Here is a 50,530-nt window from a genome sequence, read left to right as displayed (position 1 = left end):
TATGGCCACAACCGGAAAAGTGTCCCTTTCTATAGGGCCATCCTTTTTGAAAGGGCTCATTCTGACAAGGGCACCCGATTTGGATGGTTTTCGATTCATCATCTCCCGCGCACGCACTCATTCTAATCCGTAAAGGCTCATTATCAAGCCTCATGGGCAGATCCAACCAGCCGAAGGTTACCGCATCGCTACTCTGCATCCGTTCGCGGTGGTCTCAGTTTGGTTCTAGCGTTAAGTGTCATCTACCTTCTTTTCGGAAGACGCCGGAGTCATCTTTGGCCCACCTCTACTGGATCCGTGTCATGTCCGTGTGCGCCGGAGGATTTGGAGAAGTTCGTCCCTCTGACCGAACGACTTACTGCCTTCGTTATCGGTCTAAGCTGCGGTGAGTCTTAGAACATCACGCATAAGTTTCAGTAGATAGATTTCCTCCCATTGAAGTGCTCCTCCCACGGACTCCTCGCCTTCGTGCCTCTTCACTGTTTTAGTGAATCCACCACTTAGGTAGGCGTCAATCACGGCCGGATGAATGTAGCACTTCCGGCATACAGAAGGCGTGTTTCCTAGCCTCGCTGCAACAGCTTTCACAATTTCCACCACGTTCTTCTTGGCCTCAGTTTCCGACTCAAACATGTCAAATTCATATAGCGTCGCGCAGGCCAGAACTGTAACCGCCCATGTGCGAAAATCTTTCGCAGTGAAGTATTGGCCCGTCACCTCGCGAAGATAGTCGTTGACATCCGCAGAGTCTATTGTGTGATGCTGCCCCTCGCCGTCGACATACTGAAATAATTCGTACCCTGGGAGGTCCTGGCAGCGCTGAATAATTCGCGCCAGCCTTCGATCGGTAATATCCACCGCGTGTCGCACCCCACTCTTTCCATGAAACTTGAACATTATGGTTGATCCGTCAACTTGGACGTGCTTCCCTCGCATCGTCGTCAGTCCGTAGGACTGGTTCTGTTTGGCATACTCCACGTTCGCAACACGAATCAGGGTGGTCTCCATCAGACGCACAATTGCCGCAAGGATCTTCTCTCTTGGAAGGGCCTGTCTAGCGAGATCCTGATCGACGCGTTCACGGATCGTGGGAAGGACAGCACCGAACGCCATCAAGCGTTCGTATTGGTTTCATCCCGTACTTCGCGCCAGCGGGGGTGATATCGACTCTGCTTCCGACCTTTGGTATCTCGTCCAGTGGCCTGCAGATATCCTTTGGAATTGGGACAGATCCATACATCATTCCAAGCAGGAGGAATGACCAATGACTTGATACGAGCGAGCGTCTCTGGGTCGCGTACTTGCGTTCCTTCGGGATCGAAATAGCGAAACCCTTTCCGCCATCGCTTGCGAGTGATCCTGGTTTCACATCAGAAACATAGCGCAGACCCGCGTTTTTAGCAGATTCAACCGGATCGCTGACGATCTCCAAGTGGGGTTTTGTCTTGGCCAATGGAACTCCCACATTTCGCAACTGAAAAAGTTGGATGCAGAGTTTCTATCCGCGGAGAACTCGTCATCGTCGTAAACAAGTCGGTCAGATGAAGTGGTTTGGCGAGAGCCCGATTCGTGGCCCTCCAGTCTTCGGCAAATCTGCAGTGGCGGCCTGAGTTGAGAAGAGCAGAATCTTGCACTTTTGGCAAAAGACGATGAGTGATGATCGCCGCGTCTCTATACCGATCATCCCGGAATGACTACATCAGTGATGATCAAGTCTTGTCGAAGCCTCCCCAGCGCATCAACGGCATCTTGGCCACTGAAAATGCGGGAGCATCGAAACCAGCATTGTTCAGAATGACCGCGAGCGTTGTCGCAATTATCTCTCGTCATCGACGACAAGGGCAATCCGTCGTTTCACAGGTGTAGCCTCCCTTGAGGTAGCGATCGGTCACCTCTGGCAAGTAGCTTAATAACCCATCCACACGTTCCTTGGCGAATGCAATCGCAGTCGGCCGCCCAATGCCGGAATCGACTCCGGTAACGATCGCCGCGCGGCCCTCGAGCTTTCCTATGCCGACACAACTCTCTTCGCCGTGATCTGCCAGCGATTGAGTTTTTTCACGGTTCCGGGATGAGTCTGCTCTTGTTTTGGGAAGGGCGGCTTTGGCCCTACCTCCCGCGGATCGATACTAGTTCGGGAAAAGCGGACACCTTCAGGCTCACGCTGCCTGCCTCCGAGGTGACTAATAGCGGGCTAAAGCGCTTGCGAAGAAATAATCAACGTCCATTAGCGACCCCTCAGTCGTCTTGGGTTGAGAAGGAAGACCTGCCTCGATTCCGAACGGAAGGCCCCCGGTTCACCCTACCAGCCGGTTATGGAACTGTGCTCGCATAAGGGGACGTCGGACGAAGAAAAGGCGGCTGATGAGAAAGCTCGGGCCGATCGCCGAAACCGTAATTCCGATGCAAAAAGTCGTGGCTTAAACATTGAGATGGACCTGCAGGCCGGTAGGTCACCTCAATTCAAGCTTGCGCTGTATCTGCTACTGTCAATCCCACTCAAAAAACGCCGATGTTCTATGTACTTCTTAGCTAAGAGATTTCTCCCTTGCAGGCTGGGTGACCGCATTTGCATGATATTTCAAGGGTGCCTTTGTTCTCCTCGCAATAGGAACTGCAATATTTATCGTTAGTTACACATGTGCAAGAGGGATGATCACATTTTTTAGGTGTAGACATTGGCTACCTCCTGGAGATAATTTCTCTGTTTATAGTGTGGGTTTGTGGCAAGACCATTTTGAATTCCACCGATCCTGAATTTTACCCAGAAGATTAATCTGGGACGGATGCGTACATGATTTTGCGTTATAGGTTCGACCGACTACGGCCAAATAACAAATAGATAATAACGATGCCTAGTATGATGCTCACGCCGCCACCGCCATAGTAGCCAATGCCGGGCCCCATGTAGTAGCCACCACCGCCGACCAGTAGAATAAGTAGAACCAGCACAAGAATCAGGGGCATTTGATGATCTCCAATGTTTCTAGATAGCCCGATAGATGTTTAGCGGGCTGCTCCAGATTGTTATCCTCTTGCCCAATAAGTCCGGGCAACGCTTATAGTTTTTTCTCAAGATCGTACGCCATATTCTTATGTGCAGCGACGACAGTTTCCTTTCAACACAGCCGCTTTGAACTTTGCATCTTTCGTATCCTTGACCTCGCTGGTGAATGCGTCGAGAGCTTTGCTGTGATCACTCACCATCTGCTCCATATCTTCCTTGTCAAAATCTGCACCGGATAGACCGTTGAGCTTCGAGTATTCCTGCTTGTGGTCATCATCTAGATCGGATGGTGGAGTAATTCCCCAGGAGTCTGCGAATGGTTTCATACTGGCGGAAAGCTTCTTATGTTCCGTCACCATCTTTTCGGCAAACGATTTTACGGCAGGATTGCTTGCCTTTTTTTCAGCGAGTTGGCTGAGCTTAATTTCATTTACGTCCGATTGGGCCGCTTTAGCGAGAAATTGCTTATCATCGTCTGATGCCTGCGCATGAACGTTGGCAGTCATCAGCGTAATCGCCCCTCCAACCAATGCACAGCAAATCATTTCCATCGTTGGTTTCATTGTGAATCCCTCCCGGATCTCATTAGGACCCCTTAATCGGGGTAACTCAGCCACAAAACAGCTGTGGCGCCCAAACCAAAAACGCGGTAAAAAACTACCGGCACTAACCGTCTAATTTACTTGCGATCGTACCTAACAAAATACGATGCAGATTTTTACTGCGGCGTTCATCCTATGTCGGCTCATACCCTTCGTCAGTACAGGTCGGCTACCTGACTCTGCAAAAGCTTTAGGGACTGTGAGAAATTAGGCAATCCTTTAAAGAGAAGCGTCCTCGCTACACTGATAGTGCGATGTGAGAAATAGCCTTAGGGGCAGTTACGAGCCTAATTAAACTGCATTCTTGACTTCGGAAACCATAGAGCCGACTGGATTGGTGATAGCTTGTTTTGCGATCGATGGAAGAGACTCCCCACGACGGTACATAAGGTACGCCGCAATTGCGCCAGAAATGACTATTACGACTACGACGATTTTTCTCATAGGACTCTCGGTTTCAATTTGCATGCGTGGCTCCATAAACCCTCCTGCCTGATTAACTCTTAGGATGCTGAGGTGGGCCCCAGGAGGTGTCGAACATTGGCCGAATGAACATAGACGTCCATTCCCTGCACGGATTAAGTTGAGCAACCAAGCCGGTCTCAAGCCACTCGTATGTATTTGTACCTCTCGCGCATTCTGTGCAGACAACGCACCTCTATGGAGTTTCCGAGATGAAGAACTTAAGAATATCGTTCTACTGGCCCTAGTCGCGGGATCGCTAATGACGGCCTCCGCGTCCGCACAATCTCCGGCAGACGATGACAAAAAGTTTCTTGCCTCAGCCGCCCAGTCCGACGTGAACGAAATCAAACTGAGTGAACTCGCAGAGCAGAAGGCAACGAACCCCGCGGTGAAGGCATTCGCAACGAAGATGGTCTCCGTACATAAAAAGATGAGCGCCAGCATGAAACCATTTGCCCAGTCCTGGGGCCTCAGCGCGCCTACCGACCTCGATTACGATCATAAGTCGGCCTACGCCAGGCTCAACGGTATGTCGGGTGCGGATTTTGATAAGGAGTGCATGGATCTCATGGTTTCCGATCATTCGAAGGCGCTCGATCTCTTCACCGAGGAAGCAAAGACACCAAAGATCCCAAATTCCGCCCTGCGGTAGTGAAGGGTGAACTATGGTCGCCGCTCACAAGAATATGGCGTATGACCTGAAGAAAACGCTATAGATTCTGATCAATCGCTGGTTTCTAACTACACCAAAGGGTTGTCTGCGCGTGAGTCCGGACACCGGTTTTGGTGACAAGACACCCAAGACCGAGACTAGCACCGACTTCGTCATGAACCTGCATCGTAGGAGCTATGAACCGTACCCTTCTCCCCGGACGCCCTTATCCTCTTGGCGCCACCGCCCTAAATAAAGGAACCAATTTTGCGATCTCCGCGCCTGGCCGGAGTAGTGTCTCCTTATCATTCGCTTGCTAAGGGAGAGTCGCGAGAGATGACATCGCTGCGACGGATCTTCGGTTGAACGTGCCGGCTACCCATCTGCCAGGAATGCTGAGGCGGCAATTCTATCCGAAAGGGTCGGGACAGAATAGCCCAATCGAAATAGATAACTAGAGACTTCCAACACCGCACTCTTTGATATGCACCGTTTTATGGAGCGATTTAGAAAGAGTCATATACGGTCGTTTTAATACGAAAGCCGACTAAAAGGAGAAGTGCCACACTCTTCAGCGTCGCCCTTCCCTGTTTGGCAAGCAAAAGAACGCAGCGAACCCTTTACTACTAAACCTCGCGAAAGCGATAGCCAATATAGCTATCCGTCAAGATGTAAGTCGGGTGCGTAGGATCATCTTCGATTTTCTTTCGAAGCTGATTGATAAGGACGCGCAGATATTCGCGTTCGTTACCATACTCCAATCCCCAAATGGCAACTAACAGACGATTGTGAGGTACCGGACGACCTGCATGCTCCATCAGATAACGCAGCATCTCAAACTCTTTAGGGGTGAGGTGAACTTCTTGCCCCATCTTTTCGACCCGACGACGATCAGGATCTAGCATCAAAGGGCCAACCACGATCGGAGAATCGGACGGAACTCCCGATGTTTTGGAACGACGGATTATTGACCGCAACCTCGCCGTTAGTTCTCGAATTTGAAACGGCTTCGTCACATAGTCGTCGGCACCTGCATCGAGCGCCTCCACTTTGTCATCCTCTTCGTCTCGCACCGTAAGCATAATGATCGGAATATGGGGGTAAGTGTGGTGAATTCTGCGACATGTTTCAATACCACCCATTCCAGGCATATTGATATCAAGCAGGATTGCGTCATAGTCGATCATCCGAAGACGTAATAGGGCTTCTTCTCCGTTCCCGGCCTCCCCGACTACGAACCTTAGTGCGGTCAAAGTCTCAAACAAGCTCTGCCGAATTCCTGCATCATCCTCTACGATGAGCACATTATTTCGTTGGTTCATGCTTCACTTTTCCTTTGCCGTTCGGGGTAACGTAATGAAGAAAGTAGTCCCCGTATGCTCGTCGCTATTCACCCATGCGCGTCCCTGATGTGCTTCCGTTATCCGCTTGACTACAGATAGACCGATACCTGTGCCTGATGCCCTGCGATCCGAACCTGGGCTGCGATAGAAGCGCTTGAAGATCTTTTCTCTTTCGTCAGGGGGAATGAAGGAACCTTCGTTCCTTACACTGATGAGTGTCTCTGCCTGCTCTTCCTGAACGTCGATTGTGATGGAGGAGCCAGGGCTGCCATATTTGGCGGCATTATCTAGCAGTTGAAAGAGCGCCATCTCCAAGAGTTGCCTATCAGCCAACACTGTGCCGCGTTTCATCTTGGGCTGAAGATGAATGGGATGTACGCCGAATTCCTGCGAAGATGCTTCAATACTGCTTTGTATGAACTGCGCGAGATCAATCTGTTCCCGTCTCAGCTTGAGGTCGGCATTGTCGATTCTGGCCGTGCGGAGCAGGCGTGTCGTGAGTTCGTTGAGTTGGTCTGCATGCTGATCGATCAGGGCAACGAGCTTCTTTTCAGTGCCGGACAAGGTATCCATTTCAAGCAAGCCGGAACTTGAGCTTCTGATCGTAGTCAGCGGAGTCTTAAAGGCGTGTGCGAGACCATCCAGTACGGCGGAACGAAGTTGTTCGCTCTGCCTGGCTGCCTCAGCGCTGCTTTCCGCAGAGAAAGAGCGTGCCCTTTCAATTGCAACAGCCGTGAGCGAAGCGGCTGCATTAATCGAATCATGATCGAGCGAATGGCCGCAGATGACCAATGAACCAATAGACCGCGTGCCTGAGCGTAGAACGCGCCACGAAGTTGCTGTTACGGAGTCATCCTCGTTGCGTTCTGTAAAGCAGGTGGAACGCACGTCATCGTCTGTGACCTCACAGATGCCGCTTTTACATAGATGCAGGTCGTAAGCGTTCCATAGTGCGACTCCCTTCACCTGGAGCGTGGTCTGAATCAAGCTTGCAAGCTGCTGATCGACCGGTCTCTGCCGGTCCAGAAGAAGCACATTCTGGCTCAGTTCATACAGCTTCTGCAGGTGTGACCGATGCATCTCGGATTCACGAGCATGGCGGTTAATCTGATTTGAAAGACGGCTCACGAGCAAGGCGACGCTTTCGAAGGTGACCAAAGCTATCCAGTCATGGGAGTCCGTCATATAAAACTGGAACAACGGTTGGGTGAAGAAGTAATCGAGGCAGGCCACGGAGAGCAAAGACACAATGCTCGCTTCAAGAAAGCCCCACCGCAACGCAATAGCAGTTACGAGTAAGAGATGAACAGACGTCGCAGAGGACAGATTGAAATGAAATTGGGAAGCGACCCAAGTGATGAGCATCGCGGCCGCAATTCCGAGGGCGATCCTAATAGCGACCTCGCGAATTGTTCTTTTGAGCATTATTTCGCGGCTGACGACAATTTGATTTTAGTCTTGAACCCGTTAAAAACTCATAAGAAACCAACTTATGCGTAGCTAATGGATTTCACGATTCACTGGATGTGGCCGGCCAATTTCCGGTCGCATGAGGTGATTAAAAATGAAATACATTAGAGGCCTTTTTCAATCTGATTCAATGGTCGTTGGTAAGCCAGGGATATGTTGTGAAGAGAGCAAGACAAGAATTTATTGCGATGAGCAGCACAGAAACGCTTCGACATCTTCGAAAAGCTTGACTGGCTGTGCTTATCTGCAAATGCTTCCGATCCTTGTCTTTTGTTTACTTCTCAGTGTCGTACCAGCAGTCGCTCAATCTACCTTTGGTAGTGTGCGCGGGATCGTGCAGGACGGCTCCGGGGCGGTTCTGACGGAAACGCAGATGACGCTTCACAGTCTCGACGAAAATACGGACCGGAAGGTGAAGTCCGATACCGACGGCAACTTTACGTTTGAGAACGTAAAGGCCGGCCGTTACAGTTTGCAGGCGGACATCGACGGCTTTGCTGCGAAGGTGATCAGCGGCGTGACGGTGGCGGCGCGGCAAGATGTCCGGCTGACGGTGGTAATGACGATCGCGGCTCAGACATCGACGATGGATGTAAGCGCCGGGGGCGACCAATTGATCAACAGCGAGGATGCCACTCTCGGCGACTCGAAGGACAATATCCAGATGACGCAGTTGCCCCTGAATAACCGGGCGACGACGACGAGTCCGCTGGGCGCTTTGGGGCTGTCGCCGAATGTGCAGCAGGATAGCCAGGGCAATATCGCCTTGGGCGGTGCGAGCTCCTCGATGGTGAACTTCTCGGTTGACGGCATCTCGACGGCGAACGTGCGGCAGAATGGCGCGCTGCAGGATGCCTATCCCTCGCAGGAGGGCATCTCGGCGGTGAAGGTGACGGCGTTCAACAACAGTGCGGAGTTCTCGCAGGTGGGCGACGTGACATTCACGACGAAGAACGGGACCAACAATATTCACGGCAGTGTCTTCGAGTACCTGCAGAACCAAGCGCTGGATGCGAACCCCTATGGGTTCTCCGGCAAGGCTCCAAAAAAGTTCAATACGTTCGGCGGGTCGTTGAGCGGGCCGGTGATTATCCCGCATCTCTACGATGGGCGGAATAAGACGTTCTTCTTCGCGGACTATGAGGGGAACCGGCGCACGACGGCTGCGTTGCAGCAGTTCCTGGTGCCGTCGCAGGCAGACCGCAATGGTGATTTGACGGATATTACGCCTCAGGGCCAGGCTCCGGTCATCGTCCCTCAGGCGCAGATCAGCGCGACGGCGAAGGCGTTGCTGAACTACTATCCGTTGCCGAATGTCTCGGGCCAGAGCGGGTTCAATTACGCAAACTTCCAGTCGACGCCGGCCAAGACGGATGGCGCCGATGCCCGGATCGACCAGACCTTCGGGGCCAAGAACTCGGCGTACGCGCGATTCAGCCGCAAGAATATTACATCGCAGTTCGCTAACCCATTTCTTCCGAATGACGTGGACACTATCCATAACCGGAGCTTGCTGGTCTCCGACACCTACACGATCACGCCGAGGCTGTTGAACGAGTTCCGCTTCGGTTTTACGAATGTGAGCACGAGTGTCGGCTTTCCGATCTTGGGCGCGAGCGCGCTGCAGCAGTTGAATCTGCAGGGCGTGGATATCAGCCAGCATCCGACGACAAATGCCTTTCCGACGTTCAACTTCAGTGCGGGCACTGGCCTGACGCCGATTGGGCGAGACAAGACAGGTGTGACGAAGTCAAATACGCTGCAGTTCAGCGACAACGTGACGTTCACGAAGGGCAAACACACACTCAAGGGCGGCATCGATATCCGCAGGGTTCGCTACCAGGATACGGAGCTGTTCCTGCCGTCGGATGACTTTGGGTCGTTCACGTTTCAGCCGAACTTTACCGGCAATGCCTTCGGGGACTTCCTGGAGGGCACGCCGACTACGCTGTTCTTCGCGGTTTCGAGCCCCGATGTCTCTGGTTCGGCGACGCAATACAGCCTGTTTGTACAGGATACGTACCAGCTAAGCAGCAGGTTGACGCTGAGCTACGGTCTGCGTTGGCAGATGCTGCCGGGCTTCAACCTGGATGGTGGCAACGCGGCGAACTTCGATCAGAGGAACAACTCGATTGTGGTTCCAGATCAGTTAGCGGCGTATCTTGCAGCGAACAATCTTCAGAGCTCGAATTTGGCGTTCCAGCAGTCGTTCAATGCCTGCAACCTGAATAACACCTCGATGCCCTGCACGAAGTATGTGACGGCCAGCCAGGACGGCCTGCCGAACAGCCTGCGGAATACATACAAAGGCAACTTCCAGCCGCGATTCTCCGTGGCGTACCGGCCGTTCAACGATACGAATACGGTGGTGCGTGCTGGCTTCGGCATCTATACGATGACGAACCTGGGGCCGCTCTCGTTCAACAACAGCGGCAATCCTACGTCGAATCTTCACACCTACTCCAACACCACGGTCACAGATGCAAACGGGACGCATCCGCTGATCCAGTTTCCCAACACGGCCCCACCCAGCGTTGGCGTACAGTACGGCGGCGGCGGTCTGGATCAGGGTGTCGATCCGAACTACCGCGATCCGCAATCGAACCAGTGGAGTGTTACGCTGGAGCGTCAGTTGAGCAACTCAACGTCGTTGCGTGCCAGCTATGTGGGGATGCATACCTACCGGCTGAGCGTGACGGAGGATCTGAATCAAGTTGCGGCAAGCACCACGCCTTATTCGGCGAGCGAGCTTCCATTTCAGAACTGGACAACGCTCTACAGTACCTTCAACGCAGGCAAGTCGAACTACAGCGCGCTGGAACTCGAGGCGACGCACAAGATGGCGCACGGTCTTTACTTCGACGCGAACTACACGTTGGCTAAGAACCAGGCGGATAACCAGGGCGACGCGCCGAGCGCCTTCGCCGGGGAGGTAAACTACGGAATTCCCATTGCAGATCGTTTCCACGTCACGCAGGACTACGGTAACGTTCAGGGCACGCGGCGTCACAGAATGCTGTTGACGGGTGTCTATCAGCTTCCCTTCGGCAAGGGACGCGCCTTCATGGCCGGTGGCGGATGGAAGGATGAGCTGCTGGGCGGCTGGGACCTGACCAACATCACGATGCTGGAAACGGGGCCGTGGCAGACGCCGAGTATCAGCGCTGCGGCGGATCAGTCGAATACAAACGTGGCGAACCGAGGAGCGATTATTCGGCCCGATGTAGTGTCGAATAACGTCTACGCAGGACAGTCGCGGGCGCAGTTCTTCAACCTAGCAGCCTTCGCGCCGACACCGGCGGGAGCGGGACGCTTCGGCAATGCCGGAGTCGGCATTTTGCAGGGCCCGGGGACTGCTGCGGTAAGTCTGGGTGTGGCCAAGTCATTTCCCATCAGCGAGAGGGTTCACGCCAGATTTGAGTCGACCTTTACCAATGTGCTGAACCGTACGAACTTCGCTCCGCCGGCAACGGTGGTGGATAGTCCGTCTACATTCGGTAGGTTGATTGGGCCGCAGATGGCGGAGAACGCGGGGAATCGGACGGGGCAGGTTGCGCTTCGGGTGGACTTTTAGAGTGCCGCTGGAGACAAGCCCGTATGGCGAGTTGGACCGGAGTCGCGTTATTCGATTCCGGTCCGGACGTCCAGCTCATCCCATATATGAGTACCAATCCAGGCTTCAGCATTCCGCCGGTAAGGAATGGTGTTCGCGAATGAGGAGCCAACGGCCGTCTCTTTTTTGAATCCCATGGTCAGCCGGAACTTGAGGTCGGTTTTTTTGCCATGTTCGACGTAGCCGCAGGTCCCGACGGCGGTTGCAAAGGCTACATCGTCTCCCACCGTCACCACAATCTGATCGAGGTAGAAAGTAATGCCCTTGGCCCGCGATTCGTAGAAGACTCTCCATGTTTCCATGTAGACGTCCAGCCCTCGAGCCAGGAACGGTGGCGGCACATCGAACATCAGAAAATCTTCTGCATGGTTCGATCGTATTCCAACAAAGTCTTCGTCGCGCGCCGCCTGTTCCCATTTGGAAATCAGTACTCCGATTTCGTTCTAAGCGCCTGAAGTCATAGTTTTTCTCTACTCAAGATCAGGATAACTGTGCCACAGAGCATGGGGGGAATCCTGAAGGGATTTCCAAGGAGTGTGGGAGATAGAAAGCCGGCTTCATGGCTTTCCATGTTCCATACTCTGTCATTTCCATGACCTGTTTTTGGGGGGGCAAATGAATAAACCGATATGCTGCCACCCAGTGCAATGTGCCGCACTCTCCACAAGATGCCCATCGGTACTCATCGCTTGTCATTGAGTGCATTAGCGATTTGTCAACAATAGAGAACACTGCTGAAGGTCCCGCTAAGTGGACACGGCGAAAGACTTCTATACTGGTGCTGTGATTTCCCGGACCAGCCAGGAAATATCGAAACACAGTTATCGGGCAGGTTTCCAAAGGCTATACGCAAGCTTCTACGCCTGGCTGCTGCGCCTCATGCCCACCGAGCGGCAGCGGCTTCTGGCGGTCACCATTCTGGCTGGCGGACTCTGCGGACTGGCTGCTGTGGCATTCCATCTGAGCATTCTGGAGCTTGAGACCCTGCTCATCGATCGCGCCAACAACGCTCCGGGGCATAGCTGGATCTGGTGGAGCATCCTCTCTCCCGTCATCGGCGGCCTGATTGCCGGAGTTGGCCTTACCTACTTTGCTCCTACCGCTGCCGGTAGCGGAATCCCTCGGGTCAAGGTGGCTTACAGTCTGCGGCACGGATTGGTCACCGTCCGCGAAACCATCGGCAAGTTTGTTCTGAGTGCTCTCCAAATCGGATCTGGCGCCTCGCTTGGTCTTGAAGGACCCACGGTGCAGGTCTGCGCAGGTGTCAGCAGCATGCTGGCCCGCCTGGCCCGCCTCGGCCCAAAAAACACCCGCCGAATGGCCTCAGTGGGCATGTCGGCGGGCATCGCCGCCGCCTTTAACGCACCCATCGCCGCTGTCACCTTCACCCTCGAGGAGCTGATCGGCGACCTCGACCAGACCATGCTCTCCGGCGTCATCGTCGCCGCCGCGCTGGCCGCAGTGGTCGAACACTCCATTCTGGGCTCCAACCCAGTCTTTCACGTACAAGCCAACTACACGCTCACCAACTCTTCGTCGCTGGTCTGGTATGCATTGCTGGGCCTGCTCGCGGCTATCGTCTCGATCGCCTTCACCGATGCATTGCTGGGCTTGCGTGCCTGGTTCCAACGGCTTACCGGCGTGCCTCGCTGGGTGCAGCCGGCCATCGGCGGGGCAGCCACAGGCGCTATGGCAGTAGTTGCGTTGGCGCTCTTCCACCTCAATGGCATCGCGGGCGATCCGTATAAGACCCTCACCCTTGCACTCACTGGCAAAATGACGGTCACTGCCATGATCGTCTTTTGTGTTCTCAAGCTTGCTGCCACCGTCAGCTCTTATTCCAGCGGTGGTTCGGGCGGCATCTTTGCACCGGCGCTCTTCATAGGTTCCATGCTGGGCGGCGCCGTGGGCTACTTGGACGTGATCGTCTTCCATCACTCTGCCGACTCCATCGGCGCATTCGCCGTGGTCGGCATGGGAGCTGTCTTTGCCGGCATCGTTCGCGCCCCCATGACCTCCGTCCTGATCATCTTTGAAATGACAGGCGGCTACGGCCTGGTTCTGCCTCTCATGATCGCCAACATGAGCGCGTTCGCACTTGCCCGGCATTGGCGGCACACTCCCGTCTACGAAGCATTGCTTGCCCAGGACGGCGTTTACCTGCCCCACGGAAGCGGCCCGGTCGACCCACCCGATAATGAACCCCTGCCGGTCATACCGGTCGATGGAGTCCACTGAAACCTGCTTGGATTTTCAGTTCTTGTAGCGAGCAGGGTCTCGAGGGGGCTCAGAGCCAACTCTGATTACGATTCTCTTCTGTTAGCTGGGTAGACTAGACACAGCGCCAATGACAGTCCTTGAGTTCTTCAGTTTGATTGTGACGACGGCCGCAGTGCTGGGCTGGGTTACCCGACGCTTTCTTCGACTGCCTCTGACGATTGGCACGATGTTGCTGACGGTGGTGCTGTCCCTGGCCCTCCTTGGCGCGAGTCACTTTTATCCGGGATTGAAGAGCTGGGCCGGGCTGCTGGTGGGGACAATCGACTTCGAGAATCTGGTGCTGCATGGGATTCTCTCGTTGCTGCTGTTTGCGGGGGCATTCCTGCTGGACATTGATGCACTAGTAGAGGAACGACTGCCGGTCGCGGCGCTCTCCGTGGGCGGCACGGTCCTGTCAACGCTCGCGACTGCTGCGATTCTTTACTGGGTTCTCCCGCTCGTGGGGCTACATGTGGACTGGATACACTGCCTCCTATTTGGCGCTCTAATCTCCCCCACGGACCCGATCGCGGTGCTAGAGATGCTGAAGCGTGTGGGCGTGCCACGAAATATCCAAGCGCAGTTGGCGGGCGAGTCGCTATTCAACGATGGCATAGGCGCTGTGATTTTTCTTGCGCTGCTGGCAGCCTCCCGTGGTGAGGCACCTACGCCGGGACGTTTTCTAGTGTTGCTACTGATCGAGGCAGGGGGAGGTCTGGCACTGGGCGTTGGGCTGGCCTGGCTTACATCGCTGCTGATGCGCTGGACGGATGCGTACCAGGTGGAAATTCTGCTGACGATCTCGCTGGCAACGGGAGGTTATGCGCTGGCCGACGCACTGCGTGTTTCGGCTCCGTTAGCGGCGGTAGCATCTGGGATTGCGCTGCGGCGGCTGAACTCGGGGCATCCTTCGGGAAAGATTGCGCATGAGAACATAGACCATTTTTGGGAGGTGATTGATGAAGTACAGAACGTGATCCTGTTCGTGCTGCTTGGTTTTGAGGTGCTGGCGATTCCGTTTACGGCGATTCCACTGAGTTCTGGCGTGGTGTCGGTAGTGACGGTGTCGGTGGTGCGCGCGGCGGTGGTGTCCCTGATGATCACGATGGTACGAGTGATGCGGCCGGGGTATCCGAGCTCTATTCTCATCCTGACGTGGGGTGGGCTGCGCGGCGGCCTTTCGTTGGCGCTGGCCCTGAGCGTTCCGCAAGGTCCGCAACGGACGTGGATCCTGGTGGCGACGTACTCGGTCGTGCTGTTCTCGATTGCGGTACAGGGCGGATCGATGGACCTGATTCTGAAGCGGCGGCTGAAAGCTCCGGAGTCGCATGTTGGATAGTGAAGCCTAACGAATGATCGAAGGAACAATAAGAACTCAATCTTCGGCTCGGCAAATAATCTTCCTTGTCTTTACCTACAAGGCAGCTGAGATCGGTCCGACATCGTCGGAATTACCTACGCTCAACCCAGAAGATCGGACAAAGTCTCCGCCCCGGCAGCAAATAACTAAGGGAAGCCTCGTGAAGAAGACTCCGGTTGATGATCCATTTCAGAGGATCGTGATCGCGCGCCAATTGAGCCACCTCTTTAGACCGTCCCCCCAACATCGATAACGGAATATATGTTCGGTGAACACAATGTCGCGTCTCCATGCCTTCAGGCCCATGCATTTCTGCACAGCTCACCACGTGCAGAGTTTCGATTTGGTGTGCCCATACTGACGGAAAGATCGAGGATACGGGCCCGCTGACGGTGAAGCGCATGGAGACCGTGGACGATGAGTTAGCGGATGCTGCCATTTTCTGGATGGAAAAGCAGGCCAGGTCGAACAAGCCCTTCTTCTGCTACTTCAACTCCACGCGAATGCGCGTCTTTACGCATCTCAAATCTGCATCCGTCGGCAAGACCGGGATCGGGCTCGAAGCCGACGGCATGGTCGAGCACGATGCCCTTGTAGGCCGGCTGCTCAAGAAGCTGGATGATCTCGGCGTCGCGGACAACACGATTGTGGCAGGTGTGCGGCATTCCCGATGTTCTCTATGTCGATAACGGCGCGGATTTTGTGTCCAAACACCTGGAGCAGGTCGCAGTCGATTTGAAGATGAGACTGATCTTCTCGACGCGAGGCAAGCCGTGGGGACGCGGCAAGATCGAGCGCTTCTTTCGCACTGTGAACTAGATGTTCCTCTGCGATCTGGAAGGCTATACGCGCAGGGGACGTCGCAAGCCGGAGCTCACTATCGACCAACTGGAGCAGCGATTTCGCGCATTCCTGGTTGAGGTCTACCAGAGAACATCAGTGGCGGAGGCAGAGCTTTCGCCTTCAGCCAAGTGGGAGGAGGGTGGATTCTTACCGCGCATACCGGCATCTCTCGAGCAGCTCGACCTATTGCTGATCGAAGAACTCCGACCCCGGAGGGTTCGTCGTGATGGCATTCACTTTCAAGGCTTTCGATACATATCTCTGACGCTTGCCGCCTATGTGGGAGAAGACGTGACGGTGCGGTTTGACCCACGCGACATGGCTGAGATTCGGGTCTTTTTCAAGGATCGCTTCCTTTGTGATGCCCTGGAGTCCATTGGCGAGAGGACGACTTGCACTTCCATGGGCTGATAGGTCAAGTAGTCACGATTTGTCTCCGACTCCGTAGCCGAGGGCCTTTACTCACGTACGGAGTCAGAGGACCGCCTAGTGGTTGATCAATTGACAGAGATAGCCGGGGAAAGGAAGTACCGCAGGCGCAAGTAGCATTGGCCTGGGTTATGCAGCATCCAAGTGTGGCTTCGACCATCGTCGGTGCCGCCTATAGGCAAATCGCCAACTTTCACAATTGAGATTAGTGACGTTATATTGTTCTAATGACAGAGGTTCCGCTTTACGGAAAAGTCGAAGAGGTTTTGGCTTCTGAAATCGCTCGAGGAGACATGCGTCCGGGAGACAGGCTTCCGTCCGAAGACGAACTGCTCACACGATTTGCTGTTAGCCGAATTACTGTACGTCGCGCTATTCAGAACCTTATCCAGCGAGGCATTGTCGAGATTCAAAGAGGACGCGGCACCTTTGTGTTTGCGCCGAAGGTCTCGCAGGAGCTTACGAAGCTAACTGGATTCGTGGAAGATATGGATATCCACGGACGCAAAGCTTCGGCTCGCGTACTGAGTCAAGAGGTGGTCGTAGCAAGTGCCAATCTTATCTGCTGCTCGTTTATGCCTTTTCACGAGGTCCAGCACAAACGCATGATCCTCTCCAGCAATTGGTTCTAGTAGTGTTTGCCGATAGAGCACCTCTCGAACAAATGCTCTCGCAGCGTCTTTACTTTCGAATGTATGCGGGCCTATAGATCGCGGTTGCGCCTTCCCTATGTCATCAATTTCCTTTTCGTGTCTTGTGCTTTTTGAATGACAAGTCCAAAGGAGTCAATCCTTTGGACTGAGCTTCTGCATTACATCGTCCAGGTTGAAACTGGCTGGCTTGGCCCGGATGGGATATTCCTTGAAACTTGCGAGCCATTGGGCGACTACCGCCTGAGCAGGAACCTGCACGTAGGCCCTACGCATCATCCAGTCGTTGTAAAAGATCGATTCAGGACCACGTTCGAAGGGATCTGCCCGCAGGTTGTAGAGCATTGGAAGACGTAGCTTCGTATAGTCGTTTTGCCAAACTCCGATCCCGGTGTGGTACTGCTCGTAGAAGCTTATCTTCCAATCCTTGATGCGAACCGCGAAGAGATCTCCGTCGTCACTCCAGTAGAGAAACTCGTTCCTCGGTGACTCCTTCACGTCTCCTTTGAAGAACGGCATTAGATTGTAGCCGTCAAGATGCACGTGAAACGACTTGCTTCCCAATTTACAAGTCTTCATGCACTGGGCAACGATATCCTGATTGCCTCCGGCGGCAGCGAAGGTAGGAATGAAGTCTTCGTGAGCGAAGAATTGGTTGAAGACGGTGCCCGGCTTGATGACTCCGGGCCACCGGATGAGCGTAGGTACGCGAAAACCGCCCTCCCAGCCCGTGGCTTTTTCACCGTGAAAGGGAGTGGAACCACCGTCAGGCCAGCTCATCACCTCTGTGCCGTTGTCTGAGGTGTAGACGACAATCGTGTTGTCCGCGACGCCGAGATCATCCAGCTTCTTGAGCAGCCGGCCTACAAGGGCATCGTGCTCGACCATGCCGTCGGCTTCAAGCCCGATCCCGGTCTTGCCGACGGATGCAGATTTGAGATGCGTAAAGACGTGCATTCGCGTGGAGTTGAAGTAGCAGAAGAAGGGCTTGTTCGACTTTGCTTGCTTTTCCATCCAGGAAATGGCGGCATCCGCGAACTCATCATCCACGGTCTCCATGCGCTTCACGTTCAGCGGGCCCGTATCTTCGATCTTTCCATCGGCATAGGAGTGAATCACTCCTCGTGGACCGAACTTCTTGGCGAATGCAGGATCCTTGGGATAGTCAGAATTTTCCGGCTCCTCCTCTGCATTCAGGTGATAGAGATTGCCGAAGAATTCATCGAAGCCGTGATTGGTGGGAAGCATCTCATCGCGATCTCCGAGATGATTCTTGCCGAACTGCCCCGTCGCGTAGCCGAGTGGCTTTAGAACCTCGGCGACCGTGGGATCCTGAGGCTGAAGACCTTGCGGGGCTCCCGGGAGACCGACCTTCGTGAGTCCGGTGCGGATGGGAGATTGTCCGGTGATGAAAGCCGCGCGTCCAGCGGTGCAGCTTTGCTGGCCATACCAACTCAGGAAGAGACCGCCTTCCTTGCCGATGCGGTCGATGTTGGGTGTGCTGTAGCCCATGTCGCCACGGTTGTAGATGCTGGGGTTGTACCAGCCGATGTCGTCACCCATGATGACGAGGATGTTGGGCTTCTTTGCTTGTGCGCTGGCTCTCTGAGTCGGCAGCAAAGCTCCCAGAGCGCAAAAGATAATAATGCCCCACCGCGTAATGCTGCGAAGTTTCCCCATAGTCATCTTCTCCTTTTTAGTGAGAGCCAATGCTGCAATCAATCACGATGGGACAAGAACGGGATTTTCAAACGCTCAAATTGCCGGATCTTGGAATGGCTATTATCTTCGGCACCAATACTACGACAAGGTTTGTTATTGGCCACCTGGGAAAGTAATTAAATTTGAAAGTTAGTTGATCCACGATACGGCTCTCTTTCCAGGGCATACCGCATCATCGTGCGTCCGACCAAGCTGAGGAACAATTAGGGTTCGCTTCGCTGTAAACCATGTCTCCGGTCTGTTTTGTAATGCAAGTGCTAAGTACGCTGAGAGGCTCTGCCTCTGGCGCGCGCAAGAGGCACCCTAATCTTCCGCGCTGCGCTTGTGCAGACCGCTTGTGGCGCCCTCCATTGCATTCCAGGTAGGGAACCCTCCTCTTGCACTTGCCGCCTCCGCTGGCGTGGGCCAGGGCCAAGGCGTGTTTGTTAGCAAACACAGCACGGCCATCCAAAACGGAGGAACTACCCATGAGCAACACAACAACAAATCCCTACCGCATCAGCTTGACCGAAATGCTGAAACAAGAAGGACGCACCTTTGAGGCTATGGCCGAAGAGGTGATGTTGGCGACGCGAACGCACTCGCACTTTGTACCGAGCATTGCGAAGTAGAACCGGATGGCACATGCTCCCAGGGTTGCCCCTCCTTCATGCGAGCTGCAGGCCTCATCTAGCACTGCCCCCACCACACCATACGACCCGAAGGAGAGAAAACCCGATGAGCTACACCGCTACCTATTCCCCCGAAGACAACAAACTCCGTCTCTACTCCACAACCCGCCTCGACCGCGAGACATATGCTCGCGTGAAGGCAGCCGGTTTCATTTGGGCACCGAAGCAAGACCTATTCGTCGCGCCGATGTGGACACCCAGCCGCGAGGATTTGCTTATTGAGATGGTTGGGGCGATCGACGACGAAGACAGAAGTCTAGTAGACCGCGCCGAGGAACGCGCCGACCGTTTCGGCGACTATAAAGAGAGCCGTATCGAAGACGCGCAGCGCGCACATGATGCCGTCCACCGCATCGCCGACAGTATCCCGTTTGGTCAGCCTATTCTCGTCGGCCACCACAGCGAACGTCACGCCCGGAAGGACGCCGAGCGCATCGAGAACGGCATGAGGAAGACGGTCCAGATGTGGCAGACCGCCCGTTACTGGGAACAACGCGCTGCAGGAGCGCTCCACCACGCGAAGTATAAGGCGCTTCCTGGCGTCCGCCATCGCCGCATCAAGGGATTGGAAGCAGACAAGCGCAAGCAGGAGCGCAACAAACAAGAGGCCGAGATGTGGCTAAAACTCTGGACTGAATGCGCCAACGAACCAGACAAGGAACTCCAGGCTAAGGTTGCTCTTCGCATCGCTGGGATGTGCCATGTACACATGCCACGCAAGGAAGGCGACCGCGAAGACTTTCAGCACACCCCGAGCGCCTACGACGCCTTACAGGGCAGCTATCCGAATCTCTATGCAACCCGTACCTTGGACGAGGTTCTAGCGGTTGCTCTCGAGTCTTCCCCTCGTGTCATCCCCACTTATGACCGCTGGATCGACCACTATACGAACCGTATCGCTTACGAGAAAGCAATGCTTGGGGAGACTGGAGGGCTCGTCGCCGACCGCTTCCACTTTGAAGTTGGGGGCAAAGTTTTTGTTGGCGATGAGTGGCTTGTAATTCTGAAGATCAACAAGACCGGCGACGCCATCAGCAGCCTAACCACTACACCCCGCCGTTACTTCTACGGGAGCAAATACAAAGCCGATATCGAGAGCGTCAAGGATTATCAGGCACCGAAGCCCGAGGAGACCGCAGCCGTCAAGGCAGCAAGCAAGCTCCCCCCAATGTGCAACTATCCCGGCGACGGCTTCAAGCACATGACGACGGACGAATGGAAGCGAAAGAAGATGTCCGACGTTCCACAGTCTACGACTCACGCCGCGACTGATACCCATGGAGCCCACCGCACCCGCTCGACATGGGGCGGAAACTGGAAGACTGTTTCTGTCTATCTCACCGACGCCAAGCGCATCGATCCACCCACGAAACAAGCTCCGTTGACCCCACCGGAGCCCACCGCCGCCGAGACGCTTGCAACGATGGCGCACGACCTGAAGGCGCAAAACCCAGTCCCGACACCGCACACACCACGCCAGCATGACGAGCGCATCCCGTCGCACGATGAACTGCACGAAATGAAGAAGACCGCCGCTCAGGGCGTCGTGATCGTAGCCGTTCCGCAACTCTTCCCCACTCCGCCCGAGTTGGCAGACCGTATGGTCGCGCTTGCGGACATTCGCCCAGGGCAACAGGTTTTAGAACCCTCCGCAGGAACAGGCCGAATCATTGATGCGATTCGCCGCAATGCTCACGGCTATGCGATCACAGCGGTTGAGCTGAATTGCAATATGGCTCACCGGCTCCGCACGGTTGATTGTGTCGATGACACACGGCAGGCCGATTTCCTGGAGTGCAACGGCGATCTAGGAACGTTCGACCGCATTGTTATGAATCCTCCGTTTGCGAACGCAGACGATATCAAGCACATTATGCACGCCTTGAAGATGTTGAAGCCGGGAGGCCGACTCGTCGCCATCTGTGCCAACGGCCCGAGGCAGAACGACAAGCTAAGGCCCCTCGTTGAAGCGCACGGCGGTATCTGGGAAGAGTTACCTCCAGATACTTTTATGGGCGCAGGTACAAGCGTTCGCACCGTCCTCCTCATGCTGGACGCATAACCAGATGCCGCCCGCTTCAGAGTGAACCGCCGCAATGCGGCCCCTGAAGCGAGCGCGCAAGGGGACAAACCCCTTCGGTTTTTCCCCTTGACCTCTTTTCCCGCAAAATCATTCAAGCGAGAAGGAACTTCTCTCGGCGGAGCTCGCTGACTTAAGCAGGACGAGCTAGAAGGTGACCCTCTCGGCCGGTTTCTGGGCGGTAACTTCGGGATGGCCGATCATACTGGAGTTGAGAGCTGCAGTTCACAGAATGTTCGCGTCAAATGAAAGCCTAACTAATCCTGCGGTTCCTCTCTCGCGATTCCAGCCCTACAAAACGAGCTGCCTACATCCGGAGAACAAGGCGAAGGCGAGGATATGGACCGAACGATAAGCATCGGTGCTTCAAGTCCCGTTATCGTTCTCGTTCTCCACTGTTGCTTTGTGATTGACTCTTCGAGTTTCTGAGCTGGCATTTGCTACTCGCGTCATGAGGTAAGCCCGTCGAACAGGGCAGCTCCCTTCCGGTTTTGCCTTTCTATCTGCGTTCAGCGTGCCGCGCTCAAGACACCCCCGCCCTTCGGACGCACGCTCTCCTTCCCAGAACCCGCTGCGCGCCTTTCAAGGAGGTGCGGACTCCTGCCCCCAGGCAAGCTGTGGTCCCCTTCCGCAGATTCTATCCAGTCGCCGAGGGAGTGGGTCGCGACGGCACACCCGTTGGGCAAGCATGTACCGCAGACAGCGGACAAACCAAAAGAAACGGAGCTATACACCATGTTCAACAAAGTCATCCTCATCGGCCGCCTCGGACAGAAGGCAGAAGCCAAAACCACTCAGAACAACAAAGAGTTCGTTGTCCTTAACATCGCAACCCAGGAAAGCTGGAAGAACGACAAAGGCGACTACGAGACCCGCACCGAATGGCATCGCATCTTTGCTTGGAGCAACCTCTCCAAATTCGCCAAGACCCTCCAGAAGGGGCAGCTCATCACCATGGAAGGCACCCTACGGTACCGCGATTACGAAGAAGAAGTTCACGGGCTTACCGTCAAGCATCGCGTTGCTGAGGTTCATGCCATCAGCATAAAGCGGCTCTCGAAAGTTGAAACTGCAGATGATCCTTCGGATGGAGCCGACGACGAGTAGTCGTCGGCTTGAGTGGATGAGATCAAGAGGTCTCATCCACCTCTTTCGTTGACCTCTGAGTTCCACGCTGCTTTGGATGGGCACGCCGCCGATGTACGCAAACGCTCGCACGTGGCCTTCGAGAAACGCCTCGGTGGTCTCGGCCGGAAACGCCACGACGAAGCAGTCGTCCGAGTGCGGCAGATCCATCGCCAGGTAGTGCGCCTTCTGCTCCACGCCGGCAATCACCACCAGCGCTTCGCCGAAGTCCACCTGCGCCTCACCCAGTGCATGCGTCAACGGCACAAACATCTCCCGGGTGCGCAGTCGTTCGCCGCGCACAAAGTCCTTCACGATCGTGTAGCCGCCCGTGAAACCGTGCTCTTCCTTGAGCCGCTCGAAGGTCCGCTTCGCCGTGTTCCGCTGCTTGACTGGCCTCTGCTGGTCGTCGCTCAGAATGGCGTCCATGACACCCAACCATGGCCCCAACTTGGGCCGCTTGATCGGCTGCTGACGCTGGTAGCCGGGCGGCACCGCGTACTGCAGCATCTTCCGTACCGTCTCACGCGAAAGCCCAAACTCCCTGGCTACCGCACGCTGACTCTTGCCCTCGACTCGAACAGCTCACCGTACACGTCCGTGAATCTCCACCTCGAACATCCCTCCGGTGTTCCATGAACCATGCCTGCATGGCAAATGCTCACGGACCACGTTCCGGCGGTGGACTACTTCTACTCCGCCGCAGAGCACCGCTCACGCGCCGCACTGTGGCCTAGTTTTGCACCGGCGCTCATACAGGGGGCACTATCCGTCCGAGGGTCGCGCCGCGCTCACAATGCGCGAGCTGAAACGATGGCTGACTTTGCAGATCGTCCAGATCTACCATGGCCGGGCTCACAGAGCAATTGGCAGTTCACCGCTTGCTGCCTGGATAACTGCCCAATCACAAGCCGCGATTGAAATCCGGCGTCCTCGTGACCCAGCAAAGTTCTACATCGACTTTCTGCCCGGTGAACATCGGCTCATTCGCCGGGACGGTATCTGCCTTTGGGGCATTCACTACTGGGAGAGCGTGCTGAGCACCATCGCGGGCAGGTCTGCTTCATTCGACAAAGATGGGAGCCACGTCTACGCAGAGAACAGATCTACTCTTTACATGAAATGCGTCCCGTCCCACTCAATACCTGTCTTCGTAGCGTTATGCGCTTAGCCGCTAATGCAGAATGAAGAAATGTCTTTGAGAGTTGCGATCAGCCAAACAAAGATTGCGAGAGCTATGAGTGCGAGCAACGTAATACCGAGAATCTGAAGTTGTTTTCGCTTTCGTTCCTTACTGACATCGAAAAGGGTTTTGTGAACTGAGTAATCCGATCGAGAAGAGATGAGTACGTTGTCGTTGATGGGCATATGGACTCCTATTTGCGAGTTGTGGTTACTGTTTCAGCTACGAATCCCCGCGTGTGGCATTGTCTGAGAAGGCATCTGACTACGTGAGAAAATTTGCTACAGAAGTTTCTGCCGCCTCCAATGCACCCTCCAGGTAGCCTGCATGCTCACTTGCCATTTCGCTTCCGGCCAGTCCTATCCACTTCGTCCAGTCTCCAAGCGTGGCGTGGAGTGCCCTACCGTCTGGATGAGCACCATTGCCAGATCGAACATCGGCGGCGGTTGCGGTCAAAGATTCACTCGCCCAATCTTGTATGAAGATCTCGATGGGAAGCTCCGCCTTAGATCCAAAGATTCGGACCAGCTGGGCAATGCACTCACCACGAAGGCGAGTACCGTACGACTGTCTTTCCTTATGGGGTATTCCGATGAAACCGAAGAGTGCGGCAGAGCCATTCGAGGTGCAGGCGTCGTGGATTTCACCTAACGGTCCGAGCATGCTTTGCGCAGACCCCGAGAGACCTTGTTCCCGCCAAAAAGCGCGGTCGTACACTGCGACAAACTTGGCTTGGGCCGCCATCCATGTTGGAACCACTGCAGCGTGGCTCTTGAAATCGCCCGCCAAAGGCGGCGAAAAATGCATGTTGTGAGTCATGAGCCGAGGAGGTAGTGCAAACAGGGCGAAAGGAACTTCGATAGCCATAATCGTCCCTTGAGGGTCCAAGGCGTGAAGACGAAGTGTATCGAGGTGTCTCTCAGCGTGAATCACCTGAGTTCCCAATCGCAAAACCTGAGTCGGGAGTGAACTCGCAAGTCCATCAATTACAGCGGCCATCCCGCCGGCAATCCGAAACGATGTATTGCCTGATGCGAAGCCTTGGACTCGATGGATTTGTTCTAAGCGAAAACGCTCTACGAGGAGGTCACCGTTCTCATACTGAGGAAACTCTTTGAGACCAAGTTCATTGATGAGTCGCCGCATCCGGGGTTGGAGATTAGGCCAATACCAAGACGGACCAAGGTCGAATCGAACGGTGGGGTCGTCCGAAACTCCTTCGGAGGAAACGGACAAGACGCGGCCTCCAAGCCGTTCACGAGCCTCAAGCAAGAGGAAAGGAATACTATGCTTGTTCAGCAAATGAGCAGCGTAGAGTCCGCTGATTCCTCCCCCGACTATTGCAATAGCTGGCATCATGCTTTTTAGTAACGCTGGTGATCGATCCTGTTGCAGGGACATCGGGGTGTGGAAGGGCGCGAGTTGTCTGGGTGCTAGTGCTCTCCCGAGAACAACTCTCGGGAGAGCCTGCAACTAGGCAACCTCGTAGATGCGGACATCGGGCGCAGCCTGAAGCAGAGGCTTCAAGCCGCCGACCACATCGCTTGTGAAGAGATCGGTGCTCAGGTATGCCTTGGCATTTTCGATGGTGTCGAAGCCGTGAAGAACCTGCACGTCTTCATCGCGAACGAGCAGATCCTTGGACTTGGCGCCCTTTGCCTGTGTTAGGAACGGCTGCTTGTACTTCGTGTAAATCGCTCCGGCTGCACCGCGATTCTTAACTGCAACATCGAGGGTGATTTCCAAATAGACCATGATTTCTCCTTGTCTGAAGCGGCTTTACTGCGCCTCAGCACAACTTCGACTTTAGTGCTCGAACACTAATAAGATAAATTGTCTTTTCGCATATCACTCATTCACGGTTAGAATGAATGCTTATGAACAGTAGCCAGCTTCGTTTCGTGAGCACAGTGGCATCCAAGAGTTCCTTCACCGCTGCTGCGGCCGAATGTCACGTCACGCAACCTACACTGTCCAACGGCATCGCTCAGTTGGAGGATGAGCTGGGCGAACGTATTTTTGTGCGGACGACCCGTAAGGTTCGCTTGACCCCTTTCGGCGCTCATCTCCTGCCTTACGTGAATGATGTGCTGAATGCACAAGCCACACTCCTAAGTCAGGCAAAAGCATTTCTACAACCCGCGCAGAGGCTCATACGCATCGGCACTTCACCTTTGCTGAATACGGCACTCTTGGGAATCATGCTTGAACCGTTCCGCCGCGTTCATCCGAAGATCGACGTAGTGCTTCGAGAGATGAACATGGCCGATCTCTACCGTATGCTAGATGCCGGCCTCCTAGATTACGTTTTCGGTGTAGCGGATGCTCACAAGGATCGCTGGCTTGCCACGCCGCTCTATGACGAACCCCTTCTCTTCATTCCCTCGGGAGCATCTTCTCCGGGGCGGGCACGTCCAGAAGCCGTTCAGATCAGCGATATCTCAAACGAGACCTATGTCATGGTTCCGGACGCATGTGGTCTAGCCCGGGCGACACGAGCGCTATTTCGTAGTCAAAGACGCAAGCTGAACGAATATCCTGGCGAGGCGATGGGATATCAGGTACTAGAGGAGTGGGCCGTATTAAAGATTGGAGCAGTGATCCTCCCTCAATCCAAGATCACGGGGAATCCGCTCGCGGCCCATCTAATTAAAGACAAAGTCGGTCGAGAGATACGAATCTCGTTTGAAGCCGTGTGGCTCCGGGACAAGGGACGTGCGCAACATCTGTTGGAGTTCGAAAAGCACCTTCGCGAAATAGTTCCGAGTGTCATCAGGGGGGTGTCTTCGCATTATCCACCAAAGCTCAAACGCGCTTAATGCACAACGTCGCTTCAGCCGTTAGACATCGTTTGCTGCCCGGATGATCTAAGTACCCTGAAAGAATCGAAGAGAGCTTCTACCGAATCCACTTCTGTACCCACCCAGTCCGTCACCGCTCAAAGCTTGGAGAAGATAGAAAATTGTCACTGATCGCCGCTAACCTCCTCCCGCAGTCCACAGTAGCGTACGCGAAACCTGCTCGTCGAGAGTGGAGACACGACTTATGGGGAGGGTTCGATCGACACTATGGATGGCCTGCTGCACCACGTTCGAGATGGCAGTGAGATTGCCATCGCTGGCGCAGATTGATTTTTGAGTTGGAGTGGACTGAGTGCGAACTGTCCCTTGCGGATACGGTGAAGCAAGCCAAAGAGCGGGCAGTGTCGGATCCGACCACTTTGATCTTGGTGGATGAGGCCGATCGTCTCCAGATGAACAGCCTCGAGCAAATGAGGTCGATCTTTGACGAAGCACGTGGCCCGATTTCCCCAGTTCTATTCGCGCATCGGATTCGTCCATGAGTTCCGCCCCCTCGACGCTACTCAAGTGCAAGAGCTGCTGGAAAACAGATGGACGCCTGCCGGCGTCACTCTTCCGGACGAACAACTGGTCCCGGAAGTGATAGCGAGCCTCATACGAATGACCGGCGGAAACTTCAGGCTTTTGACCCGACTTCTCACTCAGATCGAGCGCGTTCTCAACGTTAACAACCTTCATCTGGTCTCGACCGGAGTCGTCGAAGCGGCGCGCGACAGCCTCGTGATTGGGCCCGCATGACGCCGGATACGACAAATAATTCTGAAACACTACGACAAATAGCGATCAACGCTACACCTCAGCGCTCGCGAGTAGTTCTCTAAAAGAATGATTCGTGCGGTCTCCGGCCCCGCACTCTTTCCGCGATTTGAATACATACACGCCTCAAAAATCCGCGATTTGAGTGCAGTATCTAAGTGTGACTGACCAAAATCCGCGATTTGAGTACAGCGTGACAAGTCACGTCGATATTAGGCCCGGTTGACGTGCTCCACCGGCTCTGACTTTGTCCAAATGCAACGCAATCAAAACTACGCCAAATAACTCTGAAAGTGACAGGCAAGGTACTCCTCAGCGCCAAAGGTGCGCCCGGCGTCGGGGGCCCAGACGGCATCAAGGTCGACGTTAAGGGCAACCTCTATGGCTCCGGCCCCGGAGGCATCTGGATCATCTCCCCAGAAGGCAAACACATCGCCACCATCCATGTACCAGAGCGCGTGAGCAACTGTGGTTGGAGCGGCGCCGACTGGCAGACTCTCTATATCACGGCGTCCAGCAGTGTCTACCGCGTCCACCTCGATACCAAAGGACTTGATCTCACCCGGCGTCACTGATCCAAACGTCATCAGGAGATTGTAAGGACAGCACGTGGATTGATAGAGGCCTTGCGTGCAGAATGAGAGAAGCTCGCGGATCCCGGATGGACCGCTTAGCCACGGAGAATGGTGCAATGCCTAAAGCTCCCGCAGCAATCTCCTCTCCCAAGATGCTGACGACTGAAGAGACGCGTGAACTCGGTGCTTCAGTCACAACTCACCTGTCACCTCTGAAAGAAGTCCCTTCTATTTCGACGAAGAGAATCTCTACAAAGAAGTAGCGACGAAACGCTCCTAATCACCAATCATTGAAATGAGGGTTCCATGGCAACGAAGAAGGCTCCAGCAAAGAAGACTGTTACACCAGTAGCTAAGAAGTCCGCTGCAGTTCCTGCGAAGAAGACAATGGCGGCAAAGAAGATGACAAAGGCGGAGCTTGTGCGGTTTATCGCGGAAAAACTGGAGTGGACGTCGAAGCAGACCGCTGCCATCTTTGATCTTCTGGCCGAGACAGCGCTTCAGGAAACCAGGAAGAATGGCGAGTTCACCATTCCCGGACTTGGGAAGCTGGTCAAAGCTCAGCGTGCGGCTCGAATCGGCCGCAACCCTCAGACAGGTGAGTCGATCAAGATCAAAGCAAAAACGGCGGTGAAGTTTCGCGTCGCCAAGGCAGCTAAAGATGCTATCGCTCCTGTGAAGTAATATTGTTACCGATTGAATACGGTCCTCCGCCGAGCGGAGGGCCGTGCACTTTAAGTCGGAGATTTGATGAACTCTGACCATCTGTGGCTGTGATCGGTACGTTGAGGTGCTTCAGTATTAGCGTAATCACAGGCCTCACTTTATCGATTACGACAGACCCGTTCCAACTGACTCCGAACTGATGATCGATGCGTGTACGGGAGACAGATGAAATCTACGATCTAGTGGAGAAGAGCAGGGTCGAAGACTCCGACTCCCGAAGCGCCTCTACCGGATAATAACTTTAGGAAGGCTTTCCTCGATGAACGAGACTGATGGCTATATCCGTCTGCACCCAGTCACGCTTCCAGGCTTCGGCCTGATTCTCGTCGAATGACAGCTGACAAATTCGAGCCTGCTGTCCGGTGCCGAAGTTACTCCACCTTATCCCGGGTGCTTCTCCTCGCTGTGTATGAGACCCTCGCCGCCCCAGATCTAAGCTCTCGATCCGCATCAGCTTGATCGTGAGCCCATGGACTTCTTCCTCGTACTCGCGATACCGGAGGGTGCCTTCGAGGGTGATGAGCTGCCCTTTCTGCAGGGTCTTGGCGAATTCGGAGAGATTGCTCCAGGCAAAGACGCGGTGCCATTCGGTGCGGGTCTCGTAGTCGCCTTTATCGTTCTCCCAGCTCTCCTCTTCAGATTAGACAGTAAAGGAAGAGGTAAAGGATAGTGATTAGTCCGGCATTAGTTGTTTTCAATGAGCGGAGCGCATACGGGTCCAATCGTGGATTGGTGATTGACCAGCAATTGATGGACGTCATTGGCCTGAGATTCGGTCAGGTAATAACGCTCCATGAGCCATTTGAGGACATCCTTGTTCTCTCCGTTCGGGCTGAAGCTCTCCTCATCCGTGACCGTGTCGCCACTATACTGGACAACCCTCCAAGCATATGGCGGGAGAAAGATGAGTACGAACCCGGTTTGCATGCCGCCATGCTTATCACTTGTGCAACTGACTAAAACTGCTATTCAGCAGATCAGCGAGGTTATTTCGAACGTTTCCCACGTCCTTGCTGACCGGAAAGGCCTGCGTCTCGTCAGAGGGGAAAGGTCTCAGCAGGTCGATCGGCGGCTGGTGAGACGCGTCACGATCAAGCCAGCGGTTGAATTCGCTCTCATGCAGGATGACGGGCATGCGGTTATGAACTGGAATCATGAGTTCGTTGGCATCGGTGGTGATGATGGTGTAGGTCTGAAGCCATTTCCCATTGGCTGGATCTTTCCAAGCGTCCCAGAGTCCGGCGAAGGCCATCATCTTCGCATTACTTAGGTCGAAGGCGAACGGACGCTTGTTCTTTGGATCCTCATGGGTCCATTCGTAAAAGCCAGATGGAGGGACCAGGCATCGCCGCTTCTTGAACGGCTGTGACCACCAACGAAGGTGATGGTTTCTGCCCTGGCATTAATGGTGGATTTGCCTTTGAGGTCTGCGAGACTTCTCGTGTTGTAGGGAACCAGCCCCCAACGCAGTTGCACCAGTTCACGTTCGCCTGTGTCACGATTCGCACGGATGATGGGCTGCGTCGTACTGGGAGCTACGTAGTAGTCCGATGGAGGCAGAGGAAAGTCAGCGACCTGCGTTGCATGGAACGCTTCCGCAGATCTTCTGCTTGTCTGAGCGTCCGTAGTAGCGGCCGCCACATAAACGTCTACCTGACCTGATCTCTATTGATCAAGTTCGCGATCACATCTGGTGGGCGTGGATCGGCAATCCCTTTACCTTCGCTCAGGCTGACCACGCTACCGGGGTGTCCATTTACCTCCATGGGCCGGATTGCGACTATGTGCTGAACGTTTATAAAAGTGCCTTCGATTTCAATGAAAGTCATCGTTCCTCCGAGCCCCCAAAGCCTACCACTCTGGAAGCCCCGTAAATCTATCGCCCCAGCTTGTCCATGATCGATTCGATAGCACCGCCCCACCTGTCTTCAAGATCCATGCGGAGATCGTCCAGTTCATTAGTGGTGTCGGAAGAAATGCCTTTGCCCTTCAAATATCTCTTCAGGACCGCTATGTCACCTTCGAAATGATGCATGGTGCTGTGCTGGGCAGATACCAGATGCTCGTGGACGTCTTCCGTATCAATCGCTGGCTTTGCCGGTTCTTTTGGCTGATGTGGAGCTTGATCCGCGACAGTCAGATCATCGACGGCGACGCGAAAGCGTTCGAGATTAGTTCCGGGAATATCGAGATTTACATCTCTCCCGCCCGGACTCACATAGCTAAGGGGTATTCGGCCTCTCCGCTGCCGATGCACACTGTGTCCCCTACCTGCGGAGCCTCGTGAGAATGGTGCTTCTCAAGTCTCGGGTTCTCAGCCAAGGCTTCAGCCAACTTAACACTGATGTCGATAGACTCGGCCTTCTTCGACGGCTTTCGTCTGTTAGGCATCCAAAGGCTCGCACTTCAGCTTCCGTTGCTGCTCATGTTTGAAATTGACGAAGATCTCAACTGCTTTGAAATCACTGAATACGGTGCGGGCCGGCTAGGAAATTTGGCTCTATGATCACCGTGCCATTGCATTCATCGCATTCGCGGCAGTGGGTGGAGACGATTCTATTCATCCGCAATACGTGGTCTTTCGCGAAGAATAGGTCCTGTGCAGTATGGGGGAAGATATCGAGATCAGCTAAACGGCGATATGCGCTTATGACTAGCGCATGCATCTCTTTTTGTTTCGGGCATACAGCAATCGGCATGAAGATTCTCCAGCGAATGGAGTTTGGCTCTGGCGGAGACCATACAATCCGGCGGCTCGGAGGGGTGGGGATGTCTGTCAGTGCAAGTACGGTAAACCGCGATCCACTTCTGATACTACTCGCGACCTTAGACATTAGATAGCTAAATAGGGTAGCTAGAGTTGAAGTCCGGTCTCTCGGTCACGGACAGCTATTTTGTACGGCTATTAGCTACATCGGTAATCCGGCGACCTCGTTCCGGTACTCAGTTTGCAGGTCTACAAGTTCGAGTTTCAGAACTCGCAATTCAATCAAAGCCCGAGGCGGAACGCTGCCATCGTTCGTCAACCCCATAATCTTCACCTTAAGCGCATCAATTTCTGAGCCGATCTCTGCCAAACGGTTTGTGGACCTGACGAGTGCTCGCATGGCGATGAGTCTACGCGCTATTGAGTAACTCTGCTTTGATGGCCTGATGAGATGTTCTAGTTCCAAGAGGCAGAAGGGAAATCATCGACTTTGTGCTTGGGAAGGCGTACTGTCGATCCAGCCAACCGTATATGCGCCCGGGCATTTTGCCTCCCGCCACAATTATGGCTTCCCTATGAGGGAAGGCCATGCGCTCAATTCTTCAAGTTGGAAATGACTCAACCCTCCGAACTATAAGGGCATCAGTCCTTAGACTGACGGGTGCGTCCGTAGTAGCTGCTTCCGCCGACGAGGCACTGAAAATCTTACGTCACGAACGTTTTGATCTTGTTGTCTTCTGTCACACGGTAAGACTGGAACAGCGAGAGAAGATCTCTCGTACGGCACGCGAACTGTATGTGGATGTGCGGGTGCTGAATGTCTTACCGCTATCGGCGGTGATTCCCGCTCCAGACGAGGCGGCTGCTGATCCGGAACGCCTCTTGGCAAAAGTGAATGAGGCCCTCCAAAACACTCCTGAGGAACAACAGCCGTCCCACTAAGCGCATCCACCTCTGTATGGATAAGCTTATCGCCGACATCAAGAGAGTCCTTGAAGAGAACGATCCGACAATTACGGTTGACGAGTTTATTCCACTTGTTGAGCCCAGGGGCGGGATGGAATCCAAATCAACTTTGGACATGTCGGCCAAAGAGTCGTATTAAGCGGACTTTTGGTTTCAATCTTTCCAGCTTCCACCGAACCGCCTCATCACCTCTCCAAGTTCGTAGCGGTTCGGGAACTCCACAGTCTCTCCTGCCCTCAGCTTCTCGACAACGGGCCGCGCCATCTCTGGCGACACGATCATGCTGAGATAGAGATTTACTGCACGAGCCGATGGTGTGCGCAGGTGCAGTGTGACACCACTACGCACTGACGGTACGACCTCAGGGCAATTTGCGCGGCCCTTGTAGCTGCAATGGTTATAGGGCACTTCTGTCGCTTTGAAGTTCGTGTCGCATTCGTGGGTGCAATAGGTAACCTGCCCATCGCTCTTCCAGTAGCCAATACATTCCTCGCAACCTACATCGATGCAGAGGTCGACCGGTTCAAGAATGACGTTTTCGGCAGTAATCTCAGGCCGGATCACGTCGTCGAACAAACCGATGTCATAGAGATACCGCTTAAACGGAGTCATGCTCGCGAGATTGTCTTGCTGCCATTTCTCCAGAAAGGCGCGACGCTCTTCATCAGTCATGGGCTTTTCGTCGTCAGACATAACACCTTTATCTAACAATCCTATCCAAACTCCCAGTGCGGAGTTTCCGATAACCCGACTTCGCAGGCACGTCGGGATAATTTTCCGATGCCCGTGATTCGCCAAGAACTCCAAATCTAGGATTTAAACCGCGACGACTGAATCGGCGATTTGCGCTCTTTGACAAGGCCGTAACGAATCAATTGCCGGTTCTTCGGCAACCTGCCGAAGGCAAGAATCGATCTGAACAGCTCAATCAGGGACCTGTCCCGCTATCGGCGACCTCCTCCGCGGGCGAAAGTTGTATATCAAGGCATATGTTTTGCGTCGATGATGAAGCCAAGATACGGCTCTCAAGCATATCGCAAGCCGAATTCCAGTCGTCATGCGGCCGTCACTCAGTAACAAACTAACGAACCTTGTAAGAGTGTTCATTGAATTAAGGACAGATGTACTACCTGTTACAAGGGCAAGAACTATGATCGCTGTGCGAAAGGTTTGGTTCCTCTCCGCTTTCTCCCTCAGCGTGTCCGTTCCTAGGCACGGACAGGACCCACAACCTTCACCCCGAAAGGACCAGGACCATGAGTGATTTTGCGGCAACCCTGGATGCCCAGCGCACCGCTTTCAAGGCTTCGGTTGGAAGTACCACGAAACGAAAGAAATCCCTCAACGCCTCCACGAGTGATGTTGTGGCTCAGTTGAGATCAACAGTGTTGGGTTTGACTCATCAGGTCGCAGATGCCATTCAAGCTCGACTCACACAAGCGACACTAGCCCTGCAAAGTTCCAATGACGTTGATCAATTTAGTGTAGTTGTAGATCAGTTATTCGACGAAGCGCGCAAGATGGTTACTAATAATTTGACCGCGTCATACGACAAGGCAAAACAGCTAGCTGAAAACGAGGATCAGGAGACCCAAGATGCAGTTATCCATTTGATGAATCAGGCTACGGCATTGTTTCAGGCAATACTATTGAGGATTTCCGACTTCCTCATAAACGCCATACAAACCTTGCCGGAATGGAGACGGGACTTAGACAAAATCAAGGCATTTTTCTCGAATCTGTCAGCTTTCATCAATAGGCTCTAGGAATAGAATTGCCCCTCGGCTCGAAAGCCGCAAAAGACACTATCTGGGCTCCTATCAAAACGACTGCAAGTTGAGCCATTAGCGCATCGCGCTGTCTCTTTACTTCATGGAGACTAGGCGCATACCCTTCCTTAGACTCCATCAGAACTCACTTTGTTCCGATCCAGGCCTCTAGTTGTGCTTCATTCTCGCGCCTCTGCGAACAGAGGAACAGTGCCAATGACTCGATGCTTCTGTGAACTGAATTGTCTGCCAATCCACGCAAAACGGGGTTTGGGGAATTACGAGCCCCCAACTTGCCGAGAAATGGGATGAGTTGTTCATGATCTTCGGTCACAACGACGAATGAAAATGGGGGTAATGCACCTGCTGAGCCTTCTTTGCTGCTGCTCTTCGAACATTGGCCAGCGTCAGCCGTTCAGGTGGATACTTGCCTGCCTCCTTCATCTGACGCGGCTCGTAGCCGTTCCAGGGCCACCGCTCGCCTCGTTTGATGAGCGCGGCGAGCCTGGTGTCGGTCAGCTATACTACTGCCGAGTTACACCCCCAGCGCCGGATCGCGCTGTGGTGTTCCTCGAGCTCTTCAGGTTGATATCGCACGACTCGAGGATCTTCAACACCTCATCGTGGCTGTCATGCAGAAGCCATGGACCGGTACGTGTTTTGCCGTCCGGCGAGATGAAGTGGACGCTCCATCCGCTTTGCATGACATGGACCAGGACTCTGTGAATTCCACGGTCAGACTAAATCTGGTGGCTGCGGAATGGGAAGTCGACTAATGAGATGGTCCGCCGCTGTAACCCTCCGCCGAGGCGGAGGATGGAAGCAGCGGTTTCAGAGGAGGATCATCGACATGCAGATACGTTCGGTAGGCATTGACCTGGGTAAGACGACGTTTCACCTTGTTGCATTGGGCGCTTCGGGCAAGGTGCTGGTGAAGAAGAAGTTCACACAGAAGCAACTGCTGGTATTTACGGCGAACATGCAGACTTCGCTGATTGGCCTTGAGGCCTGTTCTGGAGCGCACTTCCTTGGGCGGGCCTTGAAGCAGCAGGGCCACGATGTACGGCTGATCGCGGCGCAGTTCGTGAAGCCCTTTGTGAAGTCGAACAAGAACGACTTTGTGGATGCGGAGGCTATCGCCGAGGCTGTCGAGCGCAAGAACATGCGCTTCGTTCCGATCAAGACCGATGACCAGCTCGACCTGCAGGCGATGCACCGGATTCGTGACCGGCTTGTCTCCCGACGCACGGCGGTCATCAACCAGATACGGGCTTTTCTGCTGGAACGTGGCATGGTGTTTGCGCAGAAGCCGGCGAAGCTGAAGGCGGCCATGGCGGATGTTCTGGAGAACGCAGAGAACGCGTTGACGCCGACGATGCGCAACCTGATCGGCATCCTGTGGAATGAGTGGAAGACCGTCGAAGAGCAGATCGACGAGCTGACCGATACGCTCGAACAGATCGCTGCCAGTGACGCAGGTTGCTGCCGTATCCGGCAGATCCCAGGCATCGGCCCTATTGTTGCGACGGCCATCGTTGCCGCCATCGGCAACGGAGCGGCGTTCCACAAGGGACGAGATTTTGCAGCGTGGCTCGGCCTGGTCCCACGGCAGTACTCGACCGGAGGCAAGGCGAAGCTGCTGGGCATCAGCAAGCGTGGCAACACCTATCTGCGCAAGGTATTGATCCACGGCGCACGCGCCGCCTCGATGCGCATAAAACGAGATCGCTTTCCGATCGGAGCATGGATGAACGCGCTTGAAGCCAGAGCACCACGCAACGTGCTCGTAGTCGCCATGGCGAACAAGCTCGCACGCATCGCGTGGGCTGTGCTCTCCTCCGGAGAAGATTACAGGCCTACAGCGAGCGCGATGACGGCATGAGATAGAGCGGAAAGACGCCTGCGGCTTGGCAGCGCTCCGCGCTTCCACGTTCCCGCTCCACGACGACGACTCCCCACCAAGGTCTGCATAGGAACAGGAAGGACGAAAGAACAGTCACAACGGCGTGTCTGCAACCTGCTCCTGATAATGGTCCTCAACGACCGACCGACTTGTAAGGACAGACACGCAGCGGAACTCATCCTGGCCAGGAGCCGCGGCTCCATCAAAGGCCGAATACATTGCCGCAGACTTGTCTTCTCGACCAAACTAGCCCTTGCAGTCGCGCGGCGGACCATACATTGTAGGAAGTAATTCCAAAACGCCCGCAGAGTCCCGCTTATGGGGCAAGTCCGGGATTCCCTTCGATAGGGCGAACCTTGCCGCATCTCCTAACATTCCCAAATAAGAAGAGGTAGATCCCACAAATGCTGAGAACGATAGCTGCTTTGTTGGCGTTCCACACCGCACCCAAAAAAGGGGGAGATCCTCCTGATTGGTCAAGGCGGGAATCTGGCTGGTTTTCAGACCTGCCTTCGCGATGACCTTCCAACGCACTGAGCGAGATAGTAGACCTGAGACTTCGACCGCTGTCCGCGATGCCCTTAGCGCCGAAACGCCGCATAAGCAACTTATGCTTTCCGAGCTATGTGACGGCCGGTCCGCGCGTAGCGATGTTGGGGGCAATGTCAGCCGACCATTGGCGCGCTCTAAGCTGTACATTTGGGTGACTAACGGATGTGGCATCTAATTGACTAGGCGGCCTATACGGCGCGATTTAATAGATACGTTTTTGCGACAGGAATATATGCTGGGCTTTGCGATGAACGGTGCAACAATGACTTGGAGCTCCGAGGAACAGGTTGAGAGTGGCTCTTCTGGCTGCACTGATGTTTACAGTTAGGTGTCCGAGGAGGTCTCGTAGGTGGAGACCAATTGCAAATCGAATGCATATACGGTCTTGGACTCTGCGCGCCTGCCAATTGCTGTTATGGAGGGAGGGGACAAGATCCTGCGTTACGTAAACTCGGCCTTCTCCACTCTGATGTGCAAAAGCTATGAAGAGATCATAGGAATGCCTTTTGCGGAACTCATGCCTGCCGATGAGGTCTGTCTTCTTCTATTAGACGAGGTATATCGCAGTGGGAACTGCGAGACTCATGCGCGACAATCAAACGCTCCGCTTCATCCGCTCTACTGGTCTTATGAGATATGGCCGATCTACGGGGATGTGAGATACGGGACTAAACCAGTGGGCGTTGTCCTTCAGGTCATCGAGACGGGATCCCTACATCGTCAAACGGCTCTCATGAATGAGGCATTGCTCTTGTCTGCGGTGCGTCACCACGAATTAATGGAGAAAGCTGAAACCCTCAATCGCAAGCTCGAGGCGGAGATCCGGGAACGGCAACGAGTTGAGAACGAAATCGAACAATTGGCCTACTATGACGTACTTACTGATCTACCGAACCGGCGGCTTCTTTTGGACCGTCTACAGCATGCCATTGTGACGTGCCGTCGCACGATGCATCACGGAGCTATTCTTTTCCTTGATCTCGACCGCTTCAAAACAGTCAACGATACCCGAGGCCATCACCTCGGCGACTTATTGCTTCAACAAGTCGCACAAAGGCTTAAGCAGTCCGTGCGGGAGGGCGACACAGTGGCACGCTTCGGGGGGGACGAATTCGTCATAATGCTTGAGGATCTCAACGAAGATGCCGCGGAAGCAAATGCACAGGCTGAGAAAATCGGAGCAAAGGTACTTGATTCACTCGAGAATCCTTATTTCCTAGAGGAACATCAGCATTACTGCACCGGAAGCATAGGAATTACGCTTTTTGATCAATCCCAAGAATCAGTAGACGGATTGCTGAAACAGGCTGATTTGGCACAATACCGAGCTAAGGCAGCAGGGGGACAGACCTTCCGTTTTTTTGATCCCGAGATGCAAGCCAAAGCTATCGGACGCGCGAATTTAGATGTCGACCTAAGGGTCGCGATACAGAAAGAACAATTTATGCTTCATTACCAGCCACAAGTTGACTCTCAGGGATATTTGTGTGGTGTCGAAGCCTTGCTGCGCTGGGAACACCCCCGAAGAGGCGTACTCCTTCCATCAGATTTCATAGTCTATGCCGAGGATCACGGACTCATACAATCAATAGGTCTCCGGATCCTCGAAACGGTGTGCAGGCAGTTGATGGAATGGAGTCTCAACCCTGAGACCTCACACCTTACGATCGCTATTAACGTAAGTTCCCGGGAGTTTGGACATCCGGAATTTGTTAAGCGGGTTCTCTCGATTATTGATGAGACGGGCGTCAACCCGAGCAAATTGATACTGGAACTCACGGAACGGGTGATGTTTGATTCCTTAGAAGAAACACTCACTAAAATGAGCTTTTTGAAAGCCCACGGTTTATCATTTGCGTTAGATGACTTTGGGATGGGTTTCTCATCTCTAACCTGTCTAAAAAGCCTGCCCATATCTCAAGTGAAGATCGATCGGTCGTTTGTATGCGATATCCTTACAAATCATAGCGACGCGGTAATCGCGAGCGCGATCCTCGACTTGGCAAGAAATCTTGACCTTTCAGTCGTTGCTGAAGGTGTTGAAACTGAGGAGCAATTTGCATTCTTGGCAACCCATGGTTGTCGCATATTTCAAGGGTTTTTCTTCGGCGCGCCTCAACCTATCGAACATCTCGTCGTGGTTTGTCGAAAGGTCGGTTCGCCCGTCTCGTTAAACTCGAACCCAACGTGATCCGCCGACGCCGCATACAGATTCATTCGCAAATGAGCAGGGAGAAGTTCAGGTGGCGTCTAGAAGGCCGTCCGACAGGAGACGATGAATCAACTTGGCGTCAGTTCCAACATTAGACAACTTGCGGAGCGGCTCGTTGCACACGAGGCCGCCTCGTCGAATAGTTCCAAGGATGGTGTTCACGTGACGTGCGGAGTTTGTGAAAAGTTGCGCCGTCCGCTCACCACCCTGACGGGAACTGCGGGCTTCACCTCTGTCCTTTCGCGCGCTCTAACATTGGCCCAGCGTGAAGCCCCCGCCCTTTGCGTTGTTCAAGTCAGACCGGATGGTTCAATGGAGGGTCTCTTCGGTGAGGCTTCAGAATCACATCCTGTTTTGGTTGCATATCTGCTCAATCTTCTCGTTACCTTCATCGGCGAAGTCCTAACGATGCGGCTTTTGACCGACATCTGGCCGGATATTCCCGATCTCGAATTCAATTCTCCAAGGGAGAAATCGAAATGAACCCGCCCAACAAAGTACAAATTAAGAAACTCCCTACCGGCGTTCCAGGCCTCGATGAAATTTTGGGAGGCGGATTTCCGGAATTGTCATTCAACATCATAGCGGGCGCACCAGGATGCGGGAAAACCACGTTGGCACATCAGTTTGTGTTCGCGAATGCTACAGAGGAGAGACCGGCCCTCTACTTCACGGTCCTCGGCGAACCGGCTCTCAAGATGCTGCGATACCAGCAGCAGTACAGCTTTTTTGACGCGACAAAATTGAACAGTGCGGTCCAATTCGTGAATCTTAGTCAAGAATTGGTTGAACGTGGGCTGCAGGGGGTGTTAAAAGAGATCACAAAATTGGTGCAAAGCACTAACGCGAGCATTGTTGTGGTGGACTCTTTTCGCACAGTGATTCGCCATGAGCACCGTGGCGGCAAAGAAGTTGAGGTACAGACGTTCGTACAGGAGCTTGCCCTACTTCTCACCAGTTGGGAGGCAACAACCTTTCTGATCGGTGAGTACAGCGACGCGGAATTGATCGACAACCCCGTTTTTACGGTTGCCGACGGCCTGTTCTGGCTTTATCAGCAAATAGAGAGAAACTCAGTAGTACGAAAATTTCAAGCGATGAAACTGCGAGGCCAGATGTCCGTACCCGGCATGCATACCTTCCGCATCACCAACGCCGGCTTGCAAGCCTTCTCTCGAACACTTGGTTTGACTGGCAAGAAGAAAAGGGCCTCTGATAGGAGACGCCTATCCACCGGAATTGCGAAGCTAGATGAGATGATGGGCGGGGGGATCCCGGAAGGAGACAGCCTGTTGATTGCCGGTTCTTCGGGAACCGGCAAGTCCCTGCTTGCCACCCAGTTCATTTCAACTGGACTGCGCGAGGGGGAAGCGGGGATCGTAGCAGTGTTTGAAGAGCGCCCAGAAGAGTATACCGACCGAGCCGCCTCATTCGGGCTCGACCTGGATATCTCATTAAATGACGGAAGCCTAGAGATCATCTACCTCAGGCCGCTTGATCTCTCGGTGGATGAAATGATGCAGGAACTCATCGACGCCGTCCAAAGAACAGGTGCCAAGCGCTTGGTGCTTGACTCGCTAGCAGGTTTTGAGATGGCGCTAGCTCCTGGATTCAGAACTGATTTCCGCGAATCGCTCTACCGCATGATCTTTGCACTTACCGGTATCGGTATCACCATCCTAAGCACTTTAGAGACGGAAGAAGCGTTCCACAAGCTTCCGTTTAGCAGTTACTCGATCTCATTCTTAACGGACGATATCATCCGTTTTCGCTACGTGGAAATCGATGGCCAACTCCGTAAGATCATGACTGTAGTCAAGATGCGGGGCGGGGTCCATAGCAACGATATACGCGAGTATCAGATCGGCGCTAACGGAATCATTATCGGCAACCGGCTGACAGGCTATGCTCATCTCCTCACCGGTGTACCAGATCGGGTAAGCGACCCCACGGTGGAGCACCGATTAAAAGGAGGCGCAGACTCAGTGTAATTCGGGGATAGTTGACCTTGATGGGTGTATCTCAAAAGTTAGTATCTGAGTTGCACGGTGAGTCTTACTTTGATAATTATTTAGTGTAAATTTGAACCGTAAATGGCGCCAAAGATCAGGCCCAAATTATGCTCAGATTTGCGCTCCCGGAGCAGTTTCACCCAGTCTATGCCACTCGCAAGCACTTTACAGCGCTAATGCGGGATCACTAATGAGCGTGTCTGATCTGATGAAAGAAGCTAAGCTTACACACGGCTGCTTAGGGGCATTTTGTTTTGCGCATCAATCTGCTTGCCGTATTCATTTCGCCCAACTCGAACATCCACCTGCGCCGGACCACCAAACTATAAGGTAGCTATTCTATCTTTCTGAGCGCATAGGCGTGACCACCATTTGCGCTCCGCCAAGAATCCTCAGCTTGGTGTCCCTCTGAGAGCGTCGGAAATCCTTGCTCTTCTTCCCTCCGGAACCCATTTGTCACGAATAGCTGCGTATTATCTCTCGCCAAAACGTGCCAGCAATCAGAGCGTTTCCGGTACAAACAGTAGTAGTTTGTGCTTTGGTTCCGGCAGAGCATACAGTTCTCCGCAGGGGACCTTCCGACACACGTCGTGGATCTATAAAACCTCATATTGAGGAGCATCTCATGAGCGAAGTACTCAAAGAAGTTCTCAGCGCAAACCAGAAGTACAGTGAGGAGTTTGGTGATAAGGCCAATCTCACTCTTCCTCCTGCTCGCAGATTCGCTGTACTCACGTGCATGGACGCGAGGCTCGATCCAGCGAAGTATGCAGGGCTCACAGAAGGAGATGCCCACGTGATCCGAAATGCCGGCGGAAGAGCCAGCGATGATGCGATTCGATCGCTAGTCATCAGCTATAAACTGCTAGGCACACGCGAGTTCTTTGTGGTTCATCACACCGACTGCGGCATGCAGTTTTTTACGAACGATATCATTCGCGAGTTGCTTGCGACCAGTTTGGAGACGGCTGCGCTCACTTCCGAAGGATTTAAGGATGTGGGCCGGGGACCAGGCTCGCGAGCCGGGCAATTTATTGAATGGCTGACGATCGCGAACGTGCAACAGGCTGTCATCGATGATGTGACACGTATCCGTACCCATCCGCTGGTGCCCACTACGATTCCAGTCTATGGCTATATCTACGACGTCAAGACGGGCAAGCTGATGGAAGTCGAAGAGGCAACCGTTGCCGGTAAAGCAACCTCCATTTGAGCGATATGTTCGTATCGTGTATTTGGCCTGCAACTGAGGCGGGACCGAAACCTTCGACCCTAACGGGTTACGATCGAAACCGAACTCAACGCGCCGATCTGGAAATGACAGGAAGGGAGCTTTACTTCACGAGGCGTACCCCTTCGGCAGCCTTGGGCTGAGATAGGTTCCGGACGAGACCACGGAGCAAGGTGGGGGCCTCGGCACGTTCGAATAGGGGCTGTCATCTCTGCACAATCTTGACGGAGTCCAGAGAAAACGGAATTTGGAAGGATTCCGAAGACCGTGGTTCAGATAGGAAGCCTCCTTAATGCCCCTTACAAATTGTTCCTACACCATCGTGAACAACGTTATGTTGACGCACAACTGACCTTTCGTTACGACAGCAAGCACATCATCCGGGAGCAAACTGAACTTTCGAAGGGGCTGGCTGGCTGATATGTCGAGATTTTCGATTTCTCCGAAAGGCCTCCTGGAGATTGGAGTGCAAGGCCCTCTACCGATAGGGGACAAAGGCGTATTCGCGCTAGAGGCCGAGACGCAGCGTGGCAATGAGGCTCTTAATGCGAGGGCTCCGGCGCACATTGTGGAAAGGCTGCCGAAGCAGGCGGCGGAGACGAAGATGCTTCTCGAGAGGACGAACCCGCGCTAGAGGCGCTGCCTTCATAGCTGAAGGCAGCGCGAATGTCGTTCTCGTTTTCAGGAGGAGCTAGAAGATGGGCGTTGGTGCTCGTCAGGCTCGTGATTTTTCGCTGGTTGAAGCACGCGCTGGTTGACCGCTGGAGCCGTGTGCCTGCCCTTCGATCGAGGGAGCGGTAGCGACTCCGAGTTGCTCCATCAGCGACATGAGGTTCCAATCGGTCCACTGTTCGGCGATCTTATCGCCATCGATACGGAAAATCGATGTGCCTGAGACCGTAGCGTTGCGGTTGGTGGGTTGCATGCCGAGGAACTGGCCGTTATGAGTGCCCCGGGCTGTCCAGTGGAGCACGACCTCGTTGCGTTCGGCGATGGTGTCGTCGATCGAAAACGTGAGGTCGGGAAAGCCAGTCTTGCACATGTCTATATGCTGTTTGAGGTTGTCCGCTCCCGAGGTGAGGGAGGGAAAGACAGGATCATGGATACGACATTTGTCCGAAACCAGTTCACGGATCGACTCCAGCTTTCCGTGGTTCCAGCACTCGTCCATAAACCTGCTTGCGATTTGTTTGGTATCTGTTGCCATGGCAGGTGCCTTTCTGGGCCGCGATTATAGACCCTCTTGTGAGGAATTGAAATCAGCACGCCTTTGTCCAACGCTGCTGCGGCTAAGATTTTCATCGAGGATGACCATGTTGCTTGTCCTATTCGTTCTATTGGAGAGAACCGCACAGAGTGGCACCGCGTTTATGCCTGGAGGAATCTCTCGAAGTTCGCCAAGACTCTCCAGAAGGGGCAGCTCGTCACCCTGGAAGGCATTCTCCGATATCGCGAGGTAGAGGATGAAGTCAAAGGAACCACCTTCAAGCACCGGATCGCCGAGATCCACGCCACCAACATGAAGCGGCTCTCGAAAGTTGAAGCCGTCGATGATACTTCGGACGGAGCCGACGACGAATAATCGTCGTCCTGGGTGGATGAGCCACAAGCTCATCCACCTTTGTGCAACGCGCTGCACATACGCCCCGCTGCCACTCGATAGGAGGCGGGCTCGTTCAGTGTCTTGCGCAACGGCGTCATGCCATTCCGACCCCGGTTGCCGCATCATAAGCCAGTTCTCCGAGAGCTTGCCAGCCCTCGATCCGGTAGAATTGCATTCCTTGCACGAGTGCCCGTCTCGTCGGTCTTTTTGCACTAGTGAAAACACTGCTCACGTCATCAAACTCTTCAGTTGGCGCTCAAAAACAGATGGATCCTACAGGAAGCTGTTAGAGAATGAAGCACGGAAACGACTATCGTGCTGAAGACGCATCTCGATCGCCCGGTAAAATCACCTTCATCAATCGCGGCCGCAAAGCCAAAACATCGATAAGGGCCGACGTGAATCAACTGTCCCCAGGCCTAATCACTTTAAATAAAGCACGGCGAATGATCTGCGTTGGAACCGAATTGATTCCAATGCTTTAACTGGATGATGTCACGGTGGCGAGCCGATTCATCTAGGTCGATCAATAACCACTACCGCATTAAGGATGCTGGCCGGCCACAACGGCTCGGCCGGCCACATTTCGTCATGCTTTCACTCGATGCGCTTTCCGATCGCCGTCGAGCAGCCATTGATTGCCGGACTGCCATCCGCAAACACAAAGTTCACGGGGCCACTTGCAGTAAACGTGTCAGGATTGTCGCCAACGACAATCGTCTGCCTAACCGTCTGTGTCCTCGACAGAACGCCATTCAAAGTAATCTGTGCAACAAACACTGCGTTGAAGGTGCTATGGCTACGGGCATGACTCCATACTCCATGTCCCGGCCCACGCACCGAAGGGAAAAACGCCGGAGCTGTAGTCGACTCGAGAAGCGTTCCTCCGCGTGAGAACGTCAGCAGTCCCTCGAAGGCCGGCCCCAGCGCGGCACCGGTAGCGCAGTTGCGCTGCGTCACCGTAGTCTTCCAGCTACCCTCCAGCTTGCGTGCGCCGAAGTCCCAGTCTTCCACCTGCGCTGAAGCTGTTGTCGCCATCGCAAGTCCGCAGACCGCGATCGCAATCATTCTCGAAAGAACTTTGAAAGCTATTGATTTCATGGTGGTTCTCCTCCCAGGCTCGCGGGCTTTCTCTCCCCATCGGCCTTCGAAGGCTATACTCACTCCACTGATCGAGAGAAAAACTTAGTCGGCCCTGAAGATTTTCTGAAAACTTCTGAAGAGGATTTACCCCTTGTCCGAATCCCCCGTCTACGAGTTCGCAGAGTACCGTCTCGACACCGGAAAGCTGATGCTCTCACGCGTCGGCGAACAGATTCCGCTTACCCCTAAAGTCTTCGACACCCTCCTTCTCCTCGTCCGCCGTCGCGGTGAGATCCTCACCAAGGAAGAACTTCTCAAAACCATTTGGCCCGACACCGTCGTTGAAGAGAATAATCTCAATCAGCACATCTCCACCCTGCGCCGCGTTCTCGGCGAAAATCGCGGAGAAAACCGCTTCATCGCCACCATCCCCGGCCGCGGCTATCGCTTCATCCCCGAGGTCAGCACCCTCATCCATCGCTCCGCAGAGAACGCGAAGCAGCTTCGCATCGGTGTCCTTCCCTTCGAGAACATCGGCGCAGGCGATGACCGCGAATACCTCGCCGATGGTCTCACCGAAGAGACCATCGCCATCCTGGGCCAGATCGACCCTCAGCACTTCAGCGTCATCGGTCGCACCTCCATCCGCGCCTACAAAGGCACCACGAAGTCCCTCGCCGAGATCGGACGCGAGATCGACGCCAACTATCTCGTCGAAAGCTCGCTCCGCACCGAAGCCGATCGCCTCCGCGTCACCTCGCGTCTCATCCGGGTCTCCGACCAGCTCCAGCTCTGGTCCTCTTCCTACGACAGCGAGCCCGGAAGCATGCTCTCGCTGCAGCGCGAGCTAAGCACTGCCATCGCGCAGCAGATACGTCTCACCCTCTCGCCCGAGCGCCTCAACGCCATCGCCCGCCGCCAGACCCTCAACGCCGAGGCATACGACCTCTATCTCCACGGGCGCCACTTCTGGCAGCAACTCACCCCAATCACAACTAAGAAAGCAATCGAGTACTTCACCCGTGCCACCGAACTTGATCCCAAATACGCCCTCGCCTGGTCAGGCATGGCCGACGCCTTCAGCACCGCACCGGTCAACGGAGACGCCCCGCCGCAGGTGGTCTGGCCACGCGCCCGCGAGGCCGTCACCCGCGCGCTCGCCATCGATCCCGATCTCGCCGAGGTGCAGGTCTCACTCGGCTTCCTCAAGCTCTGGCTCGATTGGGACTGGCCCGCCGCCATCGCCGCCTTCCGCCGCGCCATAGAGCTCGACCCTGGCTATCCCCTTGGCCACCGCATGCTTGGCGTCGTCCTCTCCCACGCCTCGCAGCACGAAGAGGCCACCGCCTCCATTCGCCGCGCGCGCGAGCTCGACCCGCTTTACGTTATGCATCAGTCGCTCTCCGCACAGATCGCCTTCGCCGCCCGCGACTACGATTCCGCCGTTCGTTTCGGCCGCCACGCCGTCGTTGTCGACCCCGACTTCTACATTGCCCGCATCCATCTTGCACAGGCCTACGTCGAACAAGGCAAGTACGACCTCGCGCTCGACCATCTCAATAGTGCAGGACGACTCGGCGTGAACACAAAAGTGATCGCCATGCGCGGCTACATCTTCGCCCGCACCGGCCGCGCCACCGAAGCCCGTGGCGTGCTGGACACGCTGCTCTCCATCGCAAAAGAACGCTACGTCCCCGCCTTCTCTATCGCCATGGTGCACCTCGGGCTCGGTGAACTGGAAGAAGCCATGCAGCAACTCGAACGCGGTTACGAAGCCCGCGACGTCCACGTCGTTTTCCTCCCCATCGACGCCAAATGGGACCGGCTACGCACTGGCCCACGCTTCACTGCCCTGCTCGAACGCTGCAACTTCATGCAAACTAACTCCACGCTCCCAACGGAATCCCTGACATCGAGAGGGTCGGGGCCGCTTCCTACCTTCACTCACCGTAAAATCGGCATATCGGACAAGTGACAAAAAAACGGCTCTGGCCTTCCATCTTTCCGATATGCCCGTTTCACGGACAAGTGAGAGATTGCCGGAAGGAGATCTATGGAATGTAAGGTTCACATCTATTACAAACCCGGAAGAGAAGCACGGAACATTGGATCAATATGCATAGGGCTATGTAAGATAAACGACACTAGTCCGGCGGGTATCTTCCCGGCCGGCATTCGCTGCCCGGCCAGAGCCCTGCACTGATTTGTCTCCAATAACACTCTGAACCCACCGTATTCCGCACGAGGAAAGGTTGGATTTTTGAGTGTTCATCTCGTAAATCCCAGCGATAACTCTTTTGGGACAGCAGTCATTACGCCCCGTTGGCTCTTTGTTCTCGCTGCAGCAACTCCCTCCATTGCAGGTGATCCCGTCCTCGTCGACGAATCCATCGAACAGATCGTCCCGGAATCAATTCAGCCTAGAGATATCGTTGGAATCAGCGTCCATACGGGTAACGCCCTCCGCGGTTACGAAGTAGGCCGCATCGCTCGCGATCGCGGCGCCTGGGTCATCTATGGCGGCATCCACGCCACGCTCTTTCCAGAAGAAGTCTTTGAGCGCGGTCACGCGCATGCCGTTGTCAAAGGTGACGGCGATATCGCCTGGGGCAAAGTTGTTACCGACTGCCTTGCGGGCGCACCTCTTCAGAAGATTTACGAAGGCGGTCGCATCGGCGGAACCGAATTTCTTTCTGCACGTTGGGATCTAATGCCCCGCGACAAGTACATGTGGGCTTCGGTGCAAACGACTCGCGGATGCCCGAAGCACTGCTCCTTCTGCAGCGTCTGGCGGACAGACGGACAAAAGCCTCGGCAGCGCGCCTTCCAGGCGGTTGTCGACGAGATCGTCAATCTGCGCCAGATCGGCTTCCGTTTCATCGCTCTCGCTGACGACAACTTCTATCCCGTTACTCTGACCGATCTCCGGCTCGCCCGCGAACGAGGCAATCAGTCTCGAGTCGATGAGCTCACCGCCATCCGCACCGAACGCTTCCTGCTGATGGCTGAACTCGCCAAACTTCCCAGAGACATGGTCTTCTTCACTCAGATCACGATGGAAGCCGCCGAGGATGGCGAGTATCTGGACGCCATGCACAAGGCCAACATCAAAGGTGCATTAGTAGGGGTCGAAGCAGTCACCCCTGAAGGGCTGAAGGCGGTCTTCAAAGATTTCAACTACTCCGGCGAAGCGCTTGCCAAACAGCTACAGACGTTCAAGAAGCACGGTGTTCATGTTCTGGGATCTTTCATCTTCGGTCTCCCGACGGACACTCCCGGCACCTTCGACGCGACGGTTGCCATGGCTTTGAAGGCAGGGGTTACTTTTGCGCAGTTTGTGATGATGACACCCTTTCCGGGCACCGTCGACTTTATCCGCTGGGAGAAGGAGCAAGCAGTCTCCCCGGAGATGGTTGGCGACATCCCCATCACTCGCTACTGGCTCATCCCTTCCGCCATCCGGCCGAAGATGTTCACTCCACATCCATCCATGAGCTCGGGCGAGATCAGCGAGCGCACGCAAAAAGTCTGGGACCGTTTCTACAATTGGTCATCGATCTGGGAGCGCAGCTCCTGTACTCCGACCCTTCGCGCCAGAATCGCCTTTATGTTTCTCTCCAAGCTCTACCGCCAGATGTACGCCGGTACCGGAATCTCTTCGGACAGCGCCAGACGGAAGAAGTCGAAGAAGTGGGCACGTTGGACCGCGAAGCAATGCCGCAAGTTATTCAACGCGAAACCTATGCCGGAACTTCAATCCCCAGCTTGGGACTCGGCATACAATTCGGGCGGCGTACGGCGTCCAGCCTTCCTTAACCCTGGAGCTACTTCGTCCCCCTTCTACATTGTGACAAAACCGTAATCGGCAATATTTTCGTCAGTGGATCTACTTCTGCATCGAGTCATCCCTCGTTCGTAAAGTCGGCTTCTTGGACAAGTGAATTCTGAGGCTCAAGTGTCCGAGAAGCCCGTTTTGGGTAGCGTCGCGGCGATGATCCTGTGCTGCTTCCCGTCGCCGCATGGCTACGATGAAGCCGATGACCGTGAAGGAACTAAGCGCAAAACTCAAGGCTGGGCAGGCTGCGAAACGGATACGAGCGAAATAAGGCTTAGGCAATCCGAACTATGCGTGTGTTTAGGGACAGGCAAACGTGGGTATCTTCGGCGTGTTTCAGGTCGGCTTCTTCGCGGCTTTCCGCTACCGTTTTGTAACATTCGGGGCAGATTGACTGCCACGTGCCACTACGGGTGCAGCGATGAGAGAAAGTGATTTCGTCTATCATTCGGACCGCCTAAAGACATGTCCAGAAACGGACAAGAAGCATTAGGAGCGAGTGTTTGCTACGTTGGAGTAGCTCATAGAAGCACATGTTTCCCCCCATCCCTCCACATTTCACTCGCGTCTTTTCACGCGCCAGTGATCTGCGAATAGGGTGGGCATGGGGTCACTTCACTCGCCCCAAATCAAATATAGTCCTAAAAGTCGCTTCCCACCAAGTCAACGAGACTATGGCCTTAGTTCAAGTGGAGACCTCGATTGACTAAATTGGAGTCCAACTGTAACAGCTAAACAAGATTATGGCTGAGATCCTCGCTGCCATTGAGCAGACATTGACTGCTGATTGCGAGAGAGCGCATGTCGCGGAATTCAGGTGCAACACTATGGTGAAACACTGGAGGGTATCCACCTATCTATAGGCGTGGCATGTTATTCACGGAGTGGAACCACCGCAGAAGCGATATTGCTTGGTGCGGATTCTGCGCTCTATCGTGCCAAAGAGCAAGGACGCGATCAGGTGGCGCTCCCTGAATAGGCAGTCGCTTAATTTAATCAGATATGCGGGATACGCTGCCGACCCGCTCGTGGAGGTATTTAGGCTTTAATGTGGATCAGTTCGGCAATCATCCACGATCAGAACTGGATAACTCTAGCGCCTGGATAGAATGATGAGTCAAGTTAGTCCCGTTAGCGAAGAGGGGATTATGGCTTCGCTCCGATATGCATGTTATGCGAGGGCGGCTTTGCTAGGACTGTAGATTCTATTGGTCATGGGCTGCCTAAAGTCCGGATTAGCTATTTCGAGCGCGTCACATTCTGCAAATCTATGCATAGAAGGTAGCCGTTCGGAAAACCTATGAAGCATGCCCTTCGGATGGCACCGTTCAATATCCAGGTCGGACCCAACTCACTGAACTGTGAGTCCTTTTATGGTGCTATGCTCTTGTCGAGATGCCTACCCAACAGCTTTCCAAGGTGACTGAGCTAAAGGATATTAGTGAACGTTTGGTCGAAGCAATCGTCCATCAGCCCAAGGTTGATGCGAACGAGGTGCGGAAATTCCTTGGGAAAGCTCGTCACAAAGATTTAGATCAGCTCGAAAAGCAGGTGGCGGTTCTGAAGAGTTTTTTGAAGAAGATGGGTGTTCCCTTTCAAGCGGCAAAAGAACTGGACGAATTACGCATGGATATTGACGATCGCTGGGCTGTGGCGCTGGAAACGATTGACGGAATGTTGGAAGAGAGATAGCGGCAGCCTAACTCATTGTGTTCTCGTTTAAATAACACTTCGGTGACTCGTGCTCTCTTCAGACTTCCATTATCGTGGCATGCTAGGAATAAATGCTGTTTCGTGTGTTTTAAATAATTGAAGGAGCATTTTTATGGGCCCGAACGATATTTCCAGTCCTATTCGAGGAACCTCTTTCGGAATAGACCCGGAGGAACTGGCGGCGAGAAGACGCGGCTCACCCGTTGACGCATTACATCGACCAGGCATTCGATCTTCTCGAACACAAGTCGAAGCGATGATTGGGAATCCGCGATCACTGAGACACTCTTGACCGATCGCTGACGAGATGCCGGCTTGCCATTACCAATGCATTCCTGTTCTTCAGCCATACAGCTCACCTTTAGAGACGAGATACAGCCGGTACGGAGCTCCTACGCAGCGAAAGCCTATAATCTCCTTGTCGCCGGCATTTGGTCGGTTTTGAGCAAGCAGCGATGATGCCAATGAACAAGAGCAAAGGCGGACTTGAAACTCCAGAACTCGGCAACGCTCCAAAGCTGAGATCGAGTGCCCCTCTCCGATGGAAGGGTC

General features: G+C 54.2%; 48 protein-coding genes and 3 pseudogenes. 29 read left to right on the top strand and 22 right to left on the bottom strand.

From position 1 onward, the window contains the following. Positions 1 to 375: 375 nt before the first annotated feature. The 4 genes from AC5S26_RS28535 to AC5S26_RS28520 all read right to left on the bottom strand — a co-directional run bounded on the left by AC5S26_RS28535 (position 376) and on the right by AC5S26_RS28520 (position 3,570). Entirely contained in the window at positions 376 to 1,113 is a 738-nt protein-coding gene (locus tag AC5S26_RS28535) for a DNA topoisomerase IB (RefSeq protein ID WP_494188340.1), read from the bottom strand. After that, on the bottom strand, positions 1,113 to 1,274 hold the full coding sequence (locus AC5S26_RS28530; RefSeq protein ID WP_494188346.1) for a hypothetical protein: 162 nt from the start codon (positions 1,272 to 1,274) through the stop codon (positions 1,113 to 1,115). Before AC5S26_RS28530 ends, AC5S26_RS28535 begins: the two co-directional genes overlap by 1 nt. 1,531 nt (positions 1,275 to 2,805) lie before the next feature. Further along, entirely contained in the window at positions 2,806 to 2,967 is a 162-nt protein-coding gene (locus AC5S26_RS28525; protein WP_494188339.1) for a DUF3309 domain-containing protein, read from the bottom strand. 126 nt (positions 2,968 to 3,093) lie between these two features. Further along, the gene (locus AC5S26_RS28520) at positions 3,094 to 3,570 is read right to left on the bottom strand and encodes a DUF4142 domain-containing protein (RefSeq protein ID WP_494188338.1); all 477 of its coding nucleotides are present in this window, start codon (positions 3,568 to 3,570) and stop codon (positions 3,094 to 3,096) included. A gap of 763 nt (positions 3,571 to 4,333) precedes the next feature. Between AC5S26_RS28520 and AC5S26_RS28515 the strand changes: the two genes are divergently transcribed. Beyond that, a complete protein-coding gene (locus AC5S26_RS28515) occupies positions 4,334 to 4,726 on the top strand; it encodes a DUF4142 domain-containing protein (protein ID WP_494188337.1) in 393 nt (130 codons plus the stop codon). Between the two features lie 626 nt (positions 4,727 to 5,352). Here the strand turns inward: AC5S26_RS28515 and AC5S26_RS28510 are convergent. Both AC5S26_RS28510 and AC5S26_RS28505 read right to left on the bottom strand, forming a co-directional pair. Beyond that, on the bottom strand, positions 5,353 to 6,048 hold the full coding sequence (locus AC5S26_RS28510; protein ID WP_494188336.1) for a response regulator transcription factor: 696 nt from the start codon (positions 6,046 to 6,048) through the stop codon (positions 5,353 to 5,355). Positions 6,049 to 6,051: 3 nt separating this feature from the next. Further along, a complete protein-coding gene (locus tag AC5S26_RS28505; RefSeq protein WP_494188335.1) occupies positions 6,052 to 7,494 on the bottom strand; it encodes a sensor histidine kinase in 1,443 nt (480 codons plus the stop codon). 139 nt (positions 7,495 to 7,633) lie between these two features. On the opposite strand from AC5S26_RS28505, the gene AC5S26_RS28500 reads away from it, so the two are divergent. Continuing rightward, positions 7,634 to 11,113, top strand: a complete 3,480-nt coding sequence (locus tag AC5S26_RS28500) for a TonB-dependent receptor (RefSeq protein ID WP_494188334.1) — start codon at positions 7,634 to 7,636, stop codon at positions 11,111 to 11,113. Between the two features lie 47 nt (positions 11,114 to 11,160). Here the strand turns inward: AC5S26_RS28500 and AC5S26_RS28495 are convergent, their stop codons facing one another. Further along, entirely contained in the window at positions 11,161 to 11,577 is a 417-nt protein-coding gene (locus AC5S26_RS28495) for a YybH family protein (RefSeq protein ID WP_494188345.1), read from the bottom strand. Positions 11,578 to 12,031: 454 nt separating this feature from the next. Between AC5S26_RS28495 and AC5S26_RS28490 the strand changes: the two genes are divergently transcribed. The 6 genes and pseudogenes from AC5S26_RS28490 to AC5S26_RS28465 all read left to right on the top strand — a co-directional run. Then, positions 12,032 to 13,390: a chloride channel protein gene (locus AC5S26_RS28490; protein ID WP_494188333.1), complete on the top strand. Its 1,359-nt coding sequence runs from the start codon at positions 12,032 to 12,034 to the stop codon at positions 13,388 to 13,390. Between the two features lie 109 nt (positions 13,391 to 13,499). Continuing rightward, a complete protein-coding gene (locus AC5S26_RS28485; protein ID WP_494188332.1) occupies positions 13,500 to 14,750 on the top strand; it encodes a cation:proton antiporter in 1,251 nt (416 codons plus the stop codon). A gap of 413 nt (positions 14,751 to 15,163) precedes the next feature. Then, positions 15,164 to 15,460 (top strand): hypothetical protein, encoded by a 297-nt coding sequence (locus tag AC5S26_RS28480; protein WP_494188347.1) that lies wholly within the window; start codon positions 15,164 to 15,166, stop codon positions 15,458 to 15,460. Beyond that, positions 15,390 to 15,590 (top strand): TnsB C-terminal domain-containing protein, encoded by a 201-nt coding sequence (locus tag AC5S26_RS28475; RefSeq protein ID WP_494188331.1) that lies wholly within the window; start codon positions 15,390 to 15,392, stop codon positions 15,588 to 15,590. Before AC5S26_RS28480 ends, AC5S26_RS28475 begins: the two co-directional genes overlap by 71 nt. Next, positions 15,591 to 16,025, top strand: coding sequence for a Mu transposase C-terminal domain-containing protein (locus AC5S26_RS28470; RefSeq protein WP_494188330.1), 435 nt, complete (start codon positions 15,591 to 15,593; stop codon positions 16,023 to 16,025). Positions 16,026 to 16,270: 245 nt separating this feature from the next. After that, positions 16,271 to 16,465 (top strand): annotated as a pseudogene (locus tag AC5S26_RS28465) (GntR family transcriptional regulator); the annotation flags it as partial. Positions 16,466 to 16,510: 45 nt separating this feature from the next. Here the strand turns inward: AC5S26_RS28465 and AC5S26_RS28460 are convergent. Together AC5S26_RS28460 and AC5S26_RS28455 are read right to left on the bottom strand one after the other, a co-directional pair. Beyond that, a complete protein-coding gene (locus tag AC5S26_RS28460; protein WP_494188344.1) occupies positions 16,511 to 16,642 on the bottom strand; it encodes a hypothetical protein in 132 nt (43 codons plus the stop codon). Positions 16,643 to 16,828: 186 nt separating this feature from the next. Beyond that, a complete protein-coding gene (locus AC5S26_RS28455; protein WP_494188329.1) occupies positions 16,829 to 18,373 on the bottom strand; it encodes an arylsulfatase in 1,545 nt (514 codons plus the stop codon). Between the two features lie 509 nt (positions 18,374 to 18,882). Here AC5S26_RS28455 and AC5S26_RS28450 point away from each other — a divergent pair. The 3 genes from AC5S26_RS28450 to AC5S26_RS28440 all read left to right on the top strand — a co-directional run bounded on the left by AC5S26_RS28450 (position 18,883) and on the right by AC5S26_RS28440 (position 22,273). Further along, entirely contained in the window at positions 18,883 to 19,026 is a 144-nt protein-coding gene (locus AC5S26_RS28450) for a hypothetical protein (protein ID WP_494188328.1), read from the top strand. Between the two features lie 106 nt (positions 19,027 to 19,132). After that, the gene (locus AC5S26_RS28445; protein WP_494188327.1) at positions 19,133 to 21,148 is read left to right on the top strand and encodes a DUF3560 domain-containing protein; all 2,016 of its coding nucleotides are present in this window, start codon (positions 19,133 to 19,135) and stop codon (positions 21,146 to 21,148) included. A 753-nt stretch (positions 21,149 to 21,901) separates the two neighbouring features. After that, positions 21,902 to 22,273 (top strand): single-stranded DNA-binding protein, encoded by a 372-nt coding sequence (locus tag AC5S26_RS28440; protein ID WP_494188326.1) that lies wholly within the window; start codon positions 21,902 to 21,904, stop codon positions 22,271 to 22,273. Positions 22,274 to 22,348: 75 nt separating this feature from the next. Here AC5S26_RS28440 and AC5S26_RS28435 read toward each other — a convergent pair. The 3 genes and pseudogenes from AC5S26_RS28435 to AC5S26_RS28425 all read right to left on the bottom strand — a co-directional run. Then, positions 22,349 to 22,912, bottom strand: a pseudogene (locus tag AC5S26_RS28435) (transposase); the annotation flags it as partial. Between the two features lie 826 nt (positions 22,913 to 23,738). Next, the gene (locus AC5S26_RS28430) at positions 23,739 to 24,830 is read right to left on the bottom strand and encodes a flavin monoamine oxidase family protein (RefSeq protein ID WP_494188343.1); all 1,092 of its coding nucleotides are present in this window, start codon (positions 24,828 to 24,830) and stop codon (positions 23,739 to 23,741) included. A gap of 117 nt (positions 24,831 to 24,947) precedes the next feature. Continuing rightward, positions 24,948 to 25,229: a hypothetical protein gene (locus AC5S26_RS28425; RefSeq protein WP_494188325.1), complete on the bottom strand. Its 282-nt coding sequence runs from the start codon at positions 25,227 to 25,229 to the stop codon at positions 24,948 to 24,950. Between the two features lie 122 nt (positions 25,230 to 25,351). On the opposite strand from AC5S26_RS28425, the gene AC5S26_RS28420 reads away from it, so the two are divergent. The 5 genes from AC5S26_RS28420 to AC5S26_RS28400 all read left to right on the top strand — a co-directional run bounded on the left by AC5S26_RS28420 (position 25,352) and on the right by AC5S26_RS28400 (position 28,350). Then, on the top strand, positions 25,352 to 26,293 hold the full coding sequence (locus AC5S26_RS28420; RefSeq protein WP_494188324.1) for a LysR family transcriptional regulator: 942 nt from the start codon (positions 25,352 to 25,354) through the stop codon (positions 26,291 to 26,293). A gap of 465 nt (positions 26,294 to 26,758) precedes the next feature. After that, positions 26,759 to 27,073: a TniB family NTP-binding protein gene (locus AC5S26_RS28415; RefSeq protein ID WP_494188323.1), complete on the top strand. Its 315-nt coding sequence runs from the start codon at positions 26,759 to 26,761 to the stop codon at positions 27,071 to 27,073. 311 nt (positions 27,074 to 27,384) lie between these two features. Then, positions 27,385 to 27,666: an SMP-30/gluconolactonase/LRE family protein gene (locus AC5S26_RS28410; RefSeq protein ID WP_494188322.1), complete on the top strand. Its 282-nt coding sequence runs from the start codon at positions 27,385 to 27,387 to the stop codon at positions 27,664 to 27,666. Between the two features lie 116 nt (positions 27,667 to 27,782). Then, entirely contained in the window at positions 27,783 to 27,929 is a 147-nt protein-coding gene (locus AC5S26_RS28405) for a hypothetical protein (protein ID WP_494188321.1), read from the top strand. 43 nt (positions 27,930 to 27,972) lie between these two features. Beyond that, on the top strand, positions 27,973 to 28,350 hold the full coding sequence (locus AC5S26_RS28400) for an HU family DNA-binding protein (RefSeq protein ID WP_494188320.1): 378 nt from the start codon (positions 27,973 to 27,975) through the stop codon (positions 28,348 to 28,350). A gap of 283 nt (positions 28,351 to 28,633) precedes the next feature. On the opposite strand, the pseudogene AC5S26_RS28395 reads toward AC5S26_RS28400, so the two are convergent. The 7 genes and pseudogenes from AC5S26_RS28395 to AC5S26_RS28365 all read right to left on the bottom strand — a co-directional run. Continuing rightward, positions 28,634 to 29,011 (bottom strand): annotated as a pseudogene (locus AC5S26_RS28395) (single-stranded DNA-binding protein); the annotation flags it as partial. Positions 29,012 to 29,076: 65 nt separating this feature from the next. Next, on the bottom strand, positions 29,077 to 29,319 hold the full coding sequence (locus AC5S26_RS28390) for a hypothetical protein (protein WP_494188319.1): 243 nt from the start codon (positions 29,317 to 29,319) through the stop codon (positions 29,077 to 29,079). Positions 29,320 to 29,332: 13 nt separating this feature from the next. After that, complete coding sequence (locus AC5S26_RS28385; RefSeq protein ID WP_494188342.1) at positions 29,333 to 29,734, bottom strand: SOS response-associated peptidase; 402 nt, start codon at positions 29,732 to 29,734, stop codon at positions 29,333 to 29,335. Further along, positions 29,659 to 30,033 carry an SOS response-associated peptidase family protein gene (locus tag AC5S26_RS28380; protein ID WP_494188318.1) on the bottom strand — a complete coding sequence of 125 codons (375 nt, stop codon included), beginning with the start codon at positions 30,031 to 30,033 and terminating at the stop codon, positions 29,659 to 29,661. The genes AC5S26_RS28385 and AC5S26_RS28380 overlap by 76 nt, the downstream gene beginning before the upstream one ends. Before the next feature lie 8 nt (positions 30,034 to 30,041). Further along, a complete protein-coding gene (locus tag AC5S26_RS28375) occupies positions 30,042 to 30,221 on the bottom strand; it encodes a hypothetical protein (RefSeq protein ID WP_494188317.1) in 180 nt (59 codons plus the stop codon). A 47-nt stretch (positions 30,222 to 30,268) separates the two neighbouring features. After that, positions 30,269 to 30,649: a hypothetical protein gene (locus AC5S26_RS28370; protein WP_494188316.1), complete on the bottom strand. Its 381-nt coding sequence runs from the start codon at positions 30,647 to 30,649 to the stop codon at positions 30,269 to 30,271. Between the two features lie 205 nt (positions 30,650 to 30,854). After that, positions 30,855 to 31,091 (bottom strand): hypothetical protein, encoded by a 237-nt coding sequence (locus AC5S26_RS28365; RefSeq protein ID WP_494188315.1) that lies wholly within the window; start codon positions 31,089 to 31,091, stop codon positions 30,855 to 30,857. A 596-nt stretch (positions 31,092 to 31,687) separates the two neighbouring features. On the opposite strand from AC5S26_RS28365, the gene AC5S26_RS28360 reads away from it, so the two are divergent. Then, a complete protein-coding gene (locus tag AC5S26_RS28360; RefSeq protein ID WP_494188314.1) occupies positions 31,688 to 32,041 on the top strand; it encodes a response regulator in 354 nt (117 codons plus the stop codon). Positions 32,042 to 32,218: 177 nt separating this feature from the next. On the opposite strand, the gene AC5S26_RS28355 is transcribed toward AC5S26_RS28360, so the two are convergent. Next, positions 32,219 to 32,737, bottom strand: a complete 519-nt coding sequence (locus AC5S26_RS28355; RefSeq protein ID WP_494188313.1) for a hypothetical protein — start codon at positions 32,735 to 32,737, stop codon at positions 32,219 to 32,221. Positions 32,738 to 33,321: 584 nt separating this feature from the next. Between AC5S26_RS28355 and AC5S26_RS28350 the strand changes: the two genes are divergently transcribed. From AC5S26_RS28350 to AC5S26_RS28320, 7 genes are all read left to right on the top strand, one after another. Continuing rightward, a complete protein-coding gene (locus AC5S26_RS28350) occupies positions 33,322 to 33,831 on the top strand; it encodes a hypothetical protein (RefSeq protein ID WP_494188312.1) in 510 nt (169 codons plus the stop codon). A gap of 853 nt (positions 33,832 to 34,684) precedes the next feature. After that, complete coding sequence (locus AC5S26_RS28345) at positions 34,685 to 35,716, top strand: IS110 family RNA-guided transposase (RefSeq protein ID WP_494188341.1); 1,032 nt, start codon at positions 34,685 to 34,687, stop codon at positions 35,714 to 35,716. A 922-nt stretch (positions 35,717 to 36,638) separates the two neighbouring features. Continuing rightward, positions 36,639 to 38,480 (top strand): putative bifunctional diguanylate cyclase/phosphodiesterase, encoded by a 1,842-nt coding sequence (locus AC5S26_RS28340; protein ID WP_494188311.1) that lies wholly within the window; start codon positions 36,639 to 36,641, stop codon positions 38,478 to 38,480. An 84-nt stretch (positions 38,481 to 38,564) separates the two neighbouring features. Further along, entirely contained in the window at positions 38,565 to 38,984 is a 420-nt protein-coding gene (locus tag AC5S26_RS28335) for a hypothetical protein (protein ID WP_494188310.1), read from the top strand. Next, entirely contained in the window at positions 38,981 to 40,492 is a 1,512-nt protein-coding gene (locus AC5S26_RS28330; protein WP_494188309.1) for an ATPase domain-containing protein, read from the top strand. Before AC5S26_RS28335 ends, AC5S26_RS28330 begins: the two co-directional genes overlap by 4 nt. Before the next feature lie 646 nt (positions 40,493 to 41,138). Then, entirely contained in the window at positions 41,139 to 41,726 is a 588-nt protein-coding gene (locus AC5S26_RS28325) for a beta-class carbonic anhydrase (RefSeq protein WP_494188308.1), read from the top strand. Positions 41,727 to 42,210: 484 nt separating this feature from the next. Next, positions 42,211 to 42,378, top strand: a complete 168-nt coding sequence (locus tag AC5S26_RS28320; RefSeq protein WP_494188307.1) for a hypothetical protein — start codon at positions 42,211 to 42,213, stop codon at positions 42,376 to 42,378. 81 nt (positions 42,379 to 42,459) lie between these two features. On the opposite strand, the gene AC5S26_RS28315 is transcribed toward AC5S26_RS28320, so the two are convergent. Beyond that, entirely contained in the window at positions 42,460 to 42,951 is a 492-nt protein-coding gene (locus AC5S26_RS28315; protein WP_494188306.1) for an ester cyclase, read from the bottom strand. A 63-nt stretch (positions 42,952 to 43,014) separates the two neighbouring features. Between AC5S26_RS28315 and AC5S26_RS28310 the strand changes: the two genes are divergently transcribed. Further along, complete coding sequence (locus tag AC5S26_RS28310) at positions 43,015 to 43,326, top strand: single-stranded DNA-binding protein (protein WP_494188305.1); 312 nt, start codon at positions 43,015 to 43,017, stop codon at positions 43,324 to 43,326. 618 nt (positions 43,327 to 43,944) lie between these two features. On the opposite strand, the gene AC5S26_RS28305 is transcribed toward AC5S26_RS28310, so the two are convergent. Further along, positions 43,945 to 44,448 carry a hypothetical protein gene (locus AC5S26_RS28305; protein WP_494188304.1) on the bottom strand — a complete coding sequence of 168 codons (504 nt, stop codon included), beginning with the start codon at positions 44,446 to 44,448 and terminating at the stop codon, positions 43,945 to 43,947. A gap of 133 nt (positions 44,449 to 44,581) precedes the next feature. On the opposite strand from AC5S26_RS28305, the gene AC5S26_RS28300 reads away from it, so the two are divergent. The 4 genes from AC5S26_RS28300 to AC5S26_RS28285 all read left to right on the top strand — a co-directional run bounded on the left by AC5S26_RS28300 (position 44,582) and on the right by AC5S26_RS28285 (position 49,957). Next, positions 44,582 to 46,405, top strand: coding sequence for a tetratricopeptide repeat protein (locus AC5S26_RS28300; RefSeq protein ID WP_494188303.1), 1,824 nt, complete (start codon positions 44,582 to 44,584; stop codon positions 46,403 to 46,405). 285 nt (positions 46,406 to 46,690) lie between these two features. Then, the gene (locus AC5S26_RS28295) at positions 46,691 to 48,292 is read left to right on the top strand and encodes a B12-binding domain-containing radical SAM protein (RefSeq protein ID WP_494188302.1); all 1,602 of its coding nucleotides are present in this window, start codon (positions 46,691 to 46,693) and stop codon (positions 48,290 to 48,292) included. A 790-nt stretch (positions 48,293 to 49,082) separates the two neighbouring features. Continuing rightward, positions 49,083 to 49,244 carry a GGDEF domain-containing protein gene (locus AC5S26_RS28290; protein ID WP_494188301.1) on the top strand — a complete coding sequence of 54 codons (162 nt, stop codon included), beginning with the start codon at positions 49,083 to 49,085 and terminating at the stop codon, positions 49,242 to 49,244. Between the two features lie 416 nt (positions 49,245 to 49,660). After that, a complete protein-coding gene (locus AC5S26_RS28285) occupies positions 49,661 to 49,957 on the top strand; it encodes a hypothetical protein (RefSeq protein WP_494188300.1) in 297 nt (98 codons plus the stop codon). Positions 49,958 to 50,530 lie beyond the last annotated feature (573 nt).

The sequence above is a fragment of the Edaphobacter sp. FHG110511_03 genome (genome assembly GCF_059115365.1).
Note: the sequence above shows the minus strand (reverse complement) of the source record. Positions and strands in the feature narration are given on the sequence as shown.

Bases quoted from the DNA above. Each gene is read 5' to 3' on its own strand.
- AC5S26_RS28520 (WP_494188338.1), bottom strand. From the start codon at position 3,570: ATGAAACCAACGATGGAAATGATTTGCTGTGCATTGGTTGGAGGGGCG.
- AC5S26_RS28420 (WP_494188324.1), top strand. From the start codon at position 25,352: ATGAACAGTAGCCAGCTTCGTTTCGTGAGCACAGTGGCATCCAAGAGT.
- AC5S26_RS28425 (WP_494188325.1), bottom strand. From the start codon at position 25,229: ATGGTCTATTTGGAAATCACCCTCGATGTTGCAGTTAAGAATCGCGGT.
- AC5S26_RS28315 (WP_494188306.1), bottom strand. From the start codon at position 42,951: ATGGCAACAGATACCAAACAAATCGCAAGCAGGTTTATGGACGAGTGC.
- AC5S26_RS28355 (WP_494188313.1), bottom strand. From the start codon at position 32,737: ATGACTGATGAAGAGCGTCGCGCCTTTCTGGAGAAATGGCAGCAAGAC.
- AC5S26_RS28345 (WP_494188341.1), top strand. From the start codon at position 34,685: ATGCAGATACGTTCGGTAGGCATTGACCTGGGTAAGACGACGTTTCAC.
- AC5S26_RS28350 (WP_494188312.1), top strand. From the start codon at position 33,322: ATGAGTGATTTTGCGGCAACCCTGGATGCCCAGCGCACCGCTTTCAAG.
- AC5S26_RS28430 (WP_494188343.1), bottom strand. From the start codon at position 24,830: ATGCCAGCTATTGCAATAGTCGGGGGAGGAATCAGCGGACTCTACGCT.
- AC5S26_RS28445 (WP_494188327.1), top strand. From the start codon at position 19,133: ATGAGCTACACCGCTACCTATTCCCCCGAAGACAACAAACTCCGTCTC.
- AC5S26_RS28475 (WP_494188331.1), top strand. From the start codon at position 15,390: ATGATCTCGGCGTCGCGGACAACACGATTGTGGCAGGTGTGCGGCATT.
- AC5S26_RS28335 (WP_494188310.1), top strand. From the start codon at position 38,565: ATGAATCAACTTGGCGTCAGTTCCAACATTAGACAACTTGCGGAGCGG.
- AC5S26_RS28330 (WP_494188309.1), top strand. From the start codon at position 38,981: ATGAACCCGCCCAACAAAGTACAAATTAAGAAACTCCCTACCGGCGTT.
- AC5S26_RS28360 (WP_494188314.1), top strand. From the start codon at position 31,688: ATGCGCTCAATTCTTCAAGTTGGAAATGACTCAACCCTCCGAACTATA.
- AC5S26_RS28390 (WP_494188319.1), bottom strand. From the start codon at position 29,319: ATGCAAACCGGGTTCGTACTCATCTTTCTCCCGCCATATGCTTGGAGG.
- AC5S26_RS28305 (WP_494188304.1), bottom strand. From the start codon at position 44,448: ATGAAATCAATAGCTTTCAAAGTTCTTTCGAGAATGATTGCGATCGCG.
- AC5S26_RS28450 (WP_494188328.1), top strand. From the start codon at position 18,883: ATGAGCAACACAACAACAAATCCCTACCGCATCAGCTTGACCGAAATG.
- AC5S26_RS28440 (WP_494188326.1), top strand. From the start codon at position 21,902: ATGTTCAACAAAGTCATCCTCATCGGCCGCCTCGGACAGAAGGCAGAA.
- AC5S26_RS28485 (WP_494188332.1), top strand. From the start codon at position 13,500: ATGACAGTCCTTGAGTTCTTCAGTTTGATTGTGACGACGGCCGCAGTG.
- AC5S26_RS28505 (WP_494188335.1), bottom strand. From the start codon at position 7,494: ATGCTCAAAAGAACAATTCGCGAGGTCGCTATTAGGATCGCCCTCGGA.
- AC5S26_RS28285 (WP_494188300.1), top strand. From the start codon at position 49,661: ATGCCTACCCAACAGCTTTCCAAGGTGACTGAGCTAAAGGATATTAGT.
- AC5S26_RS28455 (WP_494188329.1), bottom strand. From the start codon at position 18,373: ATGGGGAAACTTCGCAGCATTACGCGGTGGGGCATTATTATCTTTTGC.
- AC5S26_RS28510 (WP_494188336.1), bottom strand. From the start codon at position 6,048: ATGAACCAACGAAATAATGTGCTCATCGTAGAGGATGATGCAGGAATT.
- AC5S26_RS28365 (WP_494188315.1), bottom strand. From the start codon at position 31,091: ATGCCGATTGCTGTATGCCCGAAACAAAAAGAGATGCATGCGCTAGTC.
- AC5S26_RS28490 (WP_494188333.1), top strand. From the start codon at position 12,032: ATGCCCACCGAGCGGCAGCGGCTTCTGGCGGTCACCATTCTGGCTGGC.
- AC5S26_RS28405 (WP_494188321.1), top strand. From the start codon at position 27,783: ATGCCTAAAGCTCCCGCAGCAATCTCCTCTCCCAAGATGCTGACGACT.
- AC5S26_RS28500 (WP_494188334.1), top strand. From the start codon at position 7,634: ATGAAATACATTAGAGGCCTTTTTCAATCTGATTCAATGGTCGTTGGT.
- AC5S26_RS28400 (WP_494188320.1), top strand. From the start codon at position 27,973: ATGGCAACGAAGAAGGCTCCAGCAAAGAAGACTGTTACACCAGTAGCT.
- AC5S26_RS28515 (WP_494188337.1), top strand. From the start codon at position 4,334: ATGACGGCCTCCGCGTCCGCACAATCTCCGGCAGACGATGACAAAAAG.
- AC5S26_RS28525 (WP_494188339.1), bottom strand. From the start codon at position 2,967: ATGCCCCTGATTCTTGTGCTGGTTCTACTTATTCTACTGGTCGGCGGT.
- AC5S26_RS28470 (WP_494188330.1), top strand. From the start codon at position 15,591: ATGTTCCTCTGCGATCTGGAAGGCTATACGCGCAGGGGACGTCGCAAG.
- AC5S26_RS28325 (WP_494188308.1), top strand. From the start codon at position 41,139: ATGAGCGAAGTACTCAAAGAAGTTCTCAGCGCAAACCAGAAGTACAGT.
- AC5S26_RS28375 (WP_494188317.1), bottom strand. From the start codon at position 30,221: ATGACTTTCATTGAAATCGAAGGCACTTTTATAAACGTTCAGCACATA.
- AC5S26_RS28535 (WP_494188340.1), bottom strand. From the start codon at position 1,113: ATGGCGTTCGGTGCTGTCCTTCCCACGATCCGTGAACGCGTCGATCAG.